The organism is Alistipes sp. UBA1686 (genome assembly GCF_002320215.1).
Lineage (GTDB): Bacteria > Bacteroidota > Bacteroidia > Bacteroidales > Rikenellaceae > Alistipes > Alistipes onderdonkii.
In genome coordinates this window covers 57,672-115,342 of sequence record NZ_DCKA01000013.1, presented here as the reverse complement: position 1 = coordinate 115,342, position 57,671 = coordinate 57,672, and the positions used below count along the sequence as shown (strand labels likewise).

General features: G+C 60.0%; 42 protein-coding genes (2 of these 42 cut by a window edge). 5 read left to right on the top strand and 37 right to left on the bottom strand.

What is annotated here, in order from left to right:
- The 5 genes in view from B3C38_RS05005 to B3C38_RS04985 are tightly spaced (at most 46 nt apart) and all read left to right on the top strand, a layout consistent with a single transcriptional unit that may run on beyond the window.
- A protein-coding gene (locus B3C38_RS05005) for a TonB-dependent receptor (RefSeq protein WP_414630901.1) crosses the window boundary here: on the top strand, window positions 1–1,728 show its 3' portion. The gene continues 702 nt to the left of window position 1, outside the view; only the last 1,728 of its 2,430 coding nucleotides appear in the window; its start codon lies off the left edge, out of view; the stop codon is at window positions 1,726–1,728.
- Window positions 1,729–1,741: 13 nt separating this feature from the next.
- A complete protein-coding gene (locus B3C38_RS05000) occupies window positions 1,742–2,254 on the top strand; it encodes a hypothetical protein (protein ID WP_141417549.1) in 513 nt (170 codons plus the stop codon).
- A gap of 24 nt (window positions 2,255–2,278) precedes the next feature.
- Window positions 2,279–3,133, top strand: a complete 855-nt coding sequence (nadC, locus tag B3C38_RS04995; protein WP_286725940.1) for a carboxylating nicotinate-nucleotide diphosphorylase — start codon at window positions 2,279–2,281, stop codon at window positions 3,131–3,133.
- A 46-nt stretch (window positions 3,134–3,179) separates the two neighbouring features.
- Window positions 3,180–5,081, top strand: a complete 1,902-nt coding sequence (locus tag B3C38_RS04990; protein ID WP_286725937.1) for an LTA synthase family protein — start codon at window positions 3,180–3,182, stop codon at window positions 5,079–5,081.
- Complete coding sequence (locus B3C38_RS04985) at window positions 5,074–6,456, top strand: GNAT family N-acetyltransferase (RefSeq protein WP_286725934.1); 1,383 nt, start codon at window positions 5,074–5,076, stop codon at window positions 6,454–6,456. Before B3C38_RS04990 ends, B3C38_RS04985 begins: the two co-directional genes overlap by 8 nt.
- Window positions 6,457–6,567: 111 nt before the next feature.
- Here the strand turns inward: B3C38_RS04985 and B3C38_RS04980 are convergent, their stop codons facing one another.
- From B3C38_RS04980 to B3C38_RS04800, 37 genes are all read right to left on the bottom strand, one after another.
- Window positions 6,568–7,296 (bottom strand): fimbrillin family protein, encoded by a 729-nt coding sequence (locus B3C38_RS04980; RefSeq protein ID WP_286725932.1) that lies wholly within the window; start codon window positions 7,294–7,296, stop codon window positions 6,568–6,570.
- 607 nt (window positions 7,297–7,903) lie between these two features.
- On the bottom strand, window positions 7,904–8,758 hold the full coding sequence (folD, locus tag B3C38_RS04975; protein ID WP_286725929.1) for a bifunctional methylenetetrahydrofolate dehydrogenase/methenyltetrahydrofolate cyclohydrolase FolD: 855 nt from the start codon (window positions 8,756–8,758) through the stop codon (window positions 7,904–7,906).
- 14 nt (window positions 8,759–8,772) lie between these two features.
- A complete protein-coding gene (purD, locus tag B3C38_RS04970; protein ID WP_117508184.1) occupies window positions 8,773–10,020 on the bottom strand; it encodes a phosphoribosylamine--glycine ligase in 1,248 nt (415 codons plus the stop codon).
- Between the two features lie 270 nt (window positions 10,021–10,290).
- A complete protein-coding gene (gene purH, locus B3C38_RS04965; protein ID WP_278809204.1) occupies window positions 10,291–11,820 on the bottom strand; it encodes a bifunctional phosphoribosylaminoimidazolecarboxamide formyltransferase/IMP cyclohydrolase in 1,530 nt (509 codons plus the stop codon).
- Window positions 11,821–11,827: 7 nt separating this feature from the next.
- Window positions 11,828–12,391: a phosphoribosylglycinamide formyltransferase gene (gene purN / locus B3C38_RS04960; protein WP_055202500.1), complete on the bottom strand. Its 564-nt coding sequence runs from the start codon at window positions 12,389–12,391 to the stop codon at window positions 11,828–11,830.
- Window positions 12,392–12,395: 4 nt separating this feature from the next.
- Window positions 12,396–13,421: a phosphoribosylformylglycinamidine cyclo-ligase gene (gene purM / locus B3C38_RS04955; protein ID WP_117508178.1), complete on the bottom strand. Its 1,026-nt coding sequence runs from the start codon at window positions 13,419–13,421 to the stop codon at window positions 12,396–12,398.
- A gap of 22 nt (window positions 13,422–13,443) precedes the next feature.
- Complete coding sequence (purF, locus tag B3C38_RS04950; RefSeq protein ID WP_349677382.1) at window positions 13,444–14,865, bottom strand: amidophosphoribosyltransferase; 1,422 nt, start codon at window positions 14,863–14,865, stop codon at window positions 13,444–13,446.
- Window positions 14,865–15,581 carry a phosphoribosylaminoimidazolesuccinocarboxamide synthase gene (gene purC / locus B3C38_RS04945; protein WP_018695106.1) on the bottom strand — a complete coding sequence of 239 codons (717 nt, stop codon included), beginning with the start codon at window positions 15,579–15,581 and terminating at the stop codon, window positions 14,865–14,867. The genes purF and purC overlap by 1 nt, the downstream gene beginning before the upstream one ends.
- A gap of 30 nt (window positions 15,582–15,611) precedes the next feature.
- Entirely contained in the window at window positions 15,612–19,319 is a 3,708-nt protein-coding gene (locus tag B3C38_RS04940) for a phosphoribosylformylglycinamidine synthase (protein WP_286725916.1), read from the bottom strand.
- 16 nt (window positions 19,320–19,335) lie between these two features.
- Window positions 19,336–20,442: a 5-(carboxyamino)imidazole ribonucleotide synthase gene (purK, locus tag B3C38_RS04935; protein WP_256166233.1), complete on the bottom strand. Its 1,107-nt coding sequence runs from the start codon at window positions 20,440–20,442 to the stop codon at window positions 19,336–19,338.
- Between the two features lie 19 nt (window positions 20,443–20,461).
- Window positions 20,462–20,929 carry a 5-(carboxyamino)imidazole ribonucleotide mutase gene (gene purE / locus B3C38_RS04930; RefSeq protein ID WP_018695103.1) on the bottom strand — a complete coding sequence of 156 codons (468 nt, stop codon included), beginning with the start codon at window positions 20,927–20,929 and terminating at the stop codon, window positions 20,462–20,464.
- Window positions 20,930–21,334: 405 nt separating this feature from the next.
- The gene (locus B3C38_RS04925) at window positions 21,335–23,653 is read right to left on the bottom strand and encodes a GH92 family glycosyl hydrolase (RefSeq protein ID WP_286725914.1); all 2,319 of its coding nucleotides are present in this window, start codon (window positions 23,651–23,653) and stop codon (window positions 21,335–21,337) included.
- A gap of 13 nt (window positions 23,654–23,666) precedes the next feature.
- Window positions 23,667–25,895 (bottom strand): GH92 family glycosyl hydrolase, encoded by a 2,229-nt coding sequence (locus B3C38_RS04920; protein ID WP_286725912.1) that lies wholly within the window; start codon window positions 25,893–25,895, stop codon window positions 23,667–23,669.
- Window positions 25,896–25,912: 17 nt separating this feature from the next.
- Window positions 25,913–28,186, bottom strand: a complete 2,274-nt coding sequence (locus B3C38_RS04915) for a GH92 family glycosyl hydrolase (protein WP_286725910.1) — start codon at window positions 28,184–28,186, stop codon at window positions 25,913–25,915.
- Window positions 28,186–29,193: a glycoside hydrolase family 130 protein gene (locus tag B3C38_RS04910; protein ID WP_195664873.1), complete on the bottom strand. Its 1,008-nt coding sequence runs from the start codon at window positions 29,191–29,193 to the stop codon at window positions 28,186–28,188. The genes B3C38_RS04915 and B3C38_RS04910 overlap by 1 nt, the downstream gene beginning before the upstream one ends.
- A gap of 1 nt (window position 29,194) precedes the next feature.
- A complete protein-coding gene (locus tag B3C38_RS04905; protein WP_286725908.1) occupies window positions 29,195–30,496 on the bottom strand; it encodes an MFS transporter in 1,302 nt (433 codons plus the stop codon).
- 224 nt (window positions 30,497–30,720) lie between these two features.
- Window positions 30,721–32,211: a BACON domain-containing protein gene (locus tag B3C38_RS04900; RefSeq protein WP_286725907.1), complete on the bottom strand. Its 1,491-nt coding sequence runs from the start codon at window positions 32,209–32,211 to the stop codon at window positions 30,721–30,723.
- Window positions 32,212–32,292: 81 nt separating this feature from the next.
- Window positions 32,293–33,744: a BT_3987 domain-containing protein gene (locus tag B3C38_RS04895; RefSeq protein ID WP_286725905.1), complete on the bottom strand. Its 1,452-nt coding sequence runs from the start codon at window positions 33,742–33,744 to the stop codon at window positions 32,293–32,295.
- Between the two features lie 27 nt (window positions 33,745–33,771).
- Window positions 33,772–34,947 carry a DUF1735 and LamG domain-containing protein gene (locus B3C38_RS04890; protein WP_117508158.1) on the bottom strand — a complete coding sequence of 392 codons (1,176 nt, stop codon included), beginning with the start codon at window positions 34,945–34,947 and terminating at the stop codon, window positions 33,772–33,774.
- A gap of 8 nt (window positions 34,948–34,955) precedes the next feature.
- Complete coding sequence (locus B3C38_RS04885; RefSeq protein WP_286725903.1) at window positions 34,956–36,098, bottom strand: glycoside hydrolase family 18; 1,143 nt, start codon at window positions 36,096–36,098, stop codon at window positions 34,956–34,958.
- A 25-nt stretch (window positions 36,099–36,123) separates the two neighbouring features.
- On the bottom strand, window positions 36,124–37,725 hold the full coding sequence (locus B3C38_RS04880; RefSeq protein WP_117508154.1) for a RagB/SusD family nutrient uptake outer membrane protein: 1,602 nt from the start codon (window positions 37,723–37,725) through the stop codon (window positions 36,124–36,126).
- A 14-nt stretch (window positions 37,726–37,739) separates the two neighbouring features.
- Window positions 37,740–41,120, bottom strand: a complete 3,381-nt coding sequence (locus tag B3C38_RS04875; protein ID WP_286725900.1) for a SusC/RagA family TonB-linked outer membrane protein — start codon at window positions 41,118–41,120, stop codon at window positions 37,740–37,742.
- Window positions 41,121–41,283: 163 nt separating this feature from the next.
- Complete coding sequence (locus B3C38_RS04870; protein ID WP_022332500.1) at window positions 41,284–42,222, bottom strand: FecR family protein; 939 nt, start codon at window positions 42,220–42,222, stop codon at window positions 41,284–41,286.
- A gap of 95 nt (window positions 42,223–42,317) precedes the next feature.
- On the bottom strand, window positions 42,318–42,905 hold the full coding sequence (locus tag B3C38_RS04865; RefSeq protein ID WP_070102160.1) for an RNA polymerase sigma-70 factor: 588 nt from the start codon (window positions 42,903–42,905) through the stop codon (window positions 42,318–42,320).
- Window positions 42,906–43,146: 241 nt separating this feature from the next.
- Entirely contained in the window at window positions 43,147–44,232 is a 1,086-nt protein-coding gene (gene pyrB / locus B3C38_RS04860) for an aspartate carbamoyltransferase (RefSeq protein WP_018695088.1), read from the bottom strand.
- Between the two features lie 142 nt (window positions 44,233–44,374).
- Window positions 44,375–45,007, bottom strand: a complete 633-nt coding sequence (gene pyrE / locus B3C38_RS04855) for an orotate phosphoribosyltransferase (protein ID WP_032136063.1) — start codon at window positions 45,005–45,007, stop codon at window positions 44,375–44,377.
- Window positions 45,008–45,026: 19 nt separating this feature from the next.
- Window positions 45,027–46,112 carry a S41 family peptidase gene (locus B3C38_RS04850; RefSeq protein ID WP_286725891.1) on the bottom strand — a complete coding sequence of 362 codons (1,086 nt, stop codon included), beginning with the start codon at window positions 46,110–46,112 and terminating at the stop codon, window positions 45,027–45,029.
- Between the two features lie 53 nt (window positions 46,113–46,165).
- Complete coding sequence (locus B3C38_RS04845) at window positions 46,166–46,426, bottom strand: glutaredoxin family protein (protein WP_018695085.1); 261 nt, start codon at window positions 46,424–46,426, stop codon at window positions 46,166–46,168.
- A 30-nt stretch (window positions 46,427–46,456) separates the two neighbouring features.
- Window positions 46,457–47,161: an orotidine-5'-phosphate decarboxylase gene (pyrF, locus tag B3C38_RS04840; protein ID WP_026318226.1), complete on the bottom strand. Its 705-nt coding sequence runs from the start codon at window positions 47,159–47,161 to the stop codon at window positions 46,457–46,459.
- Window positions 47,162–47,178: 17 nt separating this feature from the next.
- Entirely contained in the window at window positions 47,179–48,138 is a 960-nt protein-coding gene (locus B3C38_RS04835; protein WP_286725884.1) for a dihydroorotate dehydrogenase, read from the bottom strand.
- Window positions 48,132–48,872, bottom strand: a complete 741-nt coding sequence (locus B3C38_RS04830) for a dihydroorotate dehydrogenase electron transfer subunit (protein ID WP_349677384.1) — start codon at window positions 48,870–48,872, stop codon at window positions 48,132–48,134. The genes B3C38_RS04835 and B3C38_RS04830 overlap by 7 nt, the downstream gene beginning before the upstream one ends.
- A 36-nt stretch (window positions 48,873–48,908) precedes the next feature.
- Window positions 48,909–52,091 (bottom strand): carbamoyl-phosphate synthase large subunit, encoded by a 3,183-nt coding sequence (gene carB, locus B3C38_RS04825; protein WP_082426569.1) that lies wholly within the window; start codon window positions 52,089–52,091, stop codon window positions 48,909–48,911.
- Window positions 52,084–53,175, bottom strand: coding sequence for a glutamine-hydrolyzing carbamoyl-phosphate synthase small subunit (carA, locus tag B3C38_RS04820; RefSeq protein ID WP_055202465.1), 1,092 nt, complete (start codon window positions 53,173–53,175; stop codon window positions 52,084–52,086). The genes carB and carA overlap by 8 nt, the downstream gene beginning before the upstream one ends.
- Window positions 53,176–53,177: 2 nt before the next feature.
- Window positions 53,178–54,449 carry a dihydroorotase gene (locus B3C38_RS04815; protein ID WP_286725876.1) on the bottom strand — a complete coding sequence of 424 codons (1,272 nt, stop codon included), beginning with the start codon at window positions 54,447–54,449 and terminating at the stop codon, window positions 53,178–53,180.
- Between the two features lie 316 nt (window positions 54,450–54,765).
- Window positions 54,766–55,539 (bottom strand): DeoR/GlpR family DNA-binding transcription regulator, encoded by a 774-nt coding sequence (locus B3C38_RS04810; protein WP_022332510.1) that lies wholly within the window; start codon window positions 55,537–55,539, stop codon window positions 54,766–54,768.
- A gap of 143 nt (window positions 55,540–55,682) precedes the next feature.
- On the bottom strand, window positions 55,683–57,137 hold the full coding sequence (locus B3C38_RS04805) for an MFS transporter (protein ID WP_022332511.1): 1,455 nt from the start codon (window positions 57,135–57,137) through the stop codon (window positions 55,683–55,685).
- A gap of 39 nt (window positions 57,138–57,176) precedes the next feature.
- Window positions 57,177–57,671, bottom strand: partial view of a sn-glycerol-1-phosphate dehydrogenase gene (locus tag B3C38_RS04800; RefSeq protein ID WP_022332512.1) — the final stretch only. It continues 846 nt past the right edge of the window; only the last 495 of its 1,341 coding nucleotides appear in the window; the start codon falls outside the window, past its right edge; the stop codon is at window positions 57,177–57,179.

Below are 57,671 nucleotides of genomic sequence, written 5' to 3'. Positions count from 1 at the left end.
CGGTTCAGGGCTTCGTCCTATTACAGGATAAACCCCGACCTGGGCATGGCCGTAACGGGCTATTATACGCATACGGGCGGGTTCTTCGAGAACCTCGCAACAGGCGAGAAATGCGACTGGGAGCGGATGGGCGGCGGACGCTGGAAGGCGCAGTGGCGCAACCGTGCGGGGCTGCGGATCGACAATACGCTGTCTTTCTCGGTGCTCGAACAAGGCGGGTATCCCTATGCCTATGCCGGCGAAGAGATCGTGCACGACGGGCAGACGGTCATCCGCCCGGGCGAGATCCGCTACAACGACCCGTGCTCCTACCGCCGCACGACCCTCAGCGACGGGCTCACGGTACGCTACGACGCCGGCAGTTTCTCGGTGGCCTCGATCACCAGCTACCAGTATTCCGACGACGAGATGATCCTCGACCAGGACTTCCTGCCCCTTTCGTATTTCACGCTCAAACAGGCGCGTACGGAGCACACCCTCACCGAGGACATCGTATTCCGCTCGCACGAACGGGGGGCGTACCGCTGGCTGCTGGGCGCATTCGGATTCTACCGCCACGGCACGATGAACGCTCCGGTGCATTTCAAGCAGACCGGCATCGAGGAGCTGATCCTCAAGAACGCCAACGAACACGACCCGCAATACACCTACGACGCATGGGACAACGACGAGCTGCTGCTGGGCAGCCGCTTCCGCAACCCCTCGGCAGGCGGGGCGCTCTATCACGAATCGAACTACACGGCCGGGCGCTGGCGCTTCACCGCGGGCCTGCGCTTCGACTACGAACACACCCGCCTGCGCTACCGCAGCTCCACGCAGACCGGCTACACGGCGACCGACCGCGTGAGCGGCACGACGGGGCACTACCCCCTGTCGATCGACATCCGCAATACGCTCAAGCGGAATTTCACCGAAGTACTGCCGAAATTTTCGGTGCTCTATGCCTTCGACGAGATCCACAACCTCTACGTTTCGGTGGCCAAAGGGTACAAGGCCGGCGGGTTCAACACGCAGATGTTCTCCGACGTGCTCCAGCAGAAGATGATGAACGAAATGGGGTTCGGAACGGTATACGACGCGGATAAAGTCGTGAGCTACGAACCCGAATACAGTTGGAACTACGAATTGGGCGGGCACTTTTCGTGCATGGAAGGCGCCGTGCGGGGCGATTTCGCACTCTTCTACATCGACTGCCGCGACCAACAGCTCACAATCTTCCCCGAGGGGACGACCACCGGGCGCATGATGACCAATGCCGGACGCACGCGCAGTTTCGGCGGCGAGTTGTCGCTGCAGGTATCGCCGTGGCAGAACCTCGACATCAATGCGGCCTACGGATACACAAATGCCAAATTCGTCCGTTATAACGACGGGAAAACCGATTACAAGGGCAACTACCTGCCCTACGCGCCGCAACATACGCTGTCCGCAAATGGGGCGTGGACAATCCCCACGGGGGTGCAGTGGCTCGGAAATATCGTCCTGCAGGCCGGTGTCCGCTGCGCGGGGCGCATCTGGTGGAACGAGGAGAATTCGCTCTCGCAGCCCTTTTATGCGCTGGTCGAAGCCTCCCTGCGTTTCGAACAGAAACACTATTCGGTCGACATATGGGGACGCAACCTCGCGGACACGGGTTACAACGTATTTTATTTCAAGTCCATCGGCAACGAATTCGTACAGCGCGGACGTCCCAGGACATTCGGCATAACACTGAATATTAACCTATAACGACAATAAAACAATGAAAAAACTCCTTATCCTGCTCGCCCTCGCGGCCTGTGCGGCATGCAACACCGAAGACGACAACGATAACCGGCAGACGGCCACTTTCGGGGGCACGCTCACCATTACCAGCAACCAGACCCCGTCGGCGACACCCTTTGTGACAAACGACATAAGTTTCGAACTTACGGAAGACAACAGCGGCCTATTCAAGCTCACGATGTACAACGTGCGTTTCGCGCAGTCCATGCCGATGTCACTCAATATCGTTATCCCCGAACTGAAATACGAGGACTCGGACGGCGACGGCATCTACGAACTGACGAGCACGGCCGATCCGATCATCCCCTACATCGGCGGCAAACCGTATTACGACCCGCAAACCGGCAAGGGATTCGCAATCCCGATGTTCACCGGCAGGCTCGCCAACGGCGTCCTGGAGGTGATCTTCACCTGCCGCAACGCGCAGATTCCCGTGGGCGACGAGACACTCGACCACAAAGCCGTGTACAAGGGAACGATTCTTTTGTAACTTTGCACCGAAAAACGTAACGATATGAAGGCAGAATACAAACCATTCGTAGACGAGCTCATCGAGCTCTGCATCAAGGAGGACATCGGCGACGGCGACCACACGTCGCTCTCGTGCATCCCCTCCGACGAACACGGCCGCATGCGCCTGCTGTGCAAACAGGAAGGCATCATCGCCGGCATCGAGATCGCGCAGGTCGTATTCCACCGTCTCGACCCGGAGATGGAATTCGAGCAGGTACTCAGCGACGGCGACCGCGTGAAGCCCGGCGACGTGGCGTTCTACGTCTCGGGACGCCTGCGCTCGCTGCTGCAGGCCGAACGCATCATCCTCAACATCATGCAGCGCATGAGCGGCGTGGCTACGCAGACCGCCGTTTACGTCGACCGCCTCGCAGGGCTGCATACCCGGGTGCTCGACACGCGCAAGACCACGCCCGGCATGCGCGTGCTGGACAAGATGGCCGTGAAGATCGGCGGCGGCGAGAACCACCGCATGGGACTTTTCGACATGATCCTGCTGAAGGACAACCACATCGACTTTGCGGGCGGCATCCGCAAAGCCATCCACGGCGCCCGCGAGTACCTCCGGGCCAAGGACAAGGATATTCCCATCGAGTGCGAAGTGCGCTCACTGGAGGACATCGACGAGGTGTTCGCCGCGGGCGGCGTCGACCGCATCATGTTCGACAATTTCACGCCCGCAATGACCCGCGAGGCCGTGCAGAAAGTCGCAGGCCGCTGCGAGACCGAATCGAGCGGCGGCATCACGCTCTCGACGATGCGCGACTACGCCGAATGCGGCGTCGACTTCATCTCGGTCGGTGCCCTGACGCACCAGATCAAGTCGCTCGACATGTCGCTCAAGGCCTGCGAATAATCAGGACGCGCTGTCGTCACAGAATCGTCCGGACAACGGTTAATCCATGAAACGCCTGCTCCATACCCCGCTGGCCCTGTTGCTGCGGCGCATCGCACTGCTCTACGCGGTACTGATGCTCTGCCGCGTGGTTTTCTATCTCTACAACGCGCAGTTGCTGGGGACGATCGGCCGGGGTGAGTTGTGGCAGCTGCTCGCCGGGGCGCTCAAGTTCGACACGGCATCGGTCGTCTATGCCAACGGGATATTCGTCCTGCTGGCATTGCTGCCCCTGCATGTGCGCGAACGCGGCTGGTATCGCAAACTGATGTACTGGTACTACGTGGCGGTGAATGCCGTGCTGGTCGTGGCTGTCAACATGTCCGACTGCGTCTATTTCCGGTACACGCAGAAACGGTTCACCGCCGATGAAATCTTCTTTGCCGACAACAGCAATTCGGTGCAGCTCGTCGGTAAGTTCATGGCTGAAAACTGGTACCTGGTACTCGTCGCCGCAGCCCTCGTGGCGCTGCTGGCATGGGGTTACGGCCGCAAGGTGCGCGAGGAAAGCCTGCTGAGCCGCGGCTGGGCCTACTACGTCGGAAGTACGGTGATCTTCACCGCAGGCGCAGGGCTCTCGATCGCAGGTATGCGCGGCGGCATGACCCGCATGACACGGCCGATCACCCTTTCGAACGCCACCCTCTATACCGACGACAGCGGCAAGGCGAACCTCATCCTGAGCAACCCGTTCTGCATCCTGCGGACGATCGGCAGCGCGGGAAGCGTCAATTACAAAAAATATTTCACCCCCGAAGAGCTGCCGCAGCATTTCACGCCCGTACACCAGCCCGCGGACAGCGCGGCGGTGAACCTGACAGGGCGCAACGTCATGGTCTTCATCATGGAGAGCATGTCAGCCGAGCATTCGGCCTACCTGATGCCGGAGGTTTATGCCGGGCGGGAAACCAAGGGCTTCACGCCGTTCCTCGACTCGCTGATGCGCGGCGGCCTCTGTTTCAAACGCATGTATGCCAACGGCACGCGCTCGATACAGGCCATGCCCTCGGTGCTGGGCAGCATCCCTTCGTTCCGGACGCCGTTCGTACTGATGCCGCAATCGCTCGGTGAAAGCCGGCAGTTGCCGGCCATGCTCCGCGACCAGGGTTATTCGACGGCATTCTTCTGCGGCTCGGAATACGGCTCGATGGGATTCGGGGCTTACGCCCGCTCGGCAGGCGTCGAACGGCTCGTCAGCCGCGAGGACTACGAGGCGAAGTACGGCAAAGGCGATTTCGACGGGTACTGGGGCATTTGGGACGAACCGTTCCTGCAATTCACGGGCGAGGAGCTCTCCCAGATGCCGGAACCTTTCTTCGCCACGCTGTTCACCCTCTCGTCGCACCACCCCTTCGTCGTCCCGGCACAATACGAGGACAAACTCCCGGCGGGTTACACGAAACTGCACAAGGGCGTAGCCTATGTCGACAATGCCTTCCGGCTCTTCTTCGAGCGCTTCGGAAGCGAAGAATGGTTCCGCCGCACGATATTCGTATTCGTAGCCGACCATGTGTCCTCCGAAAAATTCACCGCCCAAACCCGCAGCTATCCGGGCAACTACCATATCATCGGCTTCATGTATACCCCCGACGGCGCCTTGCGGGGCGAGGTCAGCGAGGTCGTGCAGCAGCTCGACATCATGCCCACGCTCCTGGGGCTGCTGGGCAATACGGAGTCCTATTTCGCATTCGGCCGCGACGTGCTGAACGAACCGCAGCGACAGCAGTGGTCGGTGAGTTGGGACGGGGCGTTCCAGGCCGTGACGAACGACGGCACGATCCGCTTCGACGACGCGCAGGACAAACCGGAAGCGTCGGGCGCAGGGGACTCCCTCCTGCAGGATTTCCGCGCCCTTGTCCAGCAATACTATTCCCACGCAGAAAAAAAGAGTTACATCGTCCATGATTGAATTCAAACCCGTGCGCCTCGAGGATAAACAGACCATCGAGCGCTATACCATGCCTTCGGGCATCTACAACTGCGACCTCGCATTCGCCAACATGTATTGCTGGCAGGCGATGTACCACAGTGCCTGGGCCGTGATCGACGGCTTCCTGGTGATCCGCTTCCAGATCGGGGGCGGGGAGAAGATCGGGTACATGCAACCCGTCGGCGAAGGGGATTTCGCCCGGATCATCCCCGCCCTGCGCGAAGATGCCCATGCGCACGGACAGCGGCTGCGCATCATCGGGCTTACGGACGAGGGGCGCGAGATGGTTCGCAACATGCACGCCGGGCTGTTCGCGTTCGAATCCGACCGCGGGATGGAAGATTACGTTTACAACGCCGACGACCTGCGCAACCTCACGGGACGCAGGTACCAGCCCAAACGCAACCATATCAACCGTTTTATGGCGGAATACCCCGATTTCCGGTACGAGCAACTCACGCGCGAGCGGTTCGGGGAGTGCATGCAGCTCGAACGCGAATGGCGCCGGGCCCACGAAGGGCACACCTCGGAACTGTGCGCCGAACAGCGGGCCATGCAGCGGGCTTTCGAACATTTCGAAGAACTGGAAATGATCGGCGGCTGTATCTACGTAGGCGACAAACTGATCGCGTTCACATACGGTTCGGCGGTCAACGACCATACGTTCGACACGCATGTCGAGAAGGCGGACACCGACTACGACGGCGCCTTCACGATCATCAACAAACTCTTCGCACAGCACCTTCCCGCGCGTTTCACGATGATAAACCGCGAGGAAGACCTCGGGATCGACGGGTTGCGCCAGTCGAAGCTCTCCTACCACCCCGCCGTCATCCAGCACAAATATGCGGCCATCCACCTGCACCCGGACGAAATCGCCTGCAAGGAACTTTGGACGGCGGCATTCGGCGACGACGAACAATTCGTCGACTCGTTCCTGATGCGCTATTACAGCCGCCGCAGGATGCTGACGGCCGAATGCGAAGGGCGTACGGCGGCCATGCTCCACATGCTGCCGTTCGAGAGCGAGCTGGGACGGTCGACCTACATCTACGGCGTAGCGACAGCGCCCGAATTCCGCCGCAGGGGACTGGCCGGCAAGCTGATGCGCGAAGCGATGCGGCTCATCGGCGAGCAGGGCGACGAGGCGGCCTTCCTGATCCCGAGCGAGGAGTGGCTGCACGGGTTCTATGCAAAATACGGCTTCGAAGGCGCCGTCCCGGTGACATTCTCATCGCAAGACGGCTTCGATTTCGGGACGGGCGACGCCTCGAAAGACAGGGCCATGGTCTGGCGGCGAGCCCCCGGGGCTCCGCTGCCCGAGGCACTGTACTGCAACTACGCGAACAAGTAGCAGCCCCGCATATTCCGCCACAGCAGGAAGTGCGCTATCGTTCCCGCGATAAGAAAGCCGCAGACTTTACAGTCTGCGGCTTTCCATTTTGCATATCGTCACCCAAAGTCGTTAAGATATGGTTCCGCCGTCCACCTTGGTCGTAGTCCAGGGGACTTCTTTCACCGAAGAAATCACGGCCTCCTGACCGACAACCGTCAACGTAATTTCGTACTCCACGCCAGCCAGCAGCGACGGCATGGTATCGGCCTTAATGTTTGCTGTGAATTCTTTACCGTCGATCGTGCAGGTCACGGCAATGGTAGGCTGACCGGCCATAGGTACTACAAGCGCCTTTTCGCCGGCGGCCAGGGTAAGCGTCCCCGTCGCCGTTCCGACCGGATCCACCTTGCCGTCTACCATGTTAAGCGTGCCGGTCGCATAGATTCCACCGGTAATCTGTACCTGGGTGAGATTGGCAGCACCTGTGTATCCATTGCCGGCCGTTGCCAGAAATGAGAGTTTGGAATAGGCGTGCCCCATCTCAACGGCGACAGCTCCCGCATTGGCAGCATTGACAGACTGGTGCTGGTAGATCAAATCCTGTGCGGCCGCATCCTTTTGCGCCGTCAGCGTATATTCGGCACCACTGGCAGAAGTAGTCACGGCCAAAGCCGCAGGCGCCCATGCCACCAGCGTACCGCCCGTACGATCCACCAAAATAGGATCGCCCTCGACAGTCCATGCATCGGCACTATATTTCACCAGTTTCGTTGCAGCGGTAACGCCGGGAATAAAAACATTGAAATCGGCTGCGTACGGTTTCGCCTTGGCACGCGTAACAACATCGAGTGTCGTCACACCTACGAAATGTACAGGCGCGATTTCAGGCTGGGAGGGGTAACTTCGTCCTGTTTATCGCAAGAACAGAAAACGGCCGAAGCCATGGCTGCAGCGGCAGCGGCATAGTAAAAAAGTTTCATTTAGATAGTTTATTAAATTGTTATACATTTTTTGGACGGCCTGCAACCCGCTCAAACGAATTCAACCGACAGTCTCAATAATCCTCCTTACAGAACGAAATCATTTACATAACACATAATTGTTTACTTCGCAACACACAATTTCGCTCTTTAATGACATTCAAAGTTAAATAAAAACCATCACATTGTACTATATGAACCGTAGAAGCATACATAAAAAGCATTTTTGTATACCATATCGAGCTACTTAATATAGCTCGTGGGCGGATATGATCACAGTCTCCTAAAAATCGACGGGAAAGGCGCCTGAAACCGGCAAAATGCCGTACCTGCATTACGCGAAGCAGGCAGCAGAAAAACCCGCCGCCCACCGCAAAAGACGAAGACCCGGAAAAGGCAAGGCATAAAAAAACCCGAAGTTTTCACTTCGGGTTTTGCGGGGGAGAGCCCGGAGGCGAACAACGTCCGAGGCAGGCGATTCGGGGCTATTTCCGTGCGATACGCCGCAGGAAGCACTCGATCGTATTCTCCATCAGGCAGCAGATCGTCATCGGCCCCACGCCGCCGGGAACAGGGGTGATGACCGACGCCTTGAGCTCGATAGCAGCGAAATCGACGTCGCCGCACAGTTTGCCGGTTTCGGGATCGCGGTTGACCCCCACGTCGATCACCACGGCACCGTCACGCACCATATCCTCCGTTACGAACTTCGGGCGGCCGATCGCCACGACCAGGATGTCGGCGCGGCGCGTCACCTCGCCCAGGTTACGCGTACGGCTGTGCGCCATGGTCACGGTGGCATTGGCATCCAACAGCAATTTCGAAACGGGAAGCCCGACGATATTGCTGCGGCCGATCACCACGGCCTCCTTGCCGGCGATCTCCACGCCCGCAGCCCGCAGCATCTTGAGGATACCTTTCGGCGTACAGGGCAGCGTACAGGGCTGTTTCTGCCACAAAGCCGCCACATTGAGGGGATGGAAGCCGTCGACATCCTTCTCCTTGTCGATCGCGGCGATCACCTTGTCCGCGTCGATATGCTTGGGCAGGGGCAGCTGCACCAGGATTCCGTCGACGCCTTCGTCGGCATTCAGGTCGGCGATGATGCCGAGCAACTCGGCCTCGGAGACCGACTCCGGCTTACGGATCGTCGTATTGCGGATGCCGACCTCGGCCGAGGCCTTGGCCTTGCCCGTCACATAGGAGACGCTGCCCGGGTCTTCGCCCACGAGGATCACGACCAGATGCGGCACGCGTCCGTATTTCGGGCCGAAGGCAGCCACTTCGGCGGCCATTTCGGCCTTGAGTTTTGCTGAGAGTTCTTTTCCGCTGATAACCATACCTTAATATATAACTATTTTTCAAATGCCCAATGTCCGATGTCGGTGCGATGGAAGAGGTTGTCGCATTCGATGCGTGCGACATCCCGCAGCGCATTGGCGTGCGCCTCGGCGAGCGTGGCTCCTTTGCCCACGACGAACAGCACGCGGCCGCCCGAGGTGAGGATGCGGCTGCCGTCGGCCTTCGTCCCCATGTGGTAAAGGGCGCCTTCCACCCGGTCGAGCCCCCTGATCTCGCAGCCCTTTTCATAGTCTCCGGGATAGCCTTTCGATGCGAGCACGATGCCAAGCGTGGCGAAATCGTGCCATACGAGCTGCGTATCGCCGCCGTCGGCCACAGCACAGAAGATATCCACGATGTCACTTTTCAGGCGTGGCAGCACGACCTCGGTCTCGGGATCGCCGAAACGGGCGTTGAATTCGATGACCTTGATCCCCTGCGGGGTCTTCATCAGGCCGCCGTAAAGCACGCCTTCGAACGGGCAGCCCTCGGCGACCATCGCGTCGGCGGTCGGTTGCAACACCTTCTCGAGCGCATAGCGTTCATCCTCGGCCGTAATGAACGGCAGGGGCGAATATGCGCCCATACCGCCCGTATTGGGGCCCTTGTCGCCGTCGAATGCCCGCTTGTGATCCTGCGCCAGCACCATCGGCCATACCTTATGCCCGGAGACGAAGCACATGAACGAAAATTCAGGCCCCGTGAGGAAATCCTCGACGACGACCTTGCCCGCGCCGAATTTGTCGTCGAGCAACATGTCCTTCAGGGCGGCATCGGCCTCCTCCATCGTCTCGGCGATCACCACGCCCTTGCCCGCGGCCAGCCCGTCGTATTTCAGCACGGCAGGCAGCGGACGCGAAGCGACATAGTCCATCGCCGCGGCATAATCGGTGAAGGCCCGGTAACCGGCCGTCGGAATGGCGTATTTGGCCATCAGGTCTTTGGCGAACTCCTTGCTCGACTCGATACGCGCGGCAGCCTTCGTAGGGCCGAAAGCCCGCAGCCCGGCGGCCTTGAACGCATCGACCACACCCGCCGCCAACGCCACCTCGGGGCCGACGACCGTAAGACCGATGCCGTTCTGCGCCGCAAAATCGCGCAGCCGCTCCACCTCCGTCTCGCGGATAGCCACGCACTCGGCCTGCGCCGCAATACCCGCATTGCCGGGGGCGCAAAATATCTTCTCCACCCGGGGCGAGCGCGACAGCGCATCCACAATTGCATGTTCACGGCCACCGCCGCCAATAACCAAAACTTTCATACGAATACGAATTAACAGTTTTCACCGCCGTTATGCCGCCGGACGATGTATGCACGGCCTACCGCCGCTCACAAGTCCGGCACTCTCCCCAAGTCCCTCCCTCGGGAGAGGCTTGTCGCAGCGGCAAAAGTTTTTATTTATACCGTCCGATTTCCGATCGCCACGGAAGCGGATTTCACCTTGGCGAAGTCCGCTTCGGGCGGGGCACAGCATCCTGTTTCCCGCCCGGAGCGGGCACGGTGAGGCGAAAGGTGCCGCGATAATCGAAAATCAATGTTTGAAATGGCGCTCGCCCGTGAATACCATGGCGATGCCCTTCTCGTCGGCCTTCCGGATCGAGTCCTCGTCACGTACCGAACCGCCCGGCTGCACGATGGCCGTCACGCCGTATTCGGCAGCCAGCGTCACGCAGTCGTCGAAGGGGAAGAAGCCGTCCGAAGCCAGCACCAGCCCTTCGGTGACGCCGGCGGCATGCGCCTGCCGGAGGGCGATCTCGGCCGAGCCGATGCGGTTCATCTGCCCGGCGCCCACGCCCAGCGTACGGCCATCCCTGACGGCGACGATGGCGTTCGACTTAACGTGCTTGACGATATGCCAGCCGAAATTCAGGTCGTCCATCTGTGCCGCGGCAGGTTTTGCCTTCGTCACGCACATATCGGCCGTGACGGTTTTCGTCACCACGTCAAGCTCCTGCACCAGCAGGCCGCCATTGACGCTGACATATTGCTTGGGGTCGACGGCCCCCTGCTGCATATCGACCTCCAGCAGCCGCAGGTTTTTCTTCGTGCAGAGCACTTCGAGCGCCCCTTCGTCGAATTTCGGCGCCATGATGATCTCGAGGAAGATCGGTTTCATCAACTCGGCCGCCTCGCGCGTTACGGTGCGGTTCGTGGCGACGATACCCCCGAAGATCGACACCTTGTCGGCCTCATAAGCCTTCGTCCAGGCATCCACGACATCCTTGCCGACGGCAGCACCGCAGGGATTCATGTGTTTGAGCCCCACGCAGAACGGCTCATCGAACTCGCGGACGATACACAGCGCGGCATTGGCATCCTGGATATTGTTGTACGACAACTCCTTGCCGTTGAGCTGGCGGGCAAAAGCCAGCGAATAAGGCACCTCTTTCTCCTCACGGTAGAACTTGGCCGACTGGTGGGGGTTCTCCCCGTAGCGCAGCGACTGCACGAGGTCGAATTCGAGGAACAGCTTCTCGTTAAGCCCGGCCTGTGCACGCATATAGGCCGCGATCATCGCATCGTACTCAGCCGTATGGGTGTATGCTTTGGCCGAAAGTTTCAGGCGCGTAGCCTTTTCCGTATTGCCGCCGGCACGGATTTCACCGAGCACCTGCTCATAGTCCGCAGGGTCGCAGACCACCGTGACGTCGGCCCAGTTCTTGGCCGCAGAACGCAGCATCGAAGGGCCGCCGATGTCGATGTTCTCGATGGCGTCCTCCATCTTCACATCGGGTTTGGCAATGGTCTGGCGGAACGGGTAGAGGTTCACACAGACCATGTCGATAAATTCAATATCGTTGTCTTTCAGGGCTTTCAGGTGTTCGGGATCGTCGCGTCGCGCCAGCAGACCGCCGTGCACGTTGGGGTGCAGGGTCTTGACGCGGCCGTCGCAGATCTCGGGAAAGCCCGTCACGTCGCTGATGTTGATAACCTCGACCCCGCTGTCGGAGAGCAGTTTCATCGTGCCGCCCGTGGCGATCACCTCCCAGCCCAGGGCACGCAGGCCCTTGGCGAAATCAACGACACCCGTTTTGTCGCTGACACTGATTAATGCACGCATATCGTTATTATTCCTTTAATAATTTATTTATCGTTTCTATATAAAGCGGATATTCCACCGCATGAATCCGGGCTTCCAGCTCGGCGATGTCGTCTCCGTCGTATCCGAACGCCCGCTGGGAGATGATCTTCCCGCCGTCGAGCGTCGCATCGACATAGTGGATCGTCACACCGAAGACCTTGACGCCGTATTCCAGCGCCTGTTCGATGGCATGCGCCCCGCGGAATGCCGGCAGCAGCGAAGGATGGATGTTGACGATCCGCCCGCCGTAAGCCCCCAGCAGCACGTCGCCGACGATGCGCATGTACCCCGCCAGGCAGACCAACTCCACGCCGGCTTGGTCGAGCCGCCGCACGATCTCGCGCTCGTAGTCGGCCTTCGAGGCATACTCTTTCGGGGCGAATACGAATGCCTCGACCCCGTGCCCCGCAGCCCGCTGCACGACCCCGGCGCCGGGTTTGTCGCAGACCATCAGCACCACCCGGGCCGGGATCTCCCCCCGCTCGCAGGCCGTGGCGATGGCCTCGAAGTTCGTGCCGCTGCCGCTGGCAAAGACCGCAAGGCGTCGCACGGCCTTAGCGGATTACGACACCCTCGGTGTCCGTGACGCGTCCGATGACGGCCGCCTTCTCGCCCTGCTCCGCAAGGATGGCGATGGCTTTCCCCGCCTGCGATGCATCGAGGGCGATGACCATGCCGATGCCCATGTTGAAGATGTTGAACATCTCGCGGTGGGCCACCTTGCCGTATTTCTCGAGGAAGCGGAACACGGGCAGGATCTCCCAAGTGCCCTCCTCGATCTCGAGCCCCTGTCCTTCGTGCAGAATGCGGGGGATATTTTCGTCGAACCCTCCGCCCGTGATATGGCTGATGCCGTGTACGTCGCAGCTGCGGATCACTTCGAGCACCTGCTTCACGTAGATCTTCGTCGGGGTGAGCAGCACTTCGCCCAGCAGTTTGTTCGACAACTCGGGATAGACCTTGTGCAGATCCAGGCAGTTATCCGCAAGAATCTTACGCACGAGGCTGAAGCCGTTGGAGTGCACGCCGCTCGAGGCGATGCCCACCAGCACATCGCCGGCCCTGACCTTCGATCCGTCGATGAGCTTCGATTTCTCGACCACGCCGACCGTGAAACCGGCGATGTCGTACTCGCCCTCGGAGTACATGCCCGGCATTTCGGCCGTCTCGCCGCCGACCAGCGCACAACCCGCCTGGCGGCAGCCGTCGGCAACACCGCTCACGATGGCCTCGATCTTCTGGGGTTCGTTATGGCCTACGGCGACATAGTCGAGGAACACCAGCGGCTCGGCACCCTGCGCCAGCACGTCGTTGACGCACATGGCCACGGCGTCGACGCCGATCGTGTCGTGCTTGTCCATCTCGAACGCCAGCTTGAGCTTCGTGCCCACGCCGTCGGTACCGCTCACCAGCACCGGCTCCTTCACGTTCAGCGCCGAGAGGTCGAACATGCCTCCGAATGCACCGATATTGCCCATCACGCCCAGGCGCGAGGTCGATGCCACGTGTTTCTTGATGCGCCGCACCACTTCGTATCCGGCCTCGAGGTTCACGCCGGCCTTCTCATAACTCTGTGCCATTATAATCTTCCTTTAACAGTCCTTAACATTTTACGTCTTTGTTCACCTCATCGACCGACTGGTACAACGCCGTGGGATAGTGCCCCGTGAAGCAGGCCATGCACAAATCCTTGCGGTTTCCCGCCCTGAGCAGTGCCCCGGGCGACAGGAACGCCAGCGAATCGGCGCATATCTCCTCGCGGACACCGTCCGCATCCTTGCGCGCCGAGATCAGCTCGTCGCGGGTCGAGGTATCCACCCCGTAGAAGCAGGGGTGCGTCATCGGGGGACTGGCAATGCGCACGTGCACCTCGGTGGCCCCCGCCTCCTTGAGCATCGTGACGATGCGGCGCGAGGTCGTACCGCGCACGATCGAATCGTCGACCAGCACCACGCGCTTGCCCTTGACGATCGTCCGCACGGCCGAGAGCTTCATACGCACCCCTTTCTCGCGCAGCTCCTGCGAAGGCTGGATAAACGTACGGCCGATGTACTTGTTTTTGATAAGCCCCATTTCATACGGCAGGCCGCTCGCCTCGGCATAGCCCATCGCGGCGCTGAGGCTCGAGTCGGGAACCCCGACCACGATGTCCGCCTCGGCAGGCGCCTCGCCGAAGAGCAGGCGCCCCGATTCCTTGCGGTAGGCATGGACGTTGCACCCTTCTATGTCGCTGTCGGGACGCGCAAAGTAGATATACTCCATCGAGCACATCTCGCAACGCTTATACTGCGAGAAATCGCGGCTCCGGATGCCCTCGCTGTCGATCGTGACGATCTCGCCCGGCTCGACGTCGCGGACGAACTCCGCACCCAGCACGTCGAAGGCACAGGTTTCGCTCGACACGACATAACCGTCGCCCAGCCGGCCGATCGACAGCGGCCGCAGGCCGTATTTGTCACGGCAGGCATAGATGCGGTTGGCGGTCATGATCAGGAATGCAAAAGCCCCCTCGATCATGTTCAGTGCGTCGATGATCGAATAGATGCGCGGACGGTCGTGGTATTTGGTCTCCTTCTTGATCAGGTGCGCCAGGATCTCGCTGTCCGAGGTCGACTGGAAGAGGCTCCCCTTGTTCTCGAGATAAATTCGCAGCAACGCCGAATTGACGATATTACCGTTGTGCGCCAGCGCGAAATCGCCCGTGTTGTGGCGGAAAAGGAACGGTTGCACGTTCTCGATGCCACCACCGCCGGCGGTGGTATAGCGCACATGCCCGATGGCCATGTCGCCCTTGAGCGTCGAGAGCTTTTCCTCGTCGAACACCTCGGTGACCAGGCCGCCGCCCTTGATGCGGCGGAACGTTGCGTCCCGGTCGACGGTCACGATACCGGCACCCTCCTGTCCGCGGTGCTGCAAGGCATGCAGGCCATAATAGGTCAGCGACGCAGCGTCCTTGACTCCGAAGACGCCGAACACCCCGCACTCCTCATGCAACTCACGGTCGCTAATCTGCCCCATCACCATTACCCGACGATTTTCTGCAAACGTGCCAAAATCTCCTCGTAAGCCTCGCGCACCTTGCCCAGGTCACGACGGAAACGGTCTTTGTCGAGTTTCTCGTTGGTCGTCATGTCCCACAGGCGGCAGGTATCGGGCGACACTTCGTCGGCGAGCACGATCTCCCCGTCCGACGTGCGGCCGAACTCGATCTTGAAGTCCACGAGTTTGATGTTCATCTTGGCAAAAAGGTTGCGCAGGATCTCGTTGATACGCGAGGTCATGGCGTAGATCAGTTCGAGCTCCTCGTAGGTCACGGCACCCAATGCCACGGCGTGGTGGTCATTGATCAGCGGGTCGCCCAGCTCGTCCTTCTTGTAGCAGATGTCGTAGATGACGTTCGACGGCTGCGTACCCTCCTCGATGCCGAGGCGCTGGGCCATCGATCCGGCGATGACATTGCGCACGATCACCTCCAGCGGGATGATCGTCACCCGGCGGCACACCTGGTCGCGGTCGTTGATCGTCTCGATATAGTGGGTCTTAACACCCGCCTTCTGAAGCTCCTTGAAAATCAGGGTCGAGATGGCGTTGTTCAGCACGCCCTTGTTTTCGATCGTGGCTTTCTTGATGTTGTTGAAAGCCGTTGCCGCATCCTTGTAGTGGATGATGATCTTGTCGGGATCGTCGGTGCGGAAAACCTGTTTTGCCTTGCCTTCGTAGAGCATTTCGAGCTGTTTCATGGTGTTTGTGAGTTTAAGTTTTATGTTGTACTAATTTTTGCGGAAATAGTCGACGGCATTGCGGAACAGCGACTGCTCCTTCTCGCCTGCGATATTTTTGAAGAGGTTTTTCTCGTAACGCTCCGTATGCCCCATCTTGCCGAGGATCTGGCCGTCACGCGACACCAGGCCCTCGATGGCATACGACGAACCGTTGGGGTTGTACGGCGCCTCGGCCGTCGCACGCCCTTCGGGATCGACATACTGGAAGGCCACCTGCCCGTTGGCGAACAGCTCCCGGGCAAGTTCTTCGCTCACGACGAACTTGCCTTCGCCGTGGCTGACAGCGATCGAGTGGATGTCGCCCAGGCCAAAGCCCGCGAGCCACGGGGAGTTGAGCGTCGAGACGCGCGTCGAGACGATCTGCGAAATATGGCGGTTGATGTCGTTGCGGAACAGCGTCGGCGAATCCTTGGTCACCATGCCCAGGCGGCCGTAAGGCAGCAGGCCGGATTTGACCAGAGCCTGGAAACCGTTGCAGATGCCGAGGATCAGCCCGCCGCGGTCGAGCAACGCATGGATTTCATCGCGGATATCCTTATTGTTGAGTACGTTGACGATAAACTTGGCGCTGCCGTCGGGTTCGTCGCCCGACGAGAAGCCGCCGCTCAGTACGAAAATATGGGCGCGGCGGATATGTTCCTTCATTTCGCGGATCGAACGCAGGATGTCGTCGCCCCCGAGGTTGCACAACACGCTCATTTCGACCTCGGCCCCGGCCTTGCGGAATGCTTTGGCCGTGTCGTAGTCGCAGTTGGTGCCCGGGAACACGGGGATATAGACCAGCGGATGTTCGACGGCTTCGCCCCGATAGGCGAAAGTCCGGGGTGCGGGCTCCGAGGTCATCACCCCGGCATGGTTCTCCCCCTTGTCGGGGTAAACGGCCGCGAATTTCTCGGTATTGGCCTTGTAGAGGGCGTCGAGCGGCATTTTCACGCCGTTGACGGTCAACGCCCCTTCGGCTGCGGTCATACCCAGCAGCCCGGCCGCAGGATGGGTCAGTTCGACGGCGCTCTCGACAAGGATCGAACCATAGGCGTATCCGAAGAGTTCCGCCTCGTCCATCTCCACCTCGGCGCCGATGCGGTTGCCGAAAGCCATCTTGGCAAGACCTTCGGCGACACCTCCGAAGCCCACCGACCATGCGGCGAGGATATTGCCGCGTTCGATATTTTCGCTGACAAAGCCGAAGTTGTCCTTCAGCTGCGCCGTGTCGGGCATATGGTTCTCCCTGGGCGTATGGCGCACCAGGTAGATACGGTTGCCGGCCTTCTTGAAATCGGTCGAAATGACCGTCCCGGCATTCACCGTCGTGATGCCGAAGGCCATCAGCATGGGCGGGACGTTGATATGCTGGAACGTGCCCGACATCGAGTCCTTGCCGCCGATCGAGGGCAGGCCCAGTTCGACCTGCATCTTCAGCGCACCGAGCAGGGCACCCAGCGGCTTGCCCCACGAGCGGGGATCGCGGGTCATGCGTTCGAAATATTCCTGGTATGAGTAACGCATCCTGTCATAACGCGCGCCCGCAGCCACGACCTTGGCAGCAGCTTCGACGACGGCATACGCAGCACCGTGGTAAGGGCTCCACGAGGCCAGGTAGGGATTGTAGCCGAAGGCCATGATGCTGGCCGTGTCGGTGTAACCGTCGGTCGGGAGTTTCTGCACCGACACCTGCGTTTCGCTGCCCTGCGTGCGGCCGCCGAACGGCATCAGCACGGTGGAACGGCCGATCGTCGAATCGAACATTTCGATCAGGCCGCGCTGCGAGACGACATTGTTGTCGCGCAGGTTCTCCTCGAAGCGTTCGGCAAACGTCGCGCCCACGACCTCACGGGCAAAGGGATCGCGGTTCTCCACCTCACCGATCATGGCTTCGGCATAGTGCTTCGCCCCGGCGCTGTCGATGAATTCACGCGCGAGGTCTACGACTTTGCGCCCTTTGTTGAACATCCGCATACGGGCCGTATCCGTCACGTCGGCCACCTCGACCGCCTCGATATTCTCCTCGCGGCAGTATTCCATGAACCGGGCGACGTCTTTCGCCTCGACGACTACGGCCATGCGCTCCTGCGACTCGCTGATCGCCAGTTCCGTGGAATTCAGGCCGCTGTACTTGGTCTTCACGCGGTCGAGATAAATATCCAGCCCGTCGGCCAGCTCGCCGATGGCGACGCTGACGCCGCCGGCGCCGAAGTCGTTCGATTTCTTGATGAGCCGCGTCACCTCGGGGCGGCGGAACAGGCGTTCGAGTTTGCGCTCCTCGGGGGCATTGCCCTTCTGCACCTCGCTGCCGCAGGTTTCGAGCGACTTAGTATTGTGCTCTTTCGACGAACCCGTGGCGCCGCCGATACCGTCACGCCCCGTGCGGCCACCCAGCATGACAATCTTGTCGCCCGGGACGGGTTTTTCGCGGCGGACGTTTTCAGCCTTCACGGCACCGACCACGGCACCGACTTCGAGGCGCTTGGCCACATAGTCGTCGTGGTAAATCTCGCGCACATGGGTCGTTGCCAGCCCGATCTGATTGCCGTAACTGGAGTAGCCCGCGGCGGCCTTCTTCGAAATGACGCTCTGCGGGAGCTTGCCTTCGAGCGTATCGGACACCTTCTGGTAGATATTGCCGGCACCCGTTACACGCATGGCCTGGTAGACGTAGCTGCGCCCCGACAACGGGTCGCGGATAGCGCCGCCCAGACAGGTCGAAGCGCCGCCGAACGGCTCGATCTCGGTCGGGTGGTTATGGGTTTCGTTCTTGAATTGCAGGAGCCACTTCTCGGTCGCCCCGTCGACATCGACATCGACGTATACCGAGCAGGCGTTGTTCTCGTCGCTCACTTCCAGGTCGTCCAGCAGCCCTTTCTTGCGCAGGTAGCGGGCGCCGATGGTCGCCATGTCCATCAGGCAGATGCTCTTGTGCTCGCGCCCCAGTTCGCGGCGGATGCGCAGGTAGAGGGCCAGCGAATCCTCGATCTCGTCCTTTACGAACGATTCCTCGACCGTGATGCCCTCCAGCTCGGTGGTGAAGGTCGTATGGCGGCAATGGTCGCTCCAATAGGTGTCGAGGATGCGCAGCTCGGTCTCATAGGGATCGCGCCCCTCGGCACGGAAATATTTCACCACCTCGCGCAGGTCGTCGGCATTCATCGCCAGCCCGTACCGCTTGCAGCAGGGTTCCAGTTCGGCGTCGGTCATCTTGGTGAAGCCTTCCAGCACGGCGACGGGCTTCACCTCGGCCTGTTCCATGTCGGTCAGCACGTCCAGATTCTTCTCACGCGACTCGACCGCGTTGATATAGTAATGGCGGATGCGCGCCAGGTCTTCGTCGGAAACGGCATCGTCGAACAGCAACAGCTTCGACGAGCGGATGCGCACCTGGGCCGACGGGTCGATCAGCCGCACGCAGTCGACGGCCGACGCGGCACGTTGGTCGAACTGGCCGGGGAGGTACTCCACGGCGATGTATTTCCGTCCCGCCAGGTCGCACGAATCGGTCACGCTGTCGGTTACCACTTCGCCGAAGACGCTGTAACGGCTCTTTTCGAGCAGCTCTCGGCTGAACCCGAACAGGTCGTAGACGTTGAGCAACTGCAGACTGCGGATGTCCAGGTTCAGATTGGTGTTCAGCTCCCGGCGCAGGCTGTCGGCCTCGACCCGGAAACGGGGATGTTTCTCAACAAAAATCCGGTAGTTTTCCATGTTATTTCGTTTGCACTTATTTTACGAATCTGTCGGCCCACGCGGCACCGTATTCCCCGGCGTCCATCCCGACGAAGGTGATATGCCCCATCTTGCGCTTCGGACGGCTCTCGGTCTTGCCGTAAAGGTGGACATGGACACCCGGGCGGTTTTCGGCGGCGATTCTCTCGGCCGCTTCGAGATCCTGCCCCAGGATATTCTTCATCACGGTCGGCGCCACGAGCTGCGGCTCCTGCAACGGTTCGCCCAGCAGGAAGCGCACCAGCTCGCGGAACTGGTTGGTCGTGCACCCCTCGATGGTATAGTGCCCCGAATTGTGGGGCCGCGGCGCCATTTCGTTGAAATAGAACTCCCCGTCGCGGATGAAGAACTCGATGGCGAGGATCCCGCGGTAGCGGCAGGATTTCATGAACCGCTCGCCGGCCGCAGCCATGCGGCTGCGCAGGCCGTCGTCCATCCCCTCGGCGGGGACGAAGCACAGGTCGAGGATGCCGTCGCGGTGGACGTTCCGCCCGATGGGGAAATGGATGACGCGCTCCCCGTTCGAGACCATCACGATGCTGGCTTCGAAATCGAACGGCACGAACGCCTCCAGGATGCAGGGTACGGAGAGCATCGGCAGCGCACGCGGCACGTCGGCCTCGTCCTTCAACACCAATTGCCCGTGGCCGTCGTATCCCAGCGTACGGGTCTTGAGCACCGCCGGGAATCCGATCTCGGCCAAGGCGGCACGCAGCGACGCCTCGTCGTCCACGGCGGCGTACAGGGGCGTCCGCAGCCCGTTGGCGCGGGCATTGTCCTTCTCGCGCAGGCGATCCTGCGAATCGTAGAGCGGGCGGAAACCCTGCGGGATGTTGTATTTCTTTTCCAGCGGGATCAGCACGCTGCCCGGGACGTTTTCGAATTCGTAGGTCACCACATCGCTGCGGCGGCAAAGCTCTTCGAGCGCCGCGGCATCGTCATACGCCGCCACGATGTGCCCGTCGCTCAGCGCGAACGCGGGGGCGTCGGGCGCAGGGTCGAGGCACAGCGTGCGCGCCCCGAGCAGGTGCGCCTGCTCGACGATCATCAGCCCCAGCTGACCGCCGCCGATGATACCGATCGTTTTCGCCGTCTCTGCCATAGCCGCCTCCCCTGCCGGATTAAAGTTCTGCCGCCAGTACGTCGGCGGTCTGTTTCGCACGGAACGCTTCGAGCCGGGCAGCCAGCTCCGCATCCTGCAGTGCGAGGATCGACACGGCTATCAGCGCCGCGTTCTTCGCCCCGTTGATGGCCGTCGTCGCCACCGGAACGCCCGCAGGCATCTGCACGATCGAAAGCAGCGAATCCAGCCCGTTCAGGGCCCGCGACTTCACGGGGACGCCCACCACGGGGAGCGTGGTCATCGAGGCCACCATGCCCGGCAGGTGCGCGGCACCGCCCGCACCGGCGATAATCACCCCGATACCACGGCTTTTGGCCGTCTTGGCATATTCGCACAGCAGGTCAGGGGTACGGTGGGCGCTCACCACGCGCTTTTCGAAATCGACCCCGAATTGTCCGAGCATGGCGACGGCATCGGCCATCACCTCATAATCGCTCACCGAGCCCATAATAACACCGACCTTCATACCTTTGGTTTTAAGTTTGAAAAAAAGACAGACCGCCACGACACGTATGTCATGGCGGTCTGGTATCTATCTGCGTATTCCGCTCCCGGACACCTGCTGCCCTTGCATCTGCGTACTCCGATCCTGCTGTCGGCACGACGACGAATAGAACGCAGCGGCCTGGCCCTGCTGTTTCTTACGTTCGCGTTGGTCGATTCTGTCGGTAGATGTCATGGGGAGGTGTTCGGATTAACCTAACAATTGTCAAAACAACGCTACAAAAATAGCGCTTTTCAGCCGATTTACAAAATCCCCGGGCATATTCTATTGACAAATTATCGACATTTCGGGATTCCGGCAAAAACAAAAAATCCGCCGCAGCCGGAACCGGCCGCGGCGGATTGACATCGGTTCAACCCGTCCGTGTTATTCGCGGCTGAACGAGTAAGGGGCATCCCCGGGCTCCGTACCCCGCGTGTAATCGGGTTCGGGACGCATCGAGAAGCGGACGCCGGCACCCTTCACGAGGTCGGAATGGCGCAGGAAATTATGCGTATAGGATTTCCCGTCGAACTGCACGGCTCCGATATAACGGTTCTCGGGGCTGTTGTCCGGCGCTTCGAGCACGATCTTATTCCCGTTTTCGAGGTTCACGACGGCCTTGCGGAACAGCGGCGAACCGACGACGTATTCGTCCGAAGCCGGGCAGACGGGATAGAACCCCAGGGCGGAAAAGACATACCAGGCCGAAGTCTGGCCGTTGTCCTCGTCGCCGCAATAGCCGTCGGGGCGGGCCGAGTAGAGGCGATCCATCACCTCGCGCGCCCAGTACTGGGCTTTCCACGGGGCACCCGCATAATTATAGAGGTAGATCATGTGCTGCGCAGGCTGGTTGCCGTGGGCGTAGTTGCCCATGTCGGCCACCTGCATCTCGGTGATCTCGTGGATGCGGAATCCGTAGTAACTGTCGTCGTAGATCGGCGGCACGACGAATACCGAGTCGAGCATCTGGACGAACTGCTCCCGGCCGCCCATCAGGTTGACGAGCCCCTCGACGTCGTGGAATACCGACCACGTATAATGCCACGAGTTACCCTCGGTGAAGGCGTCGCCCCACTTGTAGGGGCTGAACGGCGCCTGGAACTTGCCGTCCCTGAGGCGGCCGCGCATCAGGCGGGTCTCGGGGTCGAAGACATTGCGGTAGTTCCGGGCACGCGCCGCCCACTTGTCCAGTTCGGCCTGGGGACGGTTCAGTTTCTTCGCCACCTGCAGAATACACCAGTCGTCGTAGGCGTATTCGAGCGTACGTGCCACGTTCTCGGGAATGTTCACGTCGTAAGGAATATATCCCAGCTCGTTGTAGTACTCGTGCCCCCAGCGTCCGGTCGACGCAACGGTCGGGTGCACGTGCTCCGTGGCGTACACCATCGCATCGTAGAGCACCCCGAGGTCTTTGTCGTTCGTGCCCTTCACCACGGCATCGGCCACGACCGAAGCGGAATTGTTGCCCACCATGCAGCCGCGGTGCCCGGGCGACGCCCATTCGGGCAGGAAACCGCTCTCACGGGCGGCGTTGGCGAGTCCCTGCTGGATTTCGGCGTTCACGGACGGGTAAACGAGGTTCAGCAGCGGGAAGAGGCTGCGGAAGGTGTCCCAGAACCCGGTGTCGGTATACATGTAGCCGGGGAGCACCTCGCCGTTGTAGGGGCTGTAATGCACGACCTCGCCCTTGTCGGTCACCTCGTAGAACTTACGCGGGAAGAGCACCGACCGGTAGAGGCACGAATAGAACGTACGGTACTGGTCGTCCGTACCGCCCTCGACCTCGATGCGTCCCAGCACATCGTCCCAGCGCGCCTGCGCCTTGGACTTCACCGTTTCGAAATCGTCGCTACCCAGTTCCCGGAGGTTCTGCAGCGCCTGTTCGGGAGAAATGAACGACGACGCCACGCTGGCGCATATCTGCTGGCCGCGGCGGGTCGCGAAATGCACCTTGGCCACGGCATGTTCGCCCGTGACGGACTTCTGCCCTTCGGGATAGAGCAGGTTGCTGCCGGGTTTGTATCCGTCCGGGGCATCGGTCAGTTCGATGGCGCTGAACGGCGTATCGAAGCGCACGACGAACCAGTTGCGGAAATTCTCCGGCACACCGCCGCTGTTGCGCGTGGTATAACCGACGATCGTACGGTCGTCGACCATCCCGACCTGCGAACCGCGGTCGAAGGCGTCGATCACTACACCCGACTCCTTCGAGTCGGGGAAGGTGAAGCGCATCATCGCGGCGCGGTCGGTCGGCGTGATCTCCACGCGGATGTCGTGGTCGGCGAGGTAAGTCTTATAGTAATAGGGTTTGGCCACTTCGGACTGGTGCGAAAACCAGCTGGCGCGCGACTCCTCGTCGAATTTATCCTCCCCGCGCACGGGCATGAGCGAGAACTGGCCGTAATCGTTGATCCACGGCGAAGGCTGGTGGGTCTGCTTGAACCCCCGCACCTGGTGCGCCCCGTAGGCATATGCCCAGCCATCGCCCATCTTGCCGGTCTGGGGCGTCCAGAAATTCATGCCCCACGGCAAGGCGATGGCCGGATAGGTATTGCCCGTCGAGAGCGAAAAATCCGACTGCGTACCGACCAGCGCCGAAACGTACTCCGAAGGACGGAGGCGCTGCTCCCCGGCCGAAGGACATGTGCACGAAGCGAGTGCGGCGGCGCAGAGGGCGGCAAATGCGATATATCCTTTTTTCATGGCCTTCCGATGTTTAGAGTTCATACCACACTGCGGGTTCGGCACCCATCTCGAATTCGAGCACACCGCCCGCGGCGATGTCGTCGAAGGCAATATAGGGTTTCGTATACGGCTTGCCGTTGAGCTTCACCGCCTGGATGTATTTGTTCGCGGCGGAATTGTTATGCGCCGTGACGGTCAGCACGCCGTCGCGGACACGCACTTCAGCCTTGTCGAAGAGCGGCGAGCCGAAGAAATAGCGGCCCCCGGCGGGTTCGACCTGGTAGAAACCCAGCGACGAGAGGACGTACCATGCCGACATCTGCCCCACGTCCTCGTTGCCCGAAAGCCCGTCGGGCCGGTCGTGGTAGAGCGTCGTCAGTATCTCGCGCACCTTGTCGGCGGTCTTCCACGGCTGACCGATCATCGTGTAGAGGTAGACGACGTGGTGGCTGGGTTCGTTGCCGTGGGCGTACTGACCGATCAGGCCCGAGATGTCGGGCGAGGCGGCTCCCTCGAGCACGGAGCTGACGACGAAGAGCGAGTCGAGTTTCCCGGTGAAGGCTTCCTTGCCGCCGAAACAGCCGATCAGCCCCTCGACGTCGTGCGGCACGAGCCAGGTGTACTGCCATGCGTTGCCCTCGCAGTAGTCGTCCTCGCGGTGGGTCGAGGCGAAGGGATTGAACGGCGTGCGGAACCGGCCTTTCGAATCGAGGCCGCGCATGAAGCGGGTCTGCGGATCGAAGAAATGGCGGTAGGATTTGCTTCGTTCGAGGAAATGGTCGTAATCCGCAGTCTTGCCCAGCTCTTTGGCGACCTGTGCCACGGCCCAGTCGGCGAGGGCGTACTCCATGTCGTAAGCCACCGCCTCGTTGAAGAGGTCGCAGGGGATATAGCCGTATTTCATGCGCAGATCCATACCCCGCTCGCCGAGCATCGCCGACTGCTTGAGCGCCTCGTAGGCCTGCTCCCTGTCGAAGCCGCCGTAGCCTTTGAGCACGGCATCGGCCAGAGCCGGGATACCGGGATTGCCGACCATGCAGTCGGTTTCGTTACCCATCAGGTGCCATACGGGCAGCTTGCCCTGCTGCCGGTAGATATGGAGCATCGTATTGGCGATGTCGGGCATCTTCTCGGGGTGGAGGATCGTCATCAGCGGCTGGGCGGCGCGGTAGGTGTCCCACAGCGAGAAGGTCGTATAGTTCACGAACGGTGCGGCGCGGTATGTTTTGCCGTCGGAACCGCGGTAGTCGCCGTTCACGTCGCAGAATTCGGACGGGGCGACCATCGTGTGGTAAAGCGCCGTATAGAAAATGCGGCGTGCGGCGTCGTCCGAAGTCTCGATGCGCACCTTCTGCAACTCGGCGTTCCACGCCCGGTCGGCGGCTGCGGCCGTCGCTTCGAAGTCCCAGCCGGGAAGCTCGGCCTGCATGTTCAGGCGTGCATTCTCGATGCTCACGGGCGAAATGGCGACCTTGACATAGATCGTCTCTCCGGCCGAAGTGTCGAAACCGACCCGGCCGTAAAGGCGCTCCGCCCTGAAGCTGTCGCCTTCGCGCAGGCCGCCGCCCTCGCCGCCCTCGTAAATGGCCAGCGACTTGAAGGGTTTGGAGAATTCGGCCGTGAAATAGACCCGCTGGTCTTTCGCCCAGCCCGTCGAGTAGCGGTAGCCGCTGATCGTATGGTCGTCGGCACGCTCGATGAAGGTTTCGGTCGGGGCATCCCAGCAACCGCCGTTCTCGAGGTCGAAGACCACGGCGGCATCGACCGATGCCGGGAAGGTATATTTGTGCAGGCCGACGCGCTTGGTGGCGGTCAGCTCCACGTCGATGCCGTAGCGGTCGAGCCGCGTGGCGTAATAGCCCGGGCGGGCCTTTTCATTGGCGTGGCTGAAATACGACCACATGCCCGACTGCGGGTCGTCCTCCGTGCCGCGGGCATAGGTCACCTGCCCCACGACGGGCATCACCGTGACATCGAACAGGTCGCCGATACCGGTGCCGTTCAGGTGGGTGTGGCTGAAACCGATGACCGTCGTGTCGGAAATGTGGTAGCCCGACGTCCAGTCCCACGACTGCGGGATGCTCGTGGGGCCGAGCTGTACGGCGCCGTACGGGACGTTGGCGCCCATGAATACATGGCCGTGGCCGCCCGTGCCGATACGCATGTCGACATACTGCGTCAGCGAATCCGTACGGGGTGCCTGCGAGCAGGCCGCCAAAAGCAGGCCTGCGCCGAGAGCTGAGAGAGATTTTAAATTCATAGGGACATATGTTGTTTTTATTTGCGTTCGGGTTGCAATCCGAAAACCAGCCGACCGCCGCCCACCAGTTCGCCATGCGAAATGCGGTATTTCTTCAGCGGTCTGCCGCCGAGGGTCATCGAGCCGATGTAGACGTCGCCGGCTCCGGAGCGTTCCGTTTCTATAACGAGCTCCCCGGCCGGATAGTATTTCGGGTCGAGCGTAACGGTCACCTTGTCGAAAACAGGCGATGTAAGCGTATAGTAAGGCTCCCCCGGGCAGTCCGGGTAGAGGCCCATCATCGAGAAGACCGCCCACGCCGACATGGTGCCCGTGTCGTCGTTGCCGGGGATGCCGTCGGGGGCTGTCGTAAAGTACCTGTCCAGCAAACGCCGCACCTCGCGCTGCGTACGCCACTCCTCGCCCCGGAAATAGCTGAACAGGTAAGGATAGGCGATGTCGGGTTCGTTCGCCGGGTCGTACAGCCCCTGGTCGAAGACCATCTGCAGCTTGTCGATGAATCGGCGCCTGCCGCCCATCAGCCGGGCCAGTCCGGCCACGTCGTGCGGGACGTAGAACGTATAGTTCCAGGCCGAACCTTCGTGGAAGCCGGGGACGGGTTCGAAATTCTCGCCCTGGCGCGGGTCGAAGGGCGTGAGGAACTTACCCTCCTTGGTAATCGGACGGAACGTGCCCGACTCGGTGCTGTAATAGTTCTTATAGCCGAGCGAGCGGGCGCGGAACAGCGCCGCGTCGTCTTTTTTGCCGAGCGAGTCGGCCAGCAGCGACAGCGCGTGGTCGGCGATATAGTATTCCAGGGCGTGCGACACGGAGTTGTCACCCGAAAGGTCGCGGGCGTAGAAGCCCAGCGGCACATAGCCTTTTTCGATGTAGGGGTCGATGTCGGGGCGCATCCTGTTCCGCGCGCCCGGCGTCGTGGCCGACTTGCGCATCGCCTCGTAGGCGGCGTCCATATCGAAATCGCGCAGCCCCTTCATCCAGGTATCGACGATCACGGGGATCGACGGGTCGCCCTCCATGGTGAAGGTTTCACGGCCGTAAAGTTCCCACTTGGGGAGCCAGCCCCACTCCCGGTACATGCCGACCATCGAGCGCACCATCTCCAGTTGGCGTTCGGGGTAGACCAGCGTCAGCAGCTGGTGCAGGTTGCGGTAAGTATCCCACAGCGAGAAGACCGTATAGCGGTTGCCCTCGGCCGTGCGGATCTCGGCGCTCTCCATCGCGGGGTATTCGCCGTTGACGTCGCTCAGCACGTTGGGGTGGATCAGCGCATGGTAAAGCCCCGTATAGAAGACCTTCTTCTGCGCTTCGGTACCGCCCTCGACGCGGATGCGCCCCAAGTCGTCGTTCCACGTGCGGCGTGCGGCCGCGCGAATGTCGTCGAACGAGCGCCCCTGCTGCTCGGCTTCGAGGTTCAGGCGGGCGTTCTCGGCCGACACGAACGAAACGCCCATGCGCACCTCGACCTGCTCGCCCGGCTGCATGTCGTAGGAGAACCACACGCCGACGTCGTCGCCGGCAATGTCCTTGCCGTATTGCGTATAGAGCTTGTAGTTGCCGGCATCCTTGTCCCATTCGGCTTCGACGCCCTGTTTCGGGGGTTGCTTCTTCCAGAAGCCGGTAGCCGCGGGGCGTTTCGAGACGCGCATCACGAAATAGACCGGGAACACCGCCTGCGGGTTGTAGCAGAACGTGCCCAGCAGTTTCATGCCCTCGACCTCGGTGTCGTTCACGCGGCGCACCCAGGCTCCCGACTCGTTGGTAAGCCCTTCGCCCAGGTTTAACAGAATATGTCCCGTACCCTCCGGAAAGGTATAGCGCTCGGCCGACGTGCGCGGCGTGGCCGTCACCTCGGTGCGGATGCCGTACTTGGTCAGCAGGTTCGAATAGTAGCCCGGCGAGGCCGTCTGGCTGGTATATGCGCTGCCGTAGTTGCGGTAATCGACGTCCAGCGCACCCGCCGTCGGCATTACCAGCAGCGAGCCCAGCTCGGGGCATCCTACGCCGCTCAGGGTGACGTGTGCAAAGCCCGTGAAGAACTTGTTGCGGTACTCATAGGGCGCCGACCACCACCGGGCGTCCTTATCGTAGAGGTTCTCGTCAGAGCCCATCACGTTGAACGGAACCACCGACATCATCCCGTTGGGGCATACGGCGCCGGGGTTGGTCGTCCCGAAATTGGTCGTCCCGATGAACGGGTCGACCCAATCGGCAGGCTCCTGCGCACGCAGCGGCGCGCAGAGGATGACTGCGGCGAGCGCCGCAACGGGAAGCGTTCGTCGCAGCGGCATCAGCGTATATTGTTTTTGCGGGTGAAGTCGATGATCTCCGGGATATAACCGAAAGCAAGCCCCGTAACCGTGTCCGCACACCCGTAGTAGACCGCAACGCGCCCCGTCGCGGGGTCGTGCAGCGCAGCGCAGGGGAACGTCACGTTCGGAACGTCGCCCGTGCACTCGTACGTCTCACGCGGGGAGATCAGGTACGGGCCGCTGCGGGCAATGACTTTCCACGGCTCGTCCAGGTCGAGCAATGCCGAGCCGAACGCATAGACGTAGCCGTTGCACGAACGGAGCACCCCGTGGTAGAACAACAGCCACCCTTCGCTGGTCTCGATGGGCACGGGCCCCGCGCCGATCTTCATGCACTGCCAGGCCGAAACCTCGAACGCCGCGGGCGACATCACGTGGCGGTGGCGTCCCCAGAACTCCATGTCGGGCGACTCGGAATAGAAAATGTCGCCGAACGCCGTATGCCCGTTGTCGCTCGGACGCGAAAGCATCGCGAATTTCCCGCCGATCTTGCGGGGAAACAGCACACCGTTGCGGTTGAACGGGATGAAGGCGTTTTCCAGCTGGTGGAACGTCTCGAAATCCTCCGTCCACGCCACGCCGATCGTCGGGCCGTGGTAACCGTTGCACCACGTCACGTAGTATTTGTCCCCGATCTTGGCCACACGCGGGTCGTAACCGTAGACCCATTGGCCGATTTCGGCGTCGCCGCCCACCAGTTTGAAGTCCTCCTCGCGGATGTCCCAGTCGATGCCGTCCACCGAGAAGCCCGCGTGGATGCGCATGCGACGGTTGGTGTCGTCGCAGCGGAACACGCCCGCATAATTATACTTGCCCTTCTTGAACGGAACGACCGCCGAATTGAAAATGCTGTTCGAGGTCGAAAGCGCGTCGCGCCCGATGATCGGGTTGGCCGAATAACGCCACATAACCTCCTTGGAGCCGGCGGGACGCTCTTCCCACGGCATATCCGGCAGCGCCGGGCCTACGATTTTCAGATTGTTCATGTTATTTGGTTGTTGGTTTATCGTCATAGGTGAATGGTACGAACCAGGTCATCACAAAGGCCGGGATCGTCGCCAGCATGACCACAATGAAGAAGACGCCGTAGCCCTTCCAGTCGCTCAGGTAACCCGAAACGGCCCCGGTGAGCATCACCGAAAGGTTCATGATGCCCGACGCGAAGGCGTAGTGCGCCATCTGGTGCCGCCCCGGGGCGACCTGCTGCATCATGAAGAGCGTAAGACCCACGAACCCGAACCCGTAGCCGAAGTACTCCACGACGATGCCACCCCCGATCAGCCACATCGACTGCGGCTGAAACCATGCCAGCAGCGCATAGACCGCGAACGGAAGGTTGAAAATGCAGCACAGCGTGAAGAGCGAGCGCCTCAGCCCGCGGTGGGCGATATAGTAGCCCGCGAGCAGCGATCCCAGAAGGAATGCCCCGGCACCGAACGTGCCGTAGTACAACCCGATCTGCTGGTTGGTAAGCCCCAGCCCTCCGACCGCGGTATCCGCCTTGAGGAACAACGGCACGATCTTCATCACGAAGCCCTCGCCCAGGCGGTAGAAGACGATGAAGGCGATGTAATACCAGATATGCTTTTTCGTGAAGAACGCCGCGATCACCTCCTTCAGGCTGCGCAGCCCTTCCCGCAGCGAATGTCCGTCAGCCGCACTTCCGCCCGACGGCAACTCGCGGCTGTGGTAAATACCCAGCAGGACGAGCAGTCCGCAAAGGATCGCCAGCACCACCGTCCACGACTGCACACAGGCGTCGAAGGTCGCCGCCCCGGAATCGCTGAAACGCTTGCCGAGCCAGCCCGCGAACCAGACCAGGCCGCCCGTGGCGACCAGTTTCGCAAGGTTGTAGAACGCTCCCTGCCAGCCGATATATCGCGCCTGATCCCCGGTCGAGAGCTCCGACATGTAAACGCCGTCGGCCGCGATGTCGTGCGTGGCGCCGCTGAAGGCCACCACCGCGAAGACCCCCACCGTGACGGCGAAGAAATGGGGCATATGCAGCGCCAGCGCAGCAAGGCCGAACAACACGCCGCTCAGGAGCTGCGTCGTGACGACGAAGAATTTCTTGGTGCGGAAAATTTCCAGAAAGGGGCTCCACAGGAATTTGATCGTCCACGGCCACATGATCAGCGACGTCCAGAACGCGATCCGGGTATCGGATATCCCCAGATCCTTGAACATGACGGCCGAAACCATATTCAGGACTACGAACGGCAGTCCCATGGCAAAATAGACCGTAGGCACCCATGCCAGCGGCGAAGTTTTTTTCAGATTTTCAGACATCGGGTCTTCTCCGGTTTTAGGTTAGGGATGCACAAAGATAATAAAATCTTTCCGCACACGGTCGGTATTCCGGGCGGTAATCATCTTTGCATCCGTAAAGTAATACAATTTCGGGCGCCGGATTACTAAACGGGCCGGCGATTTAATTCCCCGGGAAAGAAGACCGTGCAGCCGGCGGGTCTTGCGGCTCGCGACTGCACGGTCGTTTTCACGTGCGCATCGATTTATTTGTAGACGATCTCCGCGCCGGCGGTGTAGGTCAGATTCGGAATCACCTGTCCCTGCTTCAGGTAGATGGTTTTGAGCACACCTGCGTTACGTTGCGCATTGAGCGTCTCGAGCGCCGGGCAGCCCGACACGTCGATCGTGGCAAGCACGTCGGTCGGATCCCACCAACCGCCGCCTCCGGAGAAGGGCACTTTCAGTGTCTTCAGGTGTGTGCCCGACACGGTCAGCGACGAGGGAACGATGTAATCCCAAGAATTACCTGAGTGGTACAAGGCCGAGAAATTCAGCTCCTCGACGGCATTGTCGCCGAGCGCGATCTCGGACAGGCCGTTATAGTCGATATTCAGCGAGCTGACCTTCGTGAGTTTGCTGATATCGAACTTGCTCAGTTTGTTGTTGTACACGTCGATCTTTTCGAGGTTGGCGAATATCTCGATGCCCTCGAGCGAGAGGATCGGATCGTCCCAATAACCCGGCCGATAGGTGAACTCGGTCGCGTTCAGCCCGTCCTCGGTCACCACGCATAGGCCGCCGCTGAGTTCCAGCAGCCAGTTCAGGCTTACAAGTTTACTCCGGAATACATTGTCGGGAATGCTAACCACGACCGCGTCGGGATCCTTCTGGACGATGGAAACCACTTTCGTGATACCCGCCCCGCTGATCGTGATCTTACCGCTGCGCGATACGGTCGCGGGGTCAAGGTGGAATCGGAGCGTCTTGGTCACCAGGCCGCGCGTCTCGGGAACCTGTGTGATCCAATCGCCGGCAATAGCCACCTGATAGGTCACATTCGATTCGACGTCGATGGAAATCGTGCGTTCCGCAAGGTCGAACATCAGGCTGCCGTCTCCGGTATTGATGGCGTCGATCTGGCGCTGGGTCAGCGGAATATCGACCGACTGCCCCATGCCCGAAACCGTGACCACGGTCGAACGGTCATCGTAATCCGGGTTCTTGGCGACGGTAAAATTCAAGACCGTGTTGCCGAAAGCGTCGTTGCGCCCGACATACGTGACCCAATCCCCGCCGCCGTCGGAAAACGCGACGGCCAATTCCGGAATGTTCGTATGCAGTTTGACCTGGATATCGGTGCTCAATGCTTCGACAGTCATATTCTCCTCGGAAAGAAGGGTCAGCGAATAGCCCGCTTCCGAAACGATTTTCAGGGGAGCGACAGCCGATCCCGTAAAGAACTTGAAGGTCGCTTCACGGCTCTCTTCGCTTGTATTCGGATCGATCGTGAAGGTTACCACATCGCCGCTCTTCCCGGCTTCGGCCGAAGGATGCACCCAGTCGCAGACACCTGCGAGCCGCCAGTCTCCCGAACTGGTTACGGTCACCTGCGTCGTCGCCCCGTCAGGCCCGGCGGGGATGGCATCGGGGGTAATGGATATCGTGGCCCGGGAAAGGTCGTCCGCCGTATCGTCGTCGGAACAGGCGCTGAGCGCACAGGCCACCGCTACAAACGCTATAAATATCTTTTTCATAAAATCTACGTTGTTTTAGGTTCTCAATCGAACTGCATCCCCGCAGCGGTCGTGCTGCGGGGAGTACAGCACACAATCGGATTAAGGCAGTTTATAACGCGTCGCGTCGTTCTTTTTGTAATAATACTCGGGCATCAGCAGCTCCTCGTCATAGAGGCCCCGGGCAACGGACTGGCACCGGCCCACCTGGAACCGATAGTCGTCGAAATCGTTTACCAGCGAAGTGGTATGCCCCAGTGCGAAGAACATATAGTAACCATAACCGGCCTCTTTCTTCGAACGAGCCGTAGATTCGCTCGAATCGCCCGACCCCCGGTTCAGCTCGATCGACATACCGGAACACTGCTTGCGGGTCATGCCCTGCATCGGTGCTGCCGTTCCGCCGTAATCGGCAACGGCATAGTCGACGAACATACCCGGTTCGATCCCGTCGACAGAGGGGATACCGCTGCCGATGGCTCCCAGGTAGTAGACCATGACGGTTTTATCGGGCATGGCCTTCTTGGTTTCATAGAGCAGCCGGGAAGCGGCAGCCGATGACCACGGCGCAAACCAGGGATTGCTCAGGTCGGGAGAATTCGAATACTCGTCGTCGAAACCGACGCCGTCGAGATTATAGGCGTCGCAATAAGCCGCCAGCTCCTTGGCGAACTCACGGCAGCCCATATCGGACAACTGCGCCACGCCGGCGGCATCGTGGTTGCCCAGAATACCGAGGATCACCTTCATGCCCCGCTTGCGCAGCGGCTGCAGGAACTGTTCGTTGTTGTCCAGCAGGAACTGCACGTTGGGATTATTGAGCACATAGACCCGTCCCGTCTCCGCATTGTAATTGATATTGGCCGAGAAGAGGATGATATCGTCGAAGAAGAGCTTGCCGCTGTCCTTGAGCACGAATTCCAGCGCATTGAGCGGATTGGTGTCGTTGACCTCGAAATAGCACACGTTCCTCACGGCGTCGGGGCCCTTGTAAGCGTCGCCCTGGGCACGCAGGTCTTTCACCAGATAGACCGCATGCTGCGCCTTTTCCGAGAGTGTGATGCCCTCGGTCGAGGAGGTCGCCCTGAGCGGGAGCAGATAGGTCACCCCTTCCTGCAATTCGCTGGCTGCTGCCAGGGTGATGCCCACCCCGACCGAACGGATCTCGTCCGGGGCCAGCAGCAGCTTGCCCTCGCGTTCGATGGTGACATCGGCCGCGGGGAAGAGCTGGAACTCCGTCCCGTGCTCGGCATTATAAGTTTCCAGATAAGCGGGATCTACCTCGATCTTCACGTCGACACCCTTCTGGGGCGCTTTCGTAAGGCGGAAGAAGACCTCGGTCTGGTATTTGTCCGAGCGCAGTTCGATCACCGACTCGTTCTTGTTCGACGTCACGTCGAGCAACATGCCGTCGACGCGCTTCACGGCGTCGTATGCCCCTTCGTCGACAGGCTTGCCGCCCTCGATGTCGTCGGTGCAGGCCGTGAAGGCCAGCCCACCCAACATCAGCGCAAGCGGAAGGATGCTGTATTTCAGATATTTCTTGGTGTTCATAATCGTTTCAGGTTAAAGGTTAGCAGATTATTTACCCAGCTCGGGAAGCGATACATTCACCCACTTCAACTCCTTCTCGACGGTAAGGTCGTTCCCGTAGGAGGTCTGGTCTTTGATGGTCTTGCCGGCTCCCTCGTCGAATTTCCAGTAGGCCACCAGTCCGTCGGAAGCCGCGGCCACCTGGTAGAAATGGTCGGGGGCATTGATCTCCTCGGGGGTCAGCGCCTTGTTCCAGATACGCACTTCCGAGATCTGGCCGTCGAAATAACGGTCGCTGGCATACGAATAACCGATCCAGAAGCAACGGGGCTTGCCGTCCGACTCGTCGGAATGCTTCACGCCGAAATTCACGGACGAGGTACCGACGTTGCCGCTGCACTTCTCCGCACCGTCGAGGTATACCTTCACGCTTCCCGACTCGAATGTCACGGCCACATGGTACCAGCGGCCGGCATCGAGCTTGAGATCCGAATTGGTCAGGTTCCTCGACGAAGCGATCTGAATCTGGTTGGGATCCACGCCCGAATCGCCGATACGCACCAGGAACTTGCCCTCGATACCCATGATCGTGGAGATCTGGTTCTTGAACGCATTGCCGTTGATCAGCGCCTCGAGCGTGAAGGTACGCATGTTGGTTACGGGCGAGGCATCCTTCCAGTCGGGCCAAGCACGGTTCTCGGTAATACCGGCCACGACGTTGATCAGCGCGGCACCCTTGAAGATATAGTAAACACTGCGGGCACTGGGCAGCACGTCGATACCCGACACCGAACGGATCGTCACGGGCAGCACATAGCGCTCGTTCTTGTCCAGCAGGTTCACGTCGACGAACCTGATCGTCACGGGAACGCTCGCCACGCTTCCGGCCTGTATCCTGGTCTTCGTCTCATCGAACTGGTAGAACTCCTCGGAGAGCAGCTTCACGTCCTCGTCGTAGTAAGCCTGGCGGTAGTGGTCGAACAACTCGGGCGCGGCGGCGAACTCGATCGAAATGTCCTGCCCGACGGGCTTGGCGATACCGGCCGTGATTTCACGCTCATAGGAGGGATTCGCAGCCTTGATAAGCATCTCGTCGGTGAAATTCGTCGCCGAGATGAAAAGTTTATTGTCGTAATGCTGCCTGGAAAGATCCTCGTTTTTGCAGCCTGCCAGGGCAACGGCGGCAAGAGCCGCGACAGCAATATTTAACTTGTTGAGTTTCATAGGTCGCATTAGTTTTTAGGTGCGGGATTCAGGATGTCGACCGCCTCCCGGATGTTTTTATAAACCAAAGTCAGGTTGAAATAGTCGTTCTGCGCGTTGGCGATGGAGATACCCAGTTTCTCATAGCCCGACGCCGGGCTTACGACCCACTGGGCAGCACCCTTGGTGGCACGCACACGTGTCTTGCCGTCGGCCTCGTAGCCGGAGAAATAACCGCTCTCATCGCTCAGGTCGGTGAGCGACGGGGTCGTCACGCCGATGACGAACCGGTCGGTCGGGACATCTTCCACGGCGGCCATCAGCACGGCGAACGACATCTTGTCGGCCGAAGTTGCGGTCAATGCGGGGATGACGATATAATCGCATTCGCCCAGGACGGACTTGTCGATGAGGTTCTGCGGGTTACCCTGGAAGACCAGCACTTTGCCGGAGTTGGCCTCGTTCCAGGTCTTCACGTTCGAGAAGAACGCCTCCTGGCGTGCGGCATACTGCGCTTTTTCCTCTTCCTGCATAGCCTGCGGGGCACGGCCGGTATAGTTCACCTGGACACCGTCGTAACCATATTTGGCACACAGGTTCAGCTGACTGACGGTCTGCTGCCTGCAGAACTCCAGGAAACGGAGCTCCAGCTCCTCCTCGGGGGTCGGTTCGCCCTCGCCGCCGCCTTCGCCGCCTTCGTCCTGGGTCGCCTCGGGGGTGCTGGGATTCGCGGGGTCTTCGGGTTTGTTGGCCTCCTCATCCGCGAGGACTTTCTCCCAGAGTTTCTCGATCGCATTATAGTCGATGTTGTAGATCACCCGGGTGCCCTTCTCGCGTACCTTGGCGAATTCACCGGCCAGGGTCGGATGCAGGTTGTCGGGATTCATCAGGCAGATGATGTCCACGCTGTCGGGCATCGTCGTCAGGTGCTCGTTGCGCTGGGCCGGAGCCGAGGTGGTATTGTCCATCGAGACGAGGACGACCTTGTGCTCGCCCGCCTTGTAATCCCGGAGCGCCTTCAGGTACTGCTTGTAGAGCTCGGGATTCTGCTCCTCAAGCGTAGGATAGTTGATGTCGAGGCTTTCGGTCTCCGTCCAGTCGCTGCACGCCGCAAAAGAGAGGACTGCAACGGCTACGGCCGGGAACAGAAATTTCTTGATATTTCGTTTCATAATCGTTTAGCGTTCGGGTTGGTTATTATTTGATCGCGGGGTTGCAATCCCACCACATACGGGTCGCCATGTTGTCGGCACCCTTCAGAAGCGACGAAACCGCATTGTTGACGTTCACGTTGTTGGTCGTGTATTCGTCTGCCGGATAAGGCATACGGCGCGCCCCGAGTTCGGAATCGACGACCCCGAGGCTCTTGTTTCCATCCTCGGTGGCAGGCATCAGACGGGGATAACCCGTGCGGCGGTAGTCGGCCCATGCCTCGTTGCCCAGCTGCCAGTTGGCGATCCACTTCTGCGTGATGATGCGCTCCTGCATCTGGGCCGGAGTAGCCCCTTCATCCCATGCGATCGTAATATCGGACAACTCCTGCGCATAAGAATTCGAGTTCGCAGGATCGGCATAGAGCTGCGGTTTGCCCGTGGTATTGGCCAGGTAAGTGTCGGCACCCGACACACCCCACTCCTCGAACGAGAGGCGGATGCCTTCGTCATAGAAGTCCTTGGCCTCGCCGGAGCCCATGTTGAACCCGAAGACACCCTTCGCCTCGGCCTTCAGGAAAGCCACCTCGGCAGCATTCATCCACGTGACGGGCGAGGAGATCGAGATATTGACGCCGGAGTACTTGCGGCCAACGGATGCCAGAGGCGGAATCACGATTCCGCGGCGGATGCCGACATAGGTTTGACCGGGCCACTCCGACTGCGTGAAATATTTCTCGCGGCGGGGGTCTGAATAACCGTTCATGTAGCAGATGATGTCGGCTGCGGCATGCGTATCGCCGCCCGTCATGCAGTCTGCGGGCTTGTTGTAGTTGACTGCCACGTAAATGGGGTTGCCGTCGGCACCGAACGACGTCAGCCTGGCGTTGTCGGCATTCGACGTGATGACGCCCACCTCGCTGTTCACAGCCGATTCGGCCATCTCGCGGGCTTTGGCCTCGTTCGCATAGACGATACGCATGGCCAGACGCAGCTTGAGCGAATTGGCGAGCTTGCACCACTTCTCGGCGCTGCCGCCGTAGATATAGTCGGCTTTTGCGGAAATAGCATCCGTGCGGTGCTCGGTAAGCACCTTGATCGCGGCATCCAGCTCTTCGAAAAACTTGTCGTAAACCTTCTCCTGCGAATCGTACGGCACCTGAATCTGGCCGTTCTCGCCGATCATCGAATAGGGGATCGGGCCGTAGGTGTCGGTCACGCGGTGCATGGCCGCTACCTTGATGATGTCGGCGATCGCCAGTACGATGGGGTCGTCGGTCACCTTCTTCAGCTCGCGCAGGTTCGAGTAAAGCACCGGGATCGTCCTGTCGCTATACATGAAAACGTTCGTCCAGTCGTCCGTCGGATTGTAATTCATGATCGTACGGGTAAAGCCACCCGTCGTGGAATAATACCCACCCATGGGGCCGCCCAGCAGCACATCGGTAAACTGCGCCGTATTGACGTCGGTCGATACGACGGTGCTCGCGAGCGAGGTCAGCGCCGAGCCGATGATATAGCCGTCGGTCTGCATGTCGTCCTCGGAGGGCTCGTAAGGATTGGTATTTATATCGAGGTAGTTGGCGGTGCAGGCCGTACCGACAAGTACCAACGCAGCCAAAGCCGGTTTTAATATATTGAATTTCATAGTCATCGTGCAGATTAGAATTTAAGTCTGAGGTTGAACCCGATATTACGCGTCGAAGGCGACATGAAATAGTCGATGCCCTGGTAGTAGCTGTTCACCGTCGCAACGGTCTCGGGATCGTAGGGAGCCTTGTTGTAGATCATCCACAGGTTGCGCCCCACGAGCGACAAGGTAATTTCGCAGATGTCGCCCAGCTTTTTCTTCGGGATCGTATAGCCGATCGAAGCCTCCTGCAGGCGCACGTTGGTGGCAGAATAGGTATAGTACTGCGGAACGGAGTTACCGCTGCCGATGGCCGTGTACCATTTGTTGGCATCTACCAGGTCGCCGCCGTTGATCATCACGCCGCCGGCATCGCGCGCTGCGGCCGAAACCTCGGAAACACCGTAGTAGTCGAGCATGGCCTGCGTACGTGAGAATACCACGCCGCCCAGGCGGGCCGAAACCATGAAGCCGAAGTTGAAGTTACGCCAGCGGAAGTCGTTGCGCCATGCCATGTTGGCATCGGGAAGCACGCTACCCAGCTTGATGTAGCTGTTGACGTCGGTGATCGACTCGGAAGCGATCTCGCCCTTCTCGTTGATATAGACGGCGCCGTTGCTGTCGCGTTTGAGGTCGATGCGCGAATAGAAGTCGCCCAGCGTACCGCCCTCACGAAGGATGAAGCGGGCATCGGCAAGACCTCCCATATCGAGCTGATCGACCGAGAAGTGCTCGCCGGTCTCGGGGTTGACCACATCGTCGGCAAGCGAAAGAATCTTGTTCTTGTTCGCCGACAGCGTGTAGTTCGAATCCCACGAGAATTTGCCCCACGTATTGCTGTAACCCAGTGCGACCTCGAAACCGCGGTTGCGGACGTTACCCGACTGAATGGTCAGTTTGGAGGAACCCGAACCGGTCGAGATATTCGGCTCGAAGGTCTGATCCTGCGTCTTGGTGTTATAGTAAGTGAAGTCGAGGTTGAAGTGGCGCAGGAAGCGCATCGTCAGACCGACCTCGAACGACTTGGTGCGCTCGGGCTTGAGGTTGTAAATCGGGAACCGGGTCTGGGTGCTCCAGTTCAGGCCGCTCTCGTTCCAGCTGTAACGCGGGTTGGCGAGGTAACGCTCGAAAGCCACACCCACCGATGCGTACGACGCACGGAGTTTGACGTAGGAGAGGTTCTTCGGCATCTCGGGGATGAGCTGCGACAGCACGACCGAAGCACCGACCGAGGGATAGAAAAACGAACTCTTCACCGAATGCTCGCCGGCCAGCTGCGAAGGCCAGTCGTTACGGCCGGTCAGCGTGAGGAAGTAGGTGTTCTTGAAGCCGATCTCGACCGAGGCGAAAATCGACTGGGTCTGCTCGCGCCACCCTTCCTGCAGCCGTTTGGTCTTGGAGGTGTTGCTCAGGTTCTGCACGTTGAACACGTTGGCCAGCAGGGGTTTTTCGTCGGTGATCTCACCGTCGGGGATCGGGCCGCGCACCTTCATGGCGTCGTAGCGCATGTCCGAGATCGAAGCACCGGCATTGGCCTGCAACGACCAGTCCTCGCCGAAGGTCTTGTTGATATTGACCAGCACGTCGCCGTAGACCTGTTTGTCCTTGGTCTTGGTGATGCCGTAAAGGCCGTTTTTCGAACCTTCGGTCAACTGCGTGAAGGTCGAAGCATAGAATTTTTCCGTATAGTCGTTGCTGCTGTTGTCGACGCGGATACGGCCGGAGACATTGAGCCAGTCGAGCACATCGTACGAGAGTGCGGCGTTCAGCATGTAACGGTCTTTGTTGTTTTCGCGCAGGTTGCGGTAGTTGATCCAATAGGGGTTCTGCATCGTCATGCCGGCATCGCCCACGGGCCAGTACTGGGTATAGAGGCGGCGGGCGGGATCGTAACGCTCGTACATTTCGATATCGGCCCAGTCGTTGCCGCGCGGGTAGACGTAAGCGCCGACCAGCGGGTTGTTGTAGGTACCCTGGTTGGTCATGTTGCGGTCTTTCTGCATCACGTAGCTGGCACCCACGTCGAGTTTCAGCTTGTCGTCGAGGAACGAGGTGGTATTGCGGAACGTAAAATTGTAACGGTCGTAGCCGTTGTTGGGAATTACTCCGCGCGAGTTGACCGCCGCGGCCGAGAAATAGGTTTGGTTCTTCTCGGTACCCGTCGAGAGCGAGACGCTCTCGGTACCCGTTACGCCGGTTTGGAAATAGTCATCGCGCGGGCTGTACCCCATATAGTTGGAGCTGTTCAGGCGATTGCCCCAGCTGCGAACGATCGAACCTTCGCTCGAATTGAGATCGCCCGTACCGTAACGGTTCTGAAACTCGGGAAGGACGAACGGCGACATCACCTCGGTGTTGCTCGATACGGTCACCGAAGTGTAGCCCGCCTTGCCGCGCTTGGTCGTGACGACGATGGCACCGTTGGCGGCATCCGAACCGTAGAGTGCCGCAGCGGCCGCACCGTTCAGCACCGACATCGACTCGATGTCCTCGGGGTTGATATCGGCGATGGGATCGGTCGTACCCTGCGAGGCGAACTCCGTGCCGCCGTCGCGGGCCGTCGTGAACATCGGCACGCCGTCGATTACGTAGAGGGCGTTCGAAGTCTGCGAAATCGACTTCTGACCACGCATGACGACCCTCGATGCGCTGCCGACGCCACCGGACGACGAGTTGATCGTCACACCGGCGACCTTGCCGCTGAGCGAGTTGATGAAGTTGACGTCCTTGTTGGCCACGATGTCCTCGGAGTTGACCTGCTGCACGTTGTACGACAGCGCCTTTTCCGAACGTTTGATACCGAGAGCCGTAACCACGACCGCATCCACATCCACCGCCGACTCCCGGAGCGTAAAGGTGATGTTGGTGCGGCTGCCTACGGTCTGTGCGATCGGTTCGTAGCCTAAATAATTGATTTCTAATACGGCGTCAGCCGAGGGGGGGGGAACTTGCAGCGAGAAATCGCCGTCCACGCCGGTACTCGTACCGATCGTAGTCCCCTTGACAATGACCGCAGCGCCGATCACCGGCATACCGGAAGCATCGACGACCTTGCCCGTCACGGTGACAGGCTGGCCGGGCTGTGCGGCCGGGGCTTTCTGCGAGAGTACGATCGACGTATTCTCGACGGCATAAGCGATATCGGAAGATTGGAAAAGCGTATTGAGCACATTGTTCAGCGGCGTGTCCTTCACATCGATCGACACGCGGCACGCTACGTCCACATTCTTGTCGTAAACGAACAGGTAGGTGGTTTGCTTTTCGATTGCACTGAGCACCTGCTCAAGGGGAGCGTCCGAAACTCGGAGGGTTACCGGTACGGACTGCGCACTTGCCGTGCCCGCGAAAAGGCAGCATACAAGTGTCAAAACAGGCAAGAGAAACCTAACTCTCGCTTGGTTTTTCATTTTCATACGTTGGTCAGTTAATTAGGTTATTGGTTTTTCCCGGATCCCCTGCCCTGCTCGGGGGAGGGGTTTAAAGGCGCTGTCCGGGGCACGCCTCGTCATTCGTCTAAGGTCTGGGGCAATTTTTCACATAAATCTGGGCTTAGGTACTACAATCAGGTTAGGTTGGTCAGTGTATATAAATCATGTCTTTCAATTCGTTGCGCGTATACTGGAAATCGGCGCTCTGCTGCAAAACCCACAGGGCATGGTCGATACCCTCGGAGATACGGATCTTCCCGGTGAAAAGGTTGGTCGGCATATCCTGGCGCCGCACCTCGATCTTCACGCCGTAATATTTCTCGAACTCATCGAGCAAATCCCCGAACGAAGCGTCGCGGAAGGCAATCAGCCCCTCGCGCCACAGGAACCCTTCGTGTTCGGGTATCCGCCCCAGGATCAGCCGTCCGTTGAGGTGCGTCACCTGTTCGCGCGGATGCAGCTCGACCTGGTTGTTCGAATTGAAGCGATCCGTCACGCGCACCTTACCCTCGACGAGCGAGGCGACGAACTCCCCGTCTTCCGAGCGGGCCTTGACGTTGAATTTCGTACCCAGCACCTCCACGTCGCAGGCATAGGTCTCGACGACGAAAGGATGCTTCCGGTCATGCGACACATCGAAAAACGCTTCGCCCTTGAGCTGCACCTTACGCTCGCGCCCGATGAAGAAGGTCGGGTAATGCAGTTCGGAAAGCGCGTTCATGCAGACTTTCGTGCCGTCGGGCAGCTGCACGTCGATATGCTGGCCTGCCGGGACGGTGATCGTATTGCCCGTCAACAGGAACTTGTCATACATCCGCGAGACGTAGATGCCCCCCGCTCCCGCAACGACCAGGATGACCGCAGCGTATTTGAGGACTTCGCGTGTCCAGCGCGGCAGGGTCAAAACCTTCGGCTTGCGTGTCGTGCGTCCGGGGTCGGCCAGCATCAGCATCGAATCGAACAAACGGCGCTCGGCAAGCAGTTCCCTGCGGTTGGCCGGATCACGGTCGATCCAGTCGAGGACTTGCTTTTCCTCTTCTACGGACGCGCGCCCGTCAAAAAACCGGTGTAGTAATTCTTTTTCCATGACATAGAGATAACACCCCTGCCGGGGAAATCCCTGAAAAAAAATCGCACTTTTTTCAGGGAAAGTCCGGACGGAGCAAGTTAAACGAATGATTATCAATTGATATAAAACCAGAAAATAAAATAAGCCAGGTAATCTTTGAGCACCACACGCAGGATTTTCATCGCCTTCGAGACTTCGAACTCGACGCTCTTGACCGTAACGCCCATTTCGGCGGCGATCTCCTTATAGCTTTTGCCGTCGAAGCGGCTGCGGATAAAGATCGCGCGGGTCTTTTCCGGAAGTCTGTCCAGCGTCTCGTTCACCAGCCGCCGCGCCTCCTCGCTGAACAGTTCCTCGGGGTTGCAGGCTTCGAGGGTCGAGATGCGGGTTCGGAGCATGCGCGCACCGTGGGAGTGGATATCCTCGGCGGCACGCAGGCGGACGCCCTGCGAACGCAGATGGTTCAGGCATTTGTTCTTGACGATCGTGAGCGCGTAGGGAGGGAAGGCGGAGGCGGAAAGCATGTCGCGTTTTTCCCAGGCGGCCATAAAGCTCTCCATGACGATATCCTCGGCCGTGGCTGCATCGGAGACATAAGTGCCCGCGAAACGGATAAACCGTTGTTGGTACTCCCCGAACAGGCGGTTGAACGCCTTCAGATCCAGAATCGTCTCGGATTGCAACTCCATACACTCATTCATTGATAAACAAATATAAGGAAAGTGTTGCAATATCCGCGCCCTAAAAACGCAAAAAATAAACGGCCATACCCGCCAGCGCCAAACTCCGGGTAGGGCAACGCAACAGAATTTATTCCATAAATCCCTGCCATTTATATAATAACACTCCAACGCGGGAAATCCCTGACAAAAAACCGTTTTTTCCGCACCGGACATAAAAAAAGCTCCCCGAAGGGAGCTTTCAGCCCGAATTGCCAGCCCGTTACCTGGCTTTGGCCTCGCAGTAGGCGCAGCGGCAGGTGCCGTCGGCCGTGCGGTAGAACAATTGGTCGACATCCTCCGTGGCGGAGATGCAACGGCGGTTGGAACACTCCATCTCGTTGACTACATACTCGCCGTTGAAAACCGGAGTCCGTTCGAACGGCTTGTTCCGGTCGGCCCAGCGGAGCAGGGTCAGGATCAGTGCCATACGCACGAACTTACCGTTCTCGACCTGCCGGAAATAGGCCGCGCGCGGGTCGTTGTCCACGGCACGCGTGATCTCGTTCACGCGCGGCAGCGGATGCAGGATGATCATATCCTCCTTGGCTGTCCCGAGTTTCTCGGGGTTGAGCACGAAGCTGTTCTTCACGCGGTCGAACTCCTCCTCGTCGAGGAAGCGCTCCTTCTGTACGCGCGTCATGTAGAGAACGTCCAGTTCGGGCATCACCTCCTCCATGGTCTCCACCTCGCGGAACTCCAGCTTCGAGTTCTCGCTCATCTCGGCCAGCATGTAGTCGGGAAGGCGCAGCTCCTGCGGGGCAATCAGGATGACCTTGATGCCCGAGTAGCGCGACAGCGCCTTGATGAGCGAATGGACGGTGCGGCCGAACTTGAGGTCGCCGCAGAAGCCGATCGTCATGTTGTCGAAACGCCCCTTTTCGCGCTTGATCGTCAGCAGGTCGGTCAGCGTCTGCGTCGGGTGGCTGTGGCTGCCGTCACCGGCATTGATGACCGGCACCCCGGCATACTGCGAGGCCACGAGCGGCGCCCCCTCCTTGAAGTGGCGCATGGCGATGATGTCCGCGAAGCAGCGGATCACACGTACGGTATCGGCCACGGTCTCGCCCTTCGACACGGACGACGAGTTGGCGTCCGAGAAACCGATGACGCTGCCGCCCAGCTCCATCATGGCCGAGGTGAAACTCAGGCGCGTACGGGTCGACGGTTCGTAGAAGAGCGTCGCCAGCTTCTTTCCCTTGCACGCCTCGCTGTATTTGGCACGGTTGGCGATGATGTCCTCCGCCAGCGCAACGATCTGTTCGGTTTCGGCAACCGTCAGGTCGGTCGGATCGATTAAATGTCGCATATTTTTCTTCTCTGTTTCGGTTTCGGTTTCGGGTTACGTAGTCCTTATCGGCTCCGGCATGTCCGCGGCTTCGCGCCACTGCGGACGGGCATATCCCCGCACGGCAGGAAAGGCCCGGCCGGGAATGCGCGGCCGCAGCGAACTATTTATCCATCCAGCTTTCGTCCGAGGGGTTGTCGCGGAACTTCAGCAGCCGGGCCTTATCCCCGGGCTCGATATACCCCTCTTCGGCGGCGACCTCCACCAGCGCATCGAGGTTCGAAAGGCTGTAATTGACGACGCCGGCCTCTTTCAGGCGCTCAAGCCCCTTTTTCATGCCGTAGGTGAAGATCGAAGCCACACCCAGCACCTCGGCACCGGCCTCGCGCAGGGCGTTCACCACCTCGATGCAGGAACCGCCGGTCGAGATCAGGTCTTCGATCACGACGACCTTCTGCCCCTTCTCCAGTTTGCCTTCGATCCGGTTGCCGCGGCCGTGGTCTTTCGAACCGCTGCGCACATAACCCATCGGCAGGTCGAGGATCGTCGCCGTGATGGCCGCATGGGCGATGCCGGCGGTCGAAGTGCCCATCAGCACCTCGGCACCGGGGAATTTGGTGCGGACGATCCCGGCAAGCCCGGCCTCGACATGTCCGCGCACGACAGGTGCCGTCAGCGTCAGGCGGTTGTCGCAATAGATCGGGCTCTTGATACCGCTGGCCCAGGTAAACGGCTGCTCGGGGCGCAGGAATACCGCGCCGATCGAGAGCAGGTCTTTCGCAATTGATTTCTCCATGGTAATTTTCGTTTTTCGGTTATTTTTTCAGTTCCCCGGCCACCCACTCGACCCACGGGTCGACGTTATCGGCGAGCGTCGCGGGCAGCGGCAACGGGATGCGCACGTCGGGCGCGATCCCCTCCCGGTCGATGCCGCGCCCTGCGGGAATTCGGTTGGAACGGGTGACGGGCACGATCATCCAACGCGTCGTGTCCCGAGGGAAATAAAGTATCTCGCAGTTCGAATAGTCGAGGCACCCCAGCGTGTTGTCCTGTCCGTAGACGGTCGTACGACGGCTGCACGCCCTGATTTCGAGCACCAGCTGCTCACCCGACGAGGCCACCCGGCCGTCGACGATCAGCGCGGCGCGCCGGGGCACCGGCGACACCGAATCGTAACGGATACGGTAGGTTTTGCCCTCTTCGAGAAATTTCCCGGCCGGGGTTCGCTCCATACGCGCAACCTTCCTGCGTCCCCGCTCCGTATTCCCGGCAAACTCCCGGACGTGGGCGATGGCTATATCCGATACGCGGTACTCCATGGCATCCTCCGTACCTTCGTGGTCGTAGAGCAGTTTGAGCAGGGGTTCATAGGCATTGTCGCTCCCGCCCATATTGCCGCGGATGTCGACGACAAGGTTCTCACAGCCCGAGGCGCGGTAAGCCGCGACAGCGGCCCGCACTCCGGCGATTTCGGCATCGGTCAGGTCGCACGACGGGAATCGGATCAAATACGTATCTTCGTCCACGCGGCAGTGCATGAACTGCGGGTCGTAACGCTTCATCCGCCCGGCATAGTCCGTATCGCGGCGCAGCGACTTAGCCCGGTAGGCTTCGGCACCGGGTGTTTGGAGGTGCGAATCGTCGAACCAGCCGAGGTATTCGGCAATGGCATCATAGACGTCACGGTCGCCGGAAATCTCGCTTTGCAGCCGCGCTTTCAGTGCGGCGTACTCCGCTTCGCGGCCCGCGGTCTTGTCCGGATAGCCGGCATAGGCGCGTTCCACGACATCGACGGCATAGTCGAAATCGGACACAGCGTCCCCTGCCGGGGTTTGTGCCCCGGCGGGCAGCAGGCAAAGCACGGCCGCAGCCGCCAGCGACATTCGCAGCAAGGTCTTCATCGGGCAGGTTCGTATGAATCGGCTCCCCGGATCGGTTCTTCCCGACCGGAGGGTTATTCCAGTGCCGAGCGTAAAATCTTCTCCACCTCCTCGGGATAAACCCCGCCTTCGTGCACCTTCACGCCGTCGACATAGAATGTCGGCACGTAGTAATAGTCGAACGTGTCGGCCAGCGCAGGCTGCTCCGACTCCTCGATCATCTCGATCCCGACGGCAGCCAGCTCGGGGTGCGCCGCCCTGGCCTCTTCGATGTAACGCAGCGCCTTCTTGCAGAAGGGGCAGTTTTTCAGGTAGAAAAGTTTTACCGGTTTCATAACTATACTGTTTAAAAGTAACTTCGCGGATTATCCGCAGAATTCGTCCACACAGCGGCGGTAGGCTGCCACGGGGTCGGCCGCGGCGGTGATCGGGCGTCCCACGACGATGAAGTCGGAGCCGATCTCCCGCGCACGGGCAGGCGTGGTGACACGCACCTGATCCGCCACGTCACCGTCTGCAAAACGCACGCCGGGCGTGATTGTGAGGAACTCTTTTCCGCAGGCTTGGTGTACCATGCCCGCTTCGAGCGGCGAGCATACCACGCCGTCGAGCCCTGCGGCCTTGGTATTCTGCGCGTATTTCACGATCGTGTCGCCGATCGAAGATGCGATCAGCAGCTCCTGCTGCATACGCTCCTCGCTGGTCGAGGTGAGCTGCGTCACGGCGATCAGCAGGGGGCGCGTACCGTCCTCGCGCGTGAGCCCCTCGAGGGCATATTTCATCATCTCGATGGTACCCGCCGCATGGACGTTGCACATATCCACATCCAGCCGCGACAGAACGGCCATCGCCTTCTTCACCGTATTGGGAATATCGTGCAGCTTGAGGTCGAGGAAAATCTTGTGCCCCCGGCGCTTGATCTCACGCACGATTTCCGGCCCTTCGGCATAGAACAGCTCCATGCCGATCTTGAGGAAAGGTTTGCGTGCCTCGCCCCTGAACAGGTCGAGGAATTTGAAGGTATCTTCCGCAGACTTGAAGTCGCAGGCGATAATTACGTCATGTTGCATATCGTACGATTTTACGTTCATTCTACAATTCCGATTATGTCGCTCAGCCGCCCGATCCCGAGCCGTTGCATCTCGGCAGGCAGCGCCTCGACGATCTCCTTCGAGGCATAGGGGTTCGCCAGGTTCGCGGCGCCGACCTGTACGGCCGTAGCGCCGGCCATCATCATCTCGATCACGTCGCGGGCCGTCGTCACGCCGCCGCACCCCATGACGGGTATTTTGCAGGCCTTGGCAACCTGGTAGACCATCCGCACGGCCACGGGGAAGACCGCAGCACCCGAAAAACCGCCCATCGTATTGGCGATGACTGCCTTGCGGTTCCTGACGTCGATCCGCATCCCCAGCAGGGTATTTATCAGGCAGATGCCGTCGGCGCCCGCCTCCTCGCACGCCCGGGCGATCGAAACGATGTCCGTGACGTTGGGCGACAGCTTGATGTAGACGGGTTTGGTCGTCACGGCCTTCACGGCGCGCGTCACCTCGGCGGCACACTCGGGCGACGTGCCGAACGACATGCCGCCGTGCCGCACGTTGGGGCACGAGACGTTGACCTCGATGATGCCGACCTGCGGCTCGCGGTCGATCCGCTCGCAGCAATAGGCGTACTCCTCGACCGAAAAGCCGCTGATATTGGCGATCACGGGTTTATGGAAAAAAGTCTTCAGGCGCGGCAGCTCTTCGGCGATCACGGCGTCGATGCCCGGGTTCTGCAACCCCACGGCGTTGATCATGCCCGCCGTACATTCGGCGATGCGGGGCGTGGGGTTCCCGAAGCGCGCATCGCGCGTGGTGCCCTTGAACGAAAACGACCCGAGGATGTTGATGTCGTAAAAATCCCGGAACTCGTTGCCGTACCCGAACGTACCGCTGGCCGGCACGACCGGGTTGTCCAGTCTCAGGCCGCTCAGGCAGACGGACATATCCGCGGCGGGTTTTTCCGCGGGCCGGTTTTGTGCGATGAACTGCTTGTTTACCATATGACCTCCCCTTTCGTTAATACGGGCCCCTCCTTGCAGATGCGCTTGTTGCCGTATTTGGTTTTGCACGAACAGCCCATGCAAGCCCCGAAACCGCAGCCCATGCGCTCTTCGAACGAGAGCTGCCCGTCCTGCTGCACGGCGTCGCACAATGCCCGCAGCATCGGCAGCGGCCCGCAGGCATAGAAATAGTCGAACTCGGGGCGGCACTCGGCGATGGCCGTCGTGACGAACCCCCTGACACCCGCCGAACCGTCGGCCGTGGCCAGATGAACGTCGCAGCCCAGCGCCCGGAATTCGTCGGCATAGAAAACCTCGTCCGCCGTATTGAACCCGAGCACCACGCCGACCCGTTTGCCCGCCGCGAGCAGCACCTTGGCCAGGTTGTAGAGCGGGGGCACGCCCACGCCGCCGCCCACCAGCAGGGGGCGCTGTGCGGCATTGTGCACGTCGAACCCGTTGCCGAGCCCCGTCAGCAGGTCGAGCTCCCTGCCCGCGACCATACGGCTCATCTGTGCGGTTCCCTCGCCCACCACCTTGTAGATGAGCGTGAGCGTCGTGGCGTCGTAGTCGCAGACCGAAATCGGACGGCGCAGGTAATGGCCTTCAAGCGCGATGTCGACGAACTGCCCGGGGGCGGTGATCCACTGCGTGTCCCCCCCGAGCACCATGCGCCATACGGTCGCCGTCAGCGGTTCGTTGGCAAGGATTTTATAGATGCCTTTCTTATACATGCCTTTCTGTTCCAATGTGCCGCATAATACCGGAAATCACTTCGCATCGATGGTCGAAACCCCGAACGTAATCTCTTCCAGCACGTCCAGCAGCACCTTCACCGTTTCGAGCGCAGTGAATACCGTCACGTTGTTCTCGACGGCCGTGCGGCGGATCTCGTACCCGTCGAGGCGGGTGTTATGCTGGTTGATGTCGATGGTGTTGATGACGTAGCTCACATGTCCCTGGCGCAGCGAGTCGATGATCTCCGAGCTGCCTTCGCTCAGTTTGCGGCGCGTACGGGTACGGATACCGTGGTTACGCAGGAACTCGGCCGTCCCGGTCGTGGCCTCGATGTTAAAGCCCAAGTCGTAGAAACGCCGCACGAGGGGCAGTGCCTGCTCCTTGTCGTGGTCGGCGATCGTGACGAAGATCGTCCCGTAGTTCGAAACGTTCATGCCCGTGGCCTGCAATGCCTTGTAGAGCGCGCGGGTGAGTTTGTCGTCGTAGCCGATCGCCTCGCCCGTGGACTTCATCTCGGGCGACAGGTACGAATCCATGCCGCGGATCTTGGCGAACGAGAAGGCCGGGGCTTTGACGTACCAGCGCTTCTTCTCCTTGCCGTAGACTTCGGTGATGCCCAGCTCGCGGAGCGTCTTGCCCAAAATCACCTGCGTGGCGATGTGTGCCATGGGCACGCCCGTCGACTTGGAAAGGAACGGCACGGTACGCGACGAACGCGGGTTAACCTCGATGACATAGACCTCGTCGTTTTCGTCAAGGATGAACTGGATGTTATAGAGGCCGACGATGCCGATCCTCAGTCCGAGTTTGACCGTATAGTCGATGATCTTGTCCTTGGCCTTCTGGCTGACGCTGAAGGTCGGATAGACGCTGATCGAGTCGCCCGAATGGATGCCTGTGCGCTCCACATGTTCCATGATGCCGGGGATGAAGACGTCCTTGCCGTCGCAGATGGCGTCCACCTCCAGCTCCTTGCCCATGATATAGCGGTCGACCAGCACCGGCGAATCCTCGTTGACCTCGACGGCCGTCTGCAGGTAGTGGCGCAGGCGCTCCTCGTTCGAAACGATCTGCATGGCACGGCCTCCGAGCACATAGCTCGGACGCACCAGCACCGGGTAGCCGATGCGGGCGGCGGCCTTCACGCCGGTCTCGATGTCGGTGACGGCCTCGGCCTCGGGCTGCGGGATGCGCAACTCTTCCATGATCTTTTCGAAGCAACCGCGGTCTTCGGCGTTCCTGATCGCCTGCGTATCGGTACCGATAATGGGCACGCCCAACTGCGCCAGCGGCTCGGCCAGGTTGATGGCCGTCTGTCCGCCGAGCGACACGACGATCGCCTTCGGTTTTTCGAGGTGGATGACGTTCATCACGTCCTCGACCATCAGCGGTTCGAAATAGAGCTTGTCGCTGGTAGTGTAGTCCGTCGACACGGTTTCGGGGTTGTTGTTGATGATAATCGCCTCGTAACCGGCCTCGCGGATCGACCAGATGGCATGCACGGTCGAGTAGTCGAACTCAACGCCCTGGCCGATACGGATCGGGCCCGAGCCGAGCACCACGATCTTCTCCTTATCGCTCACAACCGACTCGTTCTCGTCCTCGTAAGTCGAGTAGAAATAGGGCACATAGGAGCTGAATTCGCTGGCACAGGTGTCGATCATCTTGTAGACGGGGAAGAGGCCGTTCTTTTCGCGCAGCCGGTATACGTCCTGCTGCGAGATGCCCCACAACTGGCCGATGAACTTGTCGCTGAACCCCATGCGCTTGGCGTCGCGCAGGGTTTCGACATCCATCGGGTGCGCTTTCACCTCGCGTTCGAATTCGACGATGTTCTTGAACTTTTCGAGGAAGAACATGTCGATCTTCGTATTGTCGTAGATCAGCACCAGGTCGATGCCGTTGCGGATCAACTGCGCGATGGCATAGAGGCGGTCGTCCGTAGCGTCCTTGATGTATTCCAGCAGCTGCGCGTCCGACCAGTCGTCGAATTTCTTGTGGTAGATATGGCAGACACCCGTTTCGAGCGAGCGCATCGCCTTCAGGAGGCTTTCCTCCATCGTGCGGCCGATGGACATCACCTCGCCCGTGGCCTTCATCTGCGTACCCAGCTTGTTCGACGCATCGCTGAACTTGTCGAACGGGAAGCGGGCGACTTTGGTGACCACGTAATCGAGCGTCGGCTCGAAGCTGGCGGGCGTATTGGCCAGCATGATCTCGTCGAGCGTAAGTCCTACGGCGACCTTGGCCGTCACGCGCGCGATCGGATAGCCGCTGGCCTTCGACGCCAGGGCCGACGAGCGCGACACGCGGGGGTTCACCTCGATCAGGTAGTATTTGAACGACAGGGGATCGAGTGCGAACTGCACGTTGCAACCGCCTTCGATTTTCAGCTCGCGGATAATCTTCAGCGCCGAATCGCGCAGCATCTGGAACTCCTTGTTGGTAAGCGTCTGGCACGGCGCCACGACGATCGAGTCGCCCGTATGCACGCCCACGGGGTCGATATTCTCCATGCAGCAGATGCTGATGGCCGTGTCGTTATGGTCGCGCATCACCTCGAACTCGATCTCCTTGTAGCCCTTGATGCTCTTCTCGACGAGCACCTGGTGCACGGGCGAGAGGAACAGGGCGTGGCGCATCATTTCGCGCAGCTGCTCCTCGTTGTCGACGAACCCGCCGCCCGTACCGCCCAGCGTATAGGCGGGACGCAGCACGACGGGATAGCCGATCTGGGCGGCGACCTCCACGGCCTCCTCGACCGACATGGCGATTTTAGATTCGATCACCGGTTCGCCCAGCGACTCGCACAGCTCCTTGAAAAGTTCGCGGTCTTCGGCGCGTTCGATCGACTCGAACGAGGTGCCCAGGATCTCGACCTGGCACTCTTTCAGGATACCCTTCTTGGCAAGCTGCACCGCAAGGTTCAGGCCCGTCTGACCGCCCAGCCCCGGCACGATGGCGTCGGGACGCTCGAAACGGATGATCTTGGCCACGTATTCGAGTGTCAGCGGCTCCATGTAGACCTTGTCGGCAATATGCGTATCGGTCATGATCGTCGCAGGGTTGGAATTCACCAGGATTACCTCGTATCCCTCCTCCTTGAGTGCGAGGCACGCCTGCGTACCCGCATAGTCGAATTCCGCGGCCTGGCCGATGACGATCGGGCCGGAACCGATGACCATTACCTTGTTTATATCTCTTCTCTTAGGCATTTTTACGCTCCTCCATTATTTTGGTAAACTTCTTGAACAAATAGCTGCTATCCTGCGGGCCCGAGGCACTCTCGGGGTGGTACTGCATCGAAAAGACGCCGTCCTCGGCGCACTCCACGCCCTCGGCCGTGCCGTCGAGCAGGTTTACGTGCGTCAGCCTGAGGCCGGTGGCGGCCAGCGAGTCGATGTCCACGGCATAGCTGTGGTTCTGGCTCGTGATCTCGATCCGTCCCGTCTCCAGATTTTTCACGGGGTGGTTCCCGCCGCGGTGGCCGAATTTCATCTTCACGGTCTTGGCGCCATAGGCCAGCGATATGAGCTGGTGCCCCATGCAGATGCCGAAAATCGGCAGTTTGCCGCGCAGTTGCCTGACCAGCCCGATCACCGGCGTCACATCCTCGGGGTTGCCTGGGCCGTTCGACAGCACGATGCCGTCGGGATGGAAGGCCATGATCTCCTCGACCGTCGAGTCGTAGGGCACGATGGTCACGTTGCAGCCCACGCGGTTGAGCTGGCGGATGATATTGTGCTTGATGCCGCAGTCGACGGCCACCACGTCGTACTTGTGGTTGGGAACGCGCGACATCCAGCGTTTCTTGCAGCTCACACGTGAAACCATATCGTGCGGCAGGCGATACTCGGCGAGCTTGCGCATCGCTTCCTCACGGGGCGTGGCAGCATCGGTGACGATGACCTTCTGGCTGCCCTCGTTGCGGATAATGCGCGTCAGCGTGCGGGTATCTACGCCCCAGATCGCCGGGATGCCGTACTCCTCGAACACCTCGTTCAGGGTTTTCGTATACCGGAAATTCGACGGCGAGTCGTTATACTCGCGCACGATCATACCGCCGATGGTCGGGTTCTTCGTTTCGTAATCCTCATCGGCCATACCGTAGTTTCCGATGAGCGGATAGGTCATCACGACCATCTGATCCGTGTAGGAGGGATCCGACATGATCTCCTGGTACCCCACCATCGAGGTATTGAAGACGATCTCGTTGATAGCCTCTCGGTCGGCACCGAAGCCGTAACCGTAGAACTCCCGGCCGTTTTCCAGCACAATTTTCTTCGTAAATGGTTTCATTCTTATCTATTGGTTTTCATCGTTTCATCTCTAAACACTTCCCTGCCGCCTACGACGGTCATCGCCGCACGGCCCTGTACTTCCCAGCCCGCGAACGGGGTCGCCCGGCCCATCGAAAAGAACGTCGCAGGGTCGACCCTGTACCGTGCATCGAGATCCAGCACCGTAAAGTCGGCCTCTTCGCCGACATGCAGCCCGCCGCCCAGGCCGAATATCCGGCGGGGATTGACAGCCATCAGCGCGATCAGCTTTTCGAGCGTGATAATGCCCGGCAACACCATATATTTATATAACAGCGGGAAAGCACACTCCAACCCCACGACCCCCATGGCGCTTGCGGCCAAGCCGCGCGACTTCTCCGCGGCGGTATGGGGCGCATGATCCGTGGCGATCACCTCGATCGTGCCGTCCGTGATCCCCGCAAGCAGGGCATCGCGGTCAGCGCGGCTGCGCAGCGGCGGGTTCATCTTGAAGCGCCCGTCCTCCTGCAGATCCTCGTCGCAGAGCAGCAGGTAGTGCGGGGCCGTCTCGCAACTCACGCGCAAGCCCCTGGCCTTGGCGCGACGTACCAGTTCGACGCTCTCACGGGTCGACACATGGCAGACATGGTACTGGCAGCCGGTCTTTTCCGCGAGCGCGATGTCACGTTCCACCTGCCGCCACTCGCTTTCCGAACAGATGCCCTTATGCCCGTGCGCACGGCAGTACTCCCCGTCGTGGATATAGCCGCCCCGCAGCAGGTCATCGACCTCGCAGTGCGCCACGATCGGCTTCCCGACCTGCGCAGCACGGCGCATCGCCTCTTCCATCAGGCCGTCCGACTGCACGCCGCGGCCATCGTCCGAAAAGCCGACGACCTCGGGCGCCAGCGCCGCGAAATCGACCAGACGGCCGCAGCCGCGCTGCCCCATCGTGATGCAGCCGTAGGGGACTACGCGCACGACGGCATCGCGGCGGATGATGTCGGTCTGCGCACGGAGCGCCTGCGTAGTATCGGGCGCAGGGTTCAGGTTCGGCATCGAACATACCGTCGTATAGCCTCCGCGGGCCGCGGCCGCCGTACCCGTCGCAATGGTCTCCTTCTGCGAAAACCCCGGTTCGCGCAAGTGGACATGCACGTCGACAAGCCCCGGCACCACGTGGCGCCCTCCGAGGTCTACGACCCGGTCGGCAACGCCCCCGGCGGGCACGACACACCCCCCGTCGACGGCAAACTCCCCGGCCGCAAAACGACCGCCGTCATAAACTACGGCATTGGTATAAAGCGTTTTCATCTGCGTAAGCGTAAAAAAATAGGGCAACTGAAACAGTTACCCTAATAAAACAAAATCGCCGAAAACCGGAGGAAATACGTCGCCCGACCAATAGTCTTGCTGCCAGGAAGCCTGCGCCGACAATATGCTGGGTTTACAATTCATAGGTTCTCGGGATCACTATAATTGTGCACAAAGGTAGGGCTTTTTTGCCGGGCATGCAAAATTTAGCCGGAAAATTTTCAACAAATAATCCACACCGATCCCCGCCGCCGGAAACGCCAACCGCCCCGTAACGGCTCTGTAATCCGGAATAAGCTTCCCTCCCCGGGTAGCGTTATCTGACGATAATCAGGTCGACGCCCGCCTCTTCGACGATGGTGACCATCTGTTCAGGAATCCCGTCGTCCGTGATGATCACGTCGATATCCTCCAACGCACAGATGCGTCCGAAGCCGCGCTGCCCGAATTTCGACGAGTCGGCCAGCACGATATTCTGCGACGAGGCCTTCATCATCTTGCGCGTGAGTTTCGCCTCGTCGAGCGTCGAGGTGGTGATGCCGTGTTCGAGGTCGATGCCGTCCACCCCGAAAAAGAGTTTCGAGCAGATGCAGTCGTCCAGCGACCGCGAGGCCTCCTCGCCCAGCACCGAAAGCGACTTCTTGTGCACCGTACCGCCCAGCTGCACGACATTGACATTCTCCGCCTCGTTGAGCAGCACGCCCAGCCGCAGGAACGGCGTGACGATGTTCAGATGGTGCCACTGGCGCATCTTGATCTCCTCGGCGAAAGAATAGATCGTAGACCCCGATGCGATGATGATCGAATCGTTATCATCCAACAACTCCACGGCGCGCTGCGCGATGAGGCGCTTGGCATCGCGGTTGATATTGTCCTTGACATGCACGTCGAGGTCGGCGACATGGGGATTGGCGGGACGGGCGCTGCCGTGTACCTTGTAAAGCAGCCCTTTGCTCTCCAGGATTTTCACATCCTTGCGGATCGTTACCTTCGTAACCCCCAGCTCGTTCGCCACGTCGGTGATGCGCACGAAACCATATTTGTTCAGTTTGTCGAGGATATATTTGTGTCGTTCGGCAATGCTCAGCATATCTCTCTGTCTTTTTAGCAGTTATTGGAGCAAATATAGTTATTTTTTCGCTTTTATCAAAAAAAGTGTCCGAAACCGCGCTCCGGTTCGGACACTCCCGGATCGCAAGACCCGTATCATCATCTAAAATAGGAACATACTGTTTAATTCCGTTCCGGTTCGGCATCGTAACCGTCGGCACGCGCCCCCCACATCATCAGGAAGACCAGCATACCGACGATGGCTACGCCGATAATACCGACATAAGCCCAGTTCCAACCGTAATGCTGCGCCACGAAGCCCAGCCCCACGCCCGAAACGACCGTGCTGGCATAACCGAACAGGCCGGTAAGCCCGTTGGCCGTCGCAGCGGCCTTTTTCGTGGCCTGGTTCGCGGCTGCGATGCCGATCAGCGCCTGCGGGCCGTAGATGCAGAACCCGGCGGCACACAGCGTGAGGAAAAGCAACCACACGGGAGCATCGGCGGGCAGCTGCCAGAACAGGAACACGAACAGCGCAGCGCCGGCCATACAGAACACGCAGGTACGGTGCGCACGGCCCCTGAGCCATTTGTCCGTAGCCCAGCCGGCGAACAACATGCCGACGATACCGGCGATTTCGAACATCGCCACGAGCCACCCGGCATGCGACATGCTGACACCCTTCGACTGGCTCAGCAGCGAAGGCCCCCAGTCGAGCACCGAGAAACGGACGATATATACGAAGAAATTGGCGAAGCCCAGGATCCAGATCAGCGGGTTCCTGAACACATGCTTCATCAGGAAAGCGCGGTGCTCGGCACTCTTCGTCTCCTTTTTCACCTCCTTCACCTCGGTGCCTTCCAGTTCGGGAAGCCCGACCGAAGAGGGCGTATCGCGCAGGAAGACGACCAATCCGATCGCCCCGGCGAATGCGATGGCCGAAGGCACCCAGAAACACCATTTCCAGGCCCCAACATGCGTCGCCGAAGCCATGACGCGCTCCATCCCGGCAGCATCGTCGGGCGCAACGCCCAGATTGGCGGCGATCGTCGCCACGGCGTCGGGGTCGGCCGTCATGTTCATGCCCACGGTACCCATGATGTAACCGCAGAGGATCACCACGAGGCCCGCACCGATCGAATGCGAGGTATTCCACACAGACATCTTGGTCGCCAGCTCCGTAGGCGGAATCCAGTGGGTCAGCAGACGCGCACAGGGAGGGAATCCCGTCCCCTGCAACATGCCGTTTATCACCCACATGATCCCCATGAAGAGGATCATCGTATTGGTGAACTGCGAACCGTCGTGCTGCCCCGTGATCCAGTAGGAGACATCCTCGCCGAATCCGAAGGCGAAGTTGGCCAGCGCACAGAGCGCGAGCCCGATGGCCATGTACCAGCGGGCGTTCATGCGGTCGGCCAGGATACCGTTCACGAAACGCGAAAGCCCGTAGACCACACCGTTCAGGGTCAGGAAAATACCCAGGCTGGTTTTCGAGATCCCCAGGTCGGCCTCCAGGCCGGGCATCGCCAGCGAGAAGTTTTTACGCACGAAGTAAAAGAGCGCATAACCCACCATCGTGGCGATGATGGTACGCGTCTGCCAATACTTGAAGCGTTTGGTTTGTTCAGGAGTCATTTCGGAATGAAAGTTTAGTAGTTTCAGTTTGCAAATATACTACTTTATTTCCCAAATTCCGCCTTTCCCGAAAAGTTTATCGAGCCATTGTTCCATCCAACCGCAACGGAAAGCGACGTCGATGACCGTGAAACGACTGCGCATGTAAGGTATTTTTTCGAAACTTGCCCGGAACCTGGCACGTGAGACGCCGATCTGCTCGGGTTCGTAGGGCGCACCGACCAGCTCGAGGCGGCGGCGGACTTCCCCGAACGGGATGATCTGCCGGCGGATACGCACGCTCAGCTCGGGCCATGCTTTCTTCAGGCGCTGCAACTGCCTGCACAACCCCTCCTTATCGACGTATTTACCCTTGGTCTCCACCAACCCGCGGGCCACGAATTCGGGGTCGTTATCGAAGATCCGGCGAATGTCCGCCTCGGTCTCCTCCCATGATTTCCAGGCTGCGACGCACTTTTCGACGTCGAGTTCCCCGACCGGAGCTTCGAGCAGCATTTCGAGGAATGCCGTCGACGCAAGCGTACCTATGCCCAC

Bases quoted from the DNA above. Each gene is read 5' to 3' on its own strand.
- B3C38_RS05000 (WP_141417549.1), top strand. From the start codon at position 1,742: ATGAAAAAACTCCTTATCCTGCTCGCCCTCGCGGCCTGTGCGGCATGC.
- nadC (WP_286725940.1), top strand. From the start codon at position 2,279: ATGAAGGCAGAATACAAACCATTCGTAGACGAGCTCATCGAGCTCTGC.
- B3C38_RS04990 (WP_286725937.1), top strand. From the start codon at position 3,180: ATGAAACGCCTGCTCCATACCCCGCTGGCCCTGTTGCTGCGGCGCATC.
- B3C38_RS04985 (WP_286725934.1), top strand. From the start codon at position 5,074: ATGATTGAATTCAAACCCGTGCGCCTCGAGGATAAACAGACCATCGAG.
- folD (WP_286725929.1), bottom strand. From the start codon at position 8,758: ATGGTTATCAGCGGAAAAGAACTCTCAGCAAAACTCAAGGCCGAAATG.
- purD (WP_117508184.1), bottom strand. From the start codon at position 10,020: ATGAAAGTTTTGGTTATTGGCGGCGGTGGCCGTGAACATGCAATTGTG.
- purH (WP_278809204.1), bottom strand. From the start codon at position 11,820: ATGCGTGCATTAATCAGTGTCAGCGACAAAACGGGTGTCGTTGATTTC.
- purM (WP_117508178.1), bottom strand. From the start codon at position 13,421: ATGGCACAGAGTTATGAGAAGGCCGGCGTGAACCTCGAGGCCGGATAC.
- purF (WP_349677382.1), bottom strand. From the start codon at position 14,865: ATGGTGATGGGGCAGATTAGCGACCGTGAGTTGCATGAGGAGTGCGGG.
- purC (WP_018695106.1), bottom strand. From the start codon at position 15,581: ATGAAACAGCTCGAAATGCTCTACGAAGGCAAGGCAAAACAGGTTTTC.
- B3C38_RS04940 (WP_286725916.1), bottom strand. From the start codon at position 19,319: ATGGAAAACTACCGGATTTTTGTTGAGAAACATCCCCGTTTCCGGGTC.
- purK (WP_256166233.1), bottom strand. From the start codon at position 20,442: ATGGCAGAGACGGCGAAAACGATCGGTATCATCGGCGGCGGTCAGCTG.
- purE (WP_018695103.1), bottom strand. From the start codon at position 20,929: ATGAAGGTCGGTGTTATTATGGGCTCGGTGAGCGATTATGAGGTGATG.
- B3C38_RS04925 (WP_286725914.1), bottom strand. From the start codon at position 23,653: ATGAAAAAAGGATATATCGCATTTGCCGCCCTCTGCGCCGCCGCACTC.
- B3C38_RS04920 (WP_286725912.1), bottom strand. From the start codon at position 25,895: ATGAATTTAAAATCTCTCTCAGCTCTCGGCGCAGGCCTGCTTTTGGCG.
- B3C38_RS04915 (WP_286725910.1), bottom strand. From the start codon at position 28,186: ATGCCGCTGCGACGAACGCTTCCCGTTGCGGCGCTCGCCGCAGTCATC.
- B3C38_RS04910 (WP_195664873.1), bottom strand. From the start codon at position 29,193: ATGAACAATCTGAAAATCGTAGGCCCGGCGCTGCCGGATATGCCGTGG.
- B3C38_RS04905 (WP_286725908.1), bottom strand. From the start codon at position 30,496: ATGTCTGAAAATCTGAAAAAAACTTCGCCGCTGGCATGGGTGCCTACG.
- B3C38_RS04900 (WP_286725907.1), bottom strand. From the start codon at position 32,211: ATGAAAAAGATATTTATAGCGTTTGTAGCGGTGGCCTGTGCGCTCAGC.
- B3C38_RS04895 (WP_286725905.1), bottom strand. From the start codon at position 33,744: ATGAACACCAAGAAATATCTGAAATACAGCATCCTTCCGCTTGCGCTG.
- B3C38_RS04890 (WP_117508158.1), bottom strand. From the start codon at position 34,947: ATGAAACTCAACAAGTTAAATATTGCTGTCGCGGCTCTTGCCGCCGTT.
- B3C38_RS04885 (WP_286725903.1), bottom strand. From the start codon at position 36,098: ATGAAACGAAATATCAAGAAATTTCTGTTCCCGGCCGTAGCCGTTGCA.
- B3C38_RS04880 (WP_117508154.1), bottom strand. From the start codon at position 37,725: ATGAAATTCAATATATTAAAACCGGCTTTGGCTGCGTTGGTACTTGTC.
- B3C38_RS04875 (WP_286725900.1), bottom strand. From the start codon at position 41,120: ATGAAAATGAAAAACCAAGCGAGAGTTAGGTTTCTCTTGCCTGTTTTG.
- B3C38_RS04870 (WP_022332500.1), bottom strand. From the start codon at position 42,222: ATGGAAAAAGAATTACTACACCGGTTTTTTGACGGGCGCGCGTCCGTA.
- B3C38_RS04865 (WP_070102160.1), bottom strand. From the start codon at position 42,905: ATGAATGAGTGTATGGAGTTGCAATCCGAGACGATTCTGGATCTGAAG.
- pyrB (WP_018695088.1), bottom strand. From the start codon at position 44,232: ATGCGACATTTAATCGATCCGACCGACCTGACGGTTGCCGAAACCGAA.
- pyrE (WP_032136063.1), bottom strand. From the start codon at position 45,007: ATGGAGAAATCAATTGCGAAAGACCTGCTCTCGATCGGCGCGGTATTC.
- B3C38_RS04850 (WP_286725891.1), bottom strand. From the start codon at position 46,112: ATGAAGACCTTGCTGCGAATGTCGCTGGCGGCTGCGGCCGTGCTTTGC.
- B3C38_RS04845 (WP_018695085.1), bottom strand. From the start codon at position 46,426: ATGAAACCGGTAAAACTTTTCTACCTGAAAAACTGCCCCTTCTGCAAG.
- pyrF (WP_026318226.1), bottom strand. From the start codon at position 47,161: ATGCAACATGACGTAATTATCGCCTGCGACTTCAAGTCTGCGGAAGAT.
- B3C38_RS04835 (WP_286725884.1), bottom strand. From the start codon at position 48,138: ATGGTAAACAAGCAGTTCATCGCACAAAACCGGCCCGCGGAAAAACCC.
- B3C38_RS04830 (WP_349677384.1), bottom strand. From the start codon at position 48,872: ATGTATAAGAAAGGCATCTATAAAATCCTTGCCAACGAACCGCTGACG.
- carB (WP_082426569.1), bottom strand. From the start codon at position 52,091: ATGCCTAAGAGAAGAGATATAAACAAGGTAATGGTCATCGGTTCCGGC.
- carA (WP_055202465.1), bottom strand. From the start codon at position 53,175: ATGAAACCATTTACGAAGAAAATTGTGCTGGAAAACGGCCGGGAGTTC.
- B3C38_RS04815 (WP_286725876.1), bottom strand. From the start codon at position 54,449: ATGAAAACGCTTTATACCAATGCCGTAGTTTATGACGGCGGTCGTTTT.
- B3C38_RS04810 (WP_022332510.1), bottom strand. From the start codon at position 55,539: ATGCTGAGCATTGCCGAACGACACAAATATATCCTCGACAAACTGAAC.
- B3C38_RS04805 (WP_022332511.1), bottom strand. From the start codon at position 57,137: ATGACTCCTGAACAAACCAAACGCTTCAAGTATTGGCAGACGCGTACC.